At 73.0% G+C, this 48,713-nt stretch carries 38 protein-coding genes and 1 tRNA gene; 22 read left to right on the forward strand and 17 right to left on the reverse strand.

Features of this window, described 5'->3' with window-relative positions; all coding sequences use genetic code 11:
* Positions 1–70 precede the first annotated feature (70 nt).
* Both VF746_16405 and VF746_16410 read right to left on the reverse strand, forming a co-directional pair.
* Positions 71–607, reverse strand: a complete 537-nt coding sequence (locus VF746_16405; protein HEX8694006.1) for a CD225/dispanin family protein — start codon at positions 605–607, stop codon at positions 71–73.
* Positions 608–839: 232 nt separating this feature from the next.
* Positions 840–2,198, reverse strand: a complete 1,359-nt coding sequence (locus VF746_16410; GenBank protein ID HEX8694007.1) for an FAD-dependent oxidoreductase — start codon at positions 2,196–2,198, stop codon at positions 840–842.
* A 643-nt stretch (positions 2,199–2,841) separates the two neighbouring features.
* On the opposite strand from VF746_16410, the gene VF746_16415 reads away from it, so the two are divergent.
* The 5 genes from VF746_16415 (at position 2,842) to VF746_16435 (ending at position 5,553) form a co-directional block, all read left to right on the forward strand.
* Complete coding sequence (locus tag VF746_16415) at positions 2,842–3,390, forward strand: RNA polymerase sigma factor (GenBank protein HEX8694008.1); 549 nt, start codon at positions 2,842–2,844, stop codon at positions 3,388–3,390.
* Positions 3,383–3,733 (forward strand): hypothetical protein, encoded by a 351-nt coding sequence (locus tag VF746_16420; protein HEX8694009.1) that lies wholly within the window; start codon positions 3,383–3,385, stop codon positions 3,731–3,733. The genes VF746_16415 and VF746_16420 overlap by 8 nt, the downstream gene beginning before the upstream one ends.
* A gap of 110 nt (positions 3,734–3,843) precedes the next feature.
* Positions 3,844–4,296 carry a hypothetical protein gene (locus VF746_16425; protein HEX8694010.1) on the forward strand — a complete coding sequence of 151 codons (453 nt, stop codon included), beginning with the start codon at positions 3,844–3,846 and terminating at the stop codon, positions 4,294–4,296.
* 63 nt (positions 4,297–4,359) lie between these two features.
* Entirely contained in the window at positions 4,360–4,791 is a 432-nt protein-coding gene (locus VF746_16430; GenBank protein ID HEX8694011.1) for a DoxX family protein, read from the forward strand.
* 144 nt (positions 4,792–4,935) lie between these two features.
* Positions 4,936–5,553, forward strand: a complete 618-nt coding sequence (locus VF746_16435; GenBank protein HEX8694012.1) for a thioredoxin family protein — start codon at positions 4,936–4,938, stop codon at positions 5,551–5,553.
* Between the two features lie 84 nt (positions 5,554–5,637).
* Here the strand turns inward: VF746_16435 and VF746_16440 are convergent, their stop codons facing one another.
* From VF746_16440 to VF746_16465, 6 genes are all read right to left on the reverse strand, one after another.
* The gene (locus VF746_16440; GenBank protein ID HEX8694013.1) at positions 5,638–6,078 is read right to left on the reverse strand and encodes a DoxX family membrane protein; all 441 of its coding nucleotides are present in this window, start codon (positions 6,076–6,078) and stop codon (positions 5,638–5,640) included.
* A gap of 115 nt (positions 6,079–6,193) precedes the next feature.
* Positions 6,194–6,457: a UBP-type zinc finger domain-containing protein gene (locus VF746_16445; GenBank protein ID HEX8694014.1), complete on the reverse strand. Its 264-nt coding sequence runs from the start codon at positions 6,455–6,457 to the stop codon at positions 6,194–6,196.
* A 178-nt stretch (positions 6,458–6,635) separates the two neighbouring features.
* Positions 6,636–7,454: a PDDEXK nuclease domain-containing protein gene (locus VF746_16450; GenBank protein ID HEX8694015.1), complete on the reverse strand. Its 819-nt coding sequence runs from the start codon at positions 7,452–7,454 to the stop codon at positions 6,636–6,638.
* 516 nt (positions 7,455–7,970) lie between these two features.
* Entirely contained in the window at positions 7,971–10,604 is a 2,634-nt protein-coding gene (locus VF746_16455; protein ID HEX8694016.1) for a zinc-dependent metalloprotease, read from the reverse strand.
* 332 nt (positions 10,605–10,936) lie between these two features.
* Positions 10,937–13,603 (reverse strand): ABC transporter permease, encoded by a 2,667-nt coding sequence (locus VF746_16460; protein ID HEX8694017.1) that lies wholly within the window; start codon positions 13,601–13,603, stop codon positions 10,937–10,939.
* A gap of 1 nt (position 13,604) precedes the next feature.
* Complete coding sequence (locus VF746_16465; protein HEX8694018.1) at positions 13,605–13,949, reverse strand: PadR family transcriptional regulator; 345 nt, start codon at positions 13,947–13,949, stop codon at positions 13,605–13,607.
* 371 nt (positions 13,950–14,320) lie between these two features.
* On the opposite strand from VF746_16465, the gene VF746_16470 reads away from it, so the two are divergent.
* Together VF746_16470 and VF746_16475 are read left to right on the forward strand one after the other, a co-directional pair.
* Complete coding sequence (locus VF746_16470; GenBank protein ID HEX8694019.1) at positions 14,321–14,869, forward strand: DUF6036 family nucleotidyltransferase; 549 nt, start codon at positions 14,321–14,323, stop codon at positions 14,867–14,869.
* A gap of 25 nt (positions 14,870–14,894) precedes the next feature.
* Positions 14,895–15,422 carry a hypothetical protein gene (locus VF746_16475; protein ID HEX8694020.1) on the forward strand — a complete coding sequence of 176 codons (528 nt, stop codon included), beginning with the start codon at positions 14,895–14,897 and terminating at the stop codon, positions 15,420–15,422.
* Between the two features lie 148 nt (positions 15,423–15,570).
* On the opposite strand, the gene VF746_16480 is transcribed toward VF746_16475, so the two are convergent.
* Positions 15,571–15,644, reverse strand: a tRNA-Asn gene (locus VF746_16480).
* 308 nt (positions 15,645–15,952) lie between these two features.
* Between VF746_16480 and VF746_16485 the strand changes: the two genes are divergently transcribed.
* The 5 genes from VF746_16485 (at position 15,953) to VF746_16505 (ending at position 23,782) form a co-directional block, all read left to right on the forward strand.
* The gene (locus VF746_16485) at positions 15,953–18,388 is read left to right on the forward strand and encodes a lytic transglycosylase domain-containing protein (GenBank protein ID HEX8694021.1); all 2,436 of its coding nucleotides are present in this window, start codon (positions 15,953–15,955) and stop codon (positions 18,386–18,388) included.
* A gap of 300 nt (positions 18,389–18,688) precedes the next feature.
* Positions 18,689–19,468: a DUF5715 family protein gene (locus VF746_16490; protein ID HEX8694022.1), complete on the forward strand. Its 780-nt coding sequence runs from the start codon at positions 18,689–18,691 to the stop codon at positions 19,466–19,468.
* 447 nt (positions 19,469–19,915) lie between these two features.
* Positions 19,916–20,548, forward strand: coding sequence for a hypothetical protein (locus VF746_16495; GenBank protein ID HEX8694023.1), 633 nt, complete (start codon positions 19,916–19,918; stop codon positions 20,546–20,548).
* 292 nt (positions 20,549–20,840) lie between these two features.
* A complete protein-coding gene (locus tag VF746_16500; GenBank protein HEX8694024.1) occupies positions 20,841–21,767 on the forward strand; it encodes a TIGR01777 family oxidoreductase in 927 nt (308 codons plus the stop codon).
* 332 nt (positions 21,768–22,099) lie between these two features.
* Complete coding sequence (locus tag VF746_16505) at positions 22,100–23,782, forward strand: AarF/UbiB family protein (GenBank protein ID HEX8694025.1); 1,683 nt, start codon at positions 22,100–22,102, stop codon at positions 23,780–23,782.
* A 352-nt stretch (positions 23,783–24,134) separates the two neighbouring features.
* Here the strand turns inward: VF746_16505 and VF746_16510 are convergent, their stop codons facing one another.
* The gene (locus tag VF746_16510) at positions 24,135–25,733 is read right to left on the reverse strand and encodes a Ppx/GppA phosphatase family protein (GenBank protein HEX8694026.1); all 1,599 of its coding nucleotides are present in this window, start codon (positions 25,731–25,733) and stop codon (positions 24,135–24,137) included.
* Between the two features lie 166 nt (positions 25,734–25,899).
* On the opposite strand from VF746_16510, the gene VF746_16515 reads away from it, so the two are divergent.
* Complete coding sequence (locus VF746_16515; GenBank protein ID HEX8694027.1) at positions 25,900–26,760, forward strand: class I SAM-dependent methyltransferase; 861 nt, start codon at positions 25,900–25,902, stop codon at positions 26,758–26,760.
* Between the two features lie 121 nt (positions 26,761–26,881).
* On the opposite strand, the gene VF746_16520 is transcribed toward VF746_16515, so the two are convergent.
* The 3 genes from VF746_16520 to VF746_16530 form a co-directional block, all read right to left on the reverse strand.
* Positions 26,882–28,267, reverse strand: a complete 1,386-nt coding sequence (locus tag VF746_16520) for a M28 family metallopeptidase (protein ID HEX8694028.1) — start codon at positions 28,265–28,267, stop codon at positions 26,882–26,884.
* 79 nt (positions 28,268–28,346) lie between these two features.
* Entirely contained in the window at positions 28,347–28,697 is a 351-nt protein-coding gene (locus VF746_16525) for a type II toxin-antitoxin system PemK/MazF family toxin (GenBank protein ID HEX8694029.1), read from the reverse strand.
* Positions 28,690–28,893 (reverse strand): hypothetical protein, encoded by a 204-nt coding sequence (locus tag VF746_16530; GenBank protein HEX8694030.1) that lies wholly within the window; start codon positions 28,891–28,893, stop codon positions 28,690–28,692. The genes VF746_16525 and VF746_16530 overlap by 8 nt, the downstream gene beginning before the upstream one ends.
* A gap of 228 nt (positions 28,894–29,121) precedes the next feature.
* Here VF746_16530 and VF746_16535 point away from each other — a divergent pair, with 228 nt between their 5' ends.
* From VF746_16535 to VF746_16570, 8 genes are all read left to right on the forward strand, one after another.
* Positions 29,122–31,635 carry a ligase-associated DNA damage response DEXH box helicase gene (locus VF746_16535; GenBank protein HEX8694031.1) on the forward strand — a complete coding sequence of 838 codons (2,514 nt, stop codon included), beginning with the start codon at positions 29,122–29,124 and terminating at the stop codon, positions 31,633–31,635.
* 317 nt (positions 31,636–31,952) lie between these two features.
* Entirely contained in the window at positions 31,953–32,627 is a 675-nt protein-coding gene (locus tag VF746_16540; GenBank protein HEX8694032.1) for a VWA domain-containing protein, read from the forward strand.
* On the forward strand, positions 32,624–33,442 hold the full coding sequence (locus VF746_16545; protein ID HEX8694033.1) for a protein phosphatase 2C domain-containing protein: 819 nt from the start codon (positions 32,624–32,626) through the stop codon (positions 33,440–33,442). The genes VF746_16540 and VF746_16545 overlap by 4 nt, the downstream gene beginning before the upstream one ends.
* Complete coding sequence (locus VF746_16550; protein ID HEX8694034.1) at positions 33,435–35,405, forward strand: hypothetical protein; 1,971 nt, start codon at positions 33,435–33,437, stop codon at positions 35,403–35,405. Before VF746_16545 ends, VF746_16550 begins: the two co-directional genes overlap by 8 nt.
* Positions 35,402–36,070, forward strand: coding sequence for a ligase-associated DNA damage response endonuclease PdeM (gene pdeM / locus VF746_16555; protein HEX8694035.1), 669 nt, complete (start codon positions 35,402–35,404; stop codon positions 36,068–36,070). Before VF746_16550 ends, pdeM begins: the two co-directional genes overlap by 4 nt.
* Positions 36,071–36,426: 356 nt before the next feature.
* Positions 36,427–37,362, forward strand: coding sequence for an N-acetylmuramoyl-L-alanine amidase (locus VF746_16560; protein ID HEX8694036.1), 936 nt, complete (start codon positions 36,427–36,429; stop codon positions 37,360–37,362).
* 77 nt (positions 37,363–37,439) lie between these two features.
* Positions 37,440–38,096, forward strand: a complete 657-nt coding sequence (locus VF746_16565; GenBank protein HEX8694037.1) for a hypothetical protein — start codon at positions 37,440–37,442, stop codon at positions 38,094–38,096.
* 109 nt (positions 38,097–38,205) lie between these two features.
* Entirely contained in the window at positions 38,206–39,450 is a 1,245-nt protein-coding gene (locus tag VF746_16570) for an acetate kinase (protein ID HEX8694038.1), read from the forward strand.
* Positions 39,451–39,595: 145 nt separating this feature from the next.
* On the opposite strand, the gene VF746_16575 is transcribed toward VF746_16570, so the two are convergent.
* The 4 genes from VF746_16575 to VF746_16590 form a co-directional block, all read right to left on the reverse strand.
* On the reverse strand, positions 39,596–40,786 hold the full coding sequence (locus VF746_16575) for a right-handed parallel beta-helix repeat-containing protein (GenBank protein ID HEX8694039.1): 1,191 nt from the start codon (positions 40,784–40,786) through the stop codon (positions 39,596–39,598).
* A 125-nt stretch (positions 40,787–40,911) separates the two neighbouring features.
* The gene (locus VF746_16580) at positions 40,912–42,633 is read right to left on the reverse strand and encodes a vanadium-dependent haloperoxidase (GenBank protein ID HEX8694040.1); all 1,722 of its coding nucleotides are present in this window, start codon (positions 42,631–42,633) and stop codon (positions 40,912–40,914) included.
* Positions 42,634–43,137: 504 nt separating this feature from the next.
* Positions 43,138–44,583, reverse strand: coding sequence for a hypothetical protein (locus tag VF746_16585; protein ID HEX8694041.1), 1,446 nt, complete (start codon positions 44,581–44,583; stop codon positions 43,138–43,140).
* 278 nt (positions 44,584–44,861) lie between these two features.
* Positions 44,862–47,126, reverse strand: a complete 2,265-nt coding sequence (locus VF746_16590; protein ID HEX8694042.1) for a vanadium-dependent haloperoxidase — start codon at positions 47,124–47,126, stop codon at positions 44,862–44,864.
* Between the two features lie 522 nt (positions 47,127–47,648).
* On the opposite strand from VF746_16590, the gene VF746_16595 reads away from it, so the two are divergent.
* A complete protein-coding gene (locus tag VF746_16595; GenBank protein HEX8694043.1) occupies positions 47,649–48,455 on the forward strand; it encodes a hypothetical protein in 807 nt (268 codons plus the stop codon).
* Positions 48,456–48,713 lie beyond the last annotated feature (258 nt).

Consider the following 48,713-nt stretch of genomic DNA (forward strand, 5'->3'; position numbering starts at 1 on the left):
AGGCCCCAGAGCACCCGCGGCGAGACCGCGGGCGCCCGGAGCGGCCGCGGCTGGGCGGCGGCCGTCGGCATCAGTAGTTCGTGGCCCCCGACTCGGCGGCCGACATCCCGATGATCGCCAGGATCCAGGCGCCCCACAGCACCCAGAGGAGGATCTGGGCGACGATGCCCGCGCCCACCGAGATCCAGCACCACTTCTTGGCCTCGGCCGAGGCCGCCCACGCGCCGGCGATGTCGCCCTGGTCGCGCCGGGAGTTCACCTGGCTCGACTTGATGATGGCGACGATGCCGGTGGGCAGGCAGCAGCACAGCGTCACCAGGATCGCCTGCACCAGGTAGTTGGGGATGTTCGGCGCGCCGCCGTAGCCCCCCGGCCCGCCGGGCCCGCCCGGGCCGCCGGCGTACTGGCCTCCGGGGCCGCCCGCGTAGGCGCCTCCGCCGGGACCGCCCGCGTAAGGGCCGCCCGCCGCGCCGGCACCGGCCGCACCGGCGCCGCCGGCCGCGCCCCGCGGGGCCTCGCGCGCGGGGTTCGGGCGCCCGCAGTTGGGGCAGTTGGCGAGGGAGTCGTCGTACTGGTTGCCGCAATCGGGGCAGGTGATCAGGGCCATGGGCGGTGGTGCTCCGGAAGGGGAAGTGGACCCGCGCCCGGGAAGGACGCGGCGGGATCGGGCTCGGGTGTCGGTGGACCGGCGATTCGGACCGGCGGAAGTTCGGCAGGCGGTGGAAGATGCGCGCAAACGTCCGTTTGCGCAAGAACTGCGGTGCTAAAAACCCGCCTCGGCGTGTCGAACGGCGGGCGGCCGGGGCGGAGGCGCCGCGCCCGACGCTCGGCCCGGGGCGTCAGCGCGCGGCGGCGGCGAGCGGCGCCGGGCGCGGGGCCGGCGCGGCGTCGAGCCCCCTCGCCAGCTCGCGGCAGAGGCGCTTGAGTCCCTTGAGGTAGCTCCAGTGCTCCACCTCCAGGTAGTGGCGGGTGGACTCCTTGTAGCGGATCCCGTGGCCCAGGTCCTCGTCCACGCTCCTCCGCCTGGCGCGGAACGCCTCGGCGGCGGGGGTGCCCCGGCGCGCGGCGTCCAGGAAGAGCGCCACGGCCCGCGTCTGCCAGTGCACCAGCCCGAACTGGCCGCTGTCGGGCTGGATGAGCCCCGCCACGAACAGCGTGTCGAGCTCCGGGTGGAAGACGTTGCGGAAGAGGCGCGGCCGCCCGTCCCGCCAGTTGAGCCAGGCGCGGTCGATGAACGGGAAGTCGATGTGGTACCCGGTCGCGAAGACGACCAGGTCGACCTCCTCGGCCGTCCCGTCCGCGAAGCGCACCGTCTTTCCCTCGAACGCGGCGACGTCGGGCCTGGGGACGACGCCGCCGTGCTGCACGTAGTACGGCAGCAGCGAGTTGACGATCGGGTGCGTCTCGAAGAGGCGGTGGTCGGGCCTGGGCAGGCCGTTCTTCCCCGGCGGCCCGAAGAGCAGCCGCGCCGTCACCGCGCCGATCGCGCGGCGCACGGAGATGGGGACGCGCAGCTTCAGCAGCACGTCGCCCACCTGGTCGGCGGGCCTGCCCAGCACGTACTTGGGCATGTACCAGTAGCCGCGGCGGGTGCTGTGGAATGCCCGGACAGCGTGCTGCGCCGCCTCCACCGCGATGTCGCACCCGCTGTTGCCGCCGCCCACCACCAGCACGCGCTTCCCTTCGAACACGTCGGGCGTGCGGTACTCGGCCGAGTGCAGCGTCTCGCCCGCGAAGGCGCCGGGGTAGCCGGGGACCTTCGGCGACCAGTTGTGCCCGTTCGCGATCACCACCGCGCCGTAGCGCCGCGTCTCGCCGGTCCCCAGCGCCACCTCCCACGCGCGCCCGCCGTCCACCGGCTCCATGCGCTGCACCGGGGTGCGGTACTCGATGCGCTCCGCCACCCCGAAGCGCTCCGCGTAGGCGCGCAGGTACTCCAGCACCTGCGCGTGGTGCGGGTAGTCGGGGAAGTGGGCGGGCATGGGGAAGTCGGGGAACTGCGTGAACGGCTTCGACGAGATCATGTGCGTCGAGCGGTACACGCGCGCGAACGGCTTCCCGTAGTTCCAGTTGCCGCCCAGGTCGTCCTCGCGCTCCAGCACGTCGGCCGTGAAGCCGCGCTCGGCCAGGTTGCGGGCGGCCGCCAGCCCGGAGCTCCCCGCCCCCACCACGCACACCCGGTCGGTCCGGTCGGTCACGGCCATCGGAAGACAACTCGCAGGGCGGAGGAGACCGAAGAGAGGGGGACGACGGACGGAGTTTCGCGGGTGCGCCGCGGGGGGTCAAGACGGGCGCCCTCGTCCGCCGCCCTGGAGCGACGAGCTCTCTCCCAGCTTCGGGGAGAGGTGGATTTACGCCTCTGGTGCGGATGTCTGGTCTCGCGCGGAAGCGCGCGCAGGGGCGAGGCATGCCTCGACCGGCGGATGCAGGCCCGTGCGTGGCAGGCGGCCTCTTGCGCCGATGCTGTCGATGCTCGGACTCGCATGCTCGCCCCTACGGGACCCCGGGCGCTTCGCGCGACGAACCCGCGTGAGGGATGCGCGCCCGACAGGGCCGGGACCGCGGCGGCAGGGCAGTTTCGGCCGACGCGGGCCCGGCGCCGTTGGGCACGGTCGTATCGTGCCCTACGGCGCGCGCAGCCCGGCCCGGAGCGCAGCGGAGGGACACGCCCGAAACCGCTGTTTCGTAGCCCGGTGGTTCCGGGCGGCCGAAAGGAAGGGGCGTGGACCAGCCGGTTCGACGTGTGTAACTTACCCGTCGCAGGCGCGGCCGGACTCGTGCACGAGGGCGCGTCGGAAGGGCCCCAACGCTCCCGCGGGGCCCGGTGTCATTGAGCGAGCCATGGCCGACGAAGACGTCCTGCTGGTGGAGCGCGCGCTGGAGGGAGACGCCGGCGCGATCGAGAAGCTCGTCCGGCTCCACCTGGGCGCGGCCTACGCCGTGGCGCTCGGCGTCACCGGCGACCCCGACGACGCCCAGGACGTGGTGCAGGACGCCTTCGCCAACGTGCTGGGGCGCCTGCACGAGTGCCGCAACCCCGCCACCTTCTCCGGCTGGCTCATCCAGATCGTGCGCAACACCGCGCGCAATCGCGTGCGCTACCGCCGGGTGCGCGCGGCGGCGCCGCTGGACGAGGCGCGGGAGGCGCGCACTGGCGACGACCCCTCGAAGGACGCCGAGCGCGAGGAGCTGCGCCGCCGCCTGCTGGGCGCCATGCCCGAGCTGACCCCGGTGCAGCGCGAGGTGCTGCTGCTGCACGACCTGGAGGGGTGGAAGCACCGCGAGATCGCCGAGGCGCTCGAGATCCCCGACGGGACCGTGCGCTACCACCTGTTCCAGGCCCGGCGCCGCCTGAGAAAAGCCCTGGGAATGCTGGTGACCGATGATTGACGAGCTCCATCCGGACCGCATCGACCTCTCCCCCCTGGACCCGCGGCACGACCGCGAGCGCTGGGAGGCGATGGTGGCGCGCATCGTGGCGCGCGCCGCCTCGCCCCGGAGCGCCTGGGCGGTGCTGGCCGGCTGGCGGCGCCCGGCGCTGGCCGCGGCCGCGCTGGTGGCGGCGGTGTCGGCGGGGCTGATGTGGTGGGACGGGCGCGTGGCCGAGGGCACGCAGCCCGCGCAGACGGTGGCCGAGTCCCTGGACGTGCCGCGGCCGGTGTCGGACTGGATCGTGGAGGGCCGCGACCCGGCCCGCGGCGACCTGTACGTGGCGGTGGACGAGCTGCCGTAGGAAAGTGCGAAGTGCGAAGTGCTGAGTGCGAAGTGCTCTGATCCACGGAGCCCAGGATCGTCGAGTTCCACGGCGCGTAACGGACACGTACTTCAGCAAGCGAGAGATACATGGTGATCACGCCGTCTTCGTCGCGGACCCGGCTGCTGGGGCTGGCGCTCCTGGCCGCGGTGTTCGTGGCCGGCGGGCTGGCGGGCGCGGCCTTCCACAGCGTGGCCGAGGCGCGCCCGGCGGCCGGCGCCCAGGCCGCGAAGGAGTGCGACGGCCCGCGCGGCAAGCGCGACCGCATCATCGACCAGGTGAACCCCACCCCCGAGCAGCGCGCGCGGATCGACGCCATCATGGAGCGCCGCCACGCGCAGATGGACGCCTTCTGGAACGGCGAGGGACGCCGCATGAAGGCGATCGTCGACTCCACGCGCGAAGAGGTCCGCGCCGTGCTCACCCCCGAGCAGCGGGCCGAGTACGACCGCCTGCGGGCCGAGCACCGCGCCCGCCGCGAGCGGGAGCGCGAGAGCGGCGGCCCCGGTGGAGCGCCCCCGGCCGCGCCGTCGCGCCCATAGCTTGCATCGCGTCGGGCGAGGGGATCCGAGACTCGACTGGACCGGAGAGGGGAGGAGGGGACGATGAGGTTCTTCATGAGCCGCTTCGAGGAGGTGACGCTCGCCCTGCTGCGCGTGGTGGCGGGCCTCCTGTTCTGGCAGCACGGCGCGCAGAAGCTGCTGGGGATGTTCGGCGGCGTGGACGGGCAGGGCGCCACCCCGCCGCTGATGTCGCAGTTCGGGCTCGCGGGGGTGCTGGAGTTCGTGGGCGGCATCCTGATCGCGCTGGGGCTCTTCACCCGCCCCGTGGCCTTCATCCTGGCGGGGGAGATGGCGGTGGCCTACTTCCAGGTCCACGCGCCCAACGGCTTCTGGCCGATCGTGAACAAGGGCGAGCTGGCGGTGCTCTACTGCTTCCTCTTCCTCTACCTCTCCGCCCGCGGCGCCGGCCGCTACAGCCTGGACGCGGCGCTCTTCCGCCGCACCCCCGCCGACCGCCCGGTGGCGACGTCGTAACACTGAAGTGCCCGGTCCCGAGTGCCCAGTGCCCAGTATCTCTCTTCGGGCGCTGGGCACTGTCGTTGGAGCCTTGTCAGTGGACGCCGAGCGCTCGATTCTCCACATGTCCGAGATCCCGCCCTTCGACCCGCCGACTGTTTCATGGACACCACCGCCGGCGCCACCCCCGCTCCCGACACCTCCGCGCACGCCCCCGCCCCCGGCGCCGACCCCGCGCTGCTGCAGGCGAAGTGGGGCCAGGCGCTCACGTTCGAGCAGTTCCTCGGCGTGGCGAAGGAGCTGGCCGAGCTCTGGCCCAAGCTGTACGGGCGCGCCTCCGTCGCCCCCGAGTGGGCGGAGCGCGCCCGCGCCTTCCCCGCGCCGCTCAGGCTGCTCATCCTCAGCGAGGACTGGTGCGGCGACTCGGTCAACACCGTCCCCCTCCTCCAGCGCCTGGCTGAAGGATCGGGCGGGAAGCTGGAGCTGCGGCTGCTGGCGCGCGACGAGAACCTCGACCTGATGGACGCGCACCTGACCGGCGCCTCGCGCTCGATCCCGGCGGTCATCGTGCTCGACTCCGCCTTCCGCGAGCTGGGGTGGTGGGGCCCCCGCCCCGCGCCGCTGCAGCGCTGGGTGCTGGAGACGGGCCTGGCGCTGCCGAAGGAGGAGCGCTACCGCGAGGTGCGCACCTGGTACGTCCGCGACCGCGGCGCCACCACCCTGGCCGACGTCGTCCCCATGCTGGAGCGCCTGTCCGCGGAGGCGGCGTCGCACGGTTGAGCCGGTCCCAGGAACTGCGTCATCCAAAAGACGAGCGGGGCGCGCCAGGTGGAGCGCCCCGCTCGATCTTTCATCGGTCGTGAATCACCCGGCCAGGACGGCGGGACGGGTGGGCTCGGGGTGCCGGCGCCGGTCGAGCGCGTAGACGTCTTCCTCGCGGAAGGCCCACAGGAGCAGGGAGGCGGGGAAGATCACGATCGAGGAGAAGAAGACCAGGTTCGCGTCCTCGAAGACGATCGCCAGCGGATCGACCACCGACTTCCAGACGGCGAGCAGGGTGAAGGCGGTGACCGCCAGCAGGAACGGGTACGCCACCTTCCGCGCCAGACCCAGCACCACCAGCGCACCCGCGAGCACCTGGACCGCCCCGAACGCGCGCAGCAGCACGGGCGCCGAGAACATCCCCAGGTAGAAGTGCTCGGAGACGAGCAGCCCATGCTCCGTGTTCACCAGCTTGTCGAGCCCCCACACGACCAGGAAGAGCCCGAGCGAGACCCGCAGCAGCAACAAGCTCCACGTCTTCATCGCCACCCGCCTCCTGATCCGGTGAAACGCCCGCGCACCCGTTCGGAGGAGTCAATCCGGCGGCCGGTCGCCGGGTTCCCGAGTGCAGACGGGTGCGCACTCGCGCACCACGCCGTCAGACGTCCACCTCCACCTCGTCCACGTAGCACCAGCTCCAGTCCTCCCCCGGCTCGGCGGACCTGACGATCGGGTGGCGGGTGGCGTGGAAGTGCCTGGTGGCGTGCTTGTTCGGCGAGCTGTCGCAGCAGCCCACGTGGCCGCAGGTGCGGCACATCCGCAGGTGCACCCACCAGCTCCCCGTCTTCAGGCACTCCTCGCACCCTTCGCTGTCGGGGCGCACGTCCTGGATCATGTCGGTGTGGGTGCAGGCGCTCGCCATCGGGACCTCGGTGCGGGAGTACGGAAGTACGGAAGTACGGAAGTACGGAAGTACGCGGAGACATGCTCGCCAAACTATCGCCCGTACCCCCCGCGAGCCACCTCGCCGGCCTTGATCCGCCCCCGTGAAGCGATCACCCTTCGGCGTCCTGCCGGGAATCGTGCAGCAACCTGCTGCACTATTTCCCCCGGGAACGCCGCCCGCTCCCATTTGTGCAAGCGCCGCTTGCACGATTGCGCTCCCGAGACGCCGGGACCTCCGCGTGTTCCGCTCGTCCGTGGTCGGTGGCGGCCGCCTGGGCGGGGAGGCCGGGAGTGCCGGGAAGGGCGGCACCAAGTGCGTCGTGGAGCATCTGCTTCAGCTCGAAGGTGGTGACGCCGATCGGCCTGGCGGAGCCGCGCAGCGCGTACTCCACGACCACCTCGTTGCGGCCCTTGCAGAGGATGATCCCCAGGCTCGGCCCGTCGTCCGGGTGCCGGAGCAGGTCGTCCACGGCGGCGAGGTAGAAGTTCATCTTCCCCGCGAACTCCGGCTCGAAGTCGCCCACCTTCAGCTCGACCACCACGTAGCAGCGCAGCCGCAGGTGGTAGAAGAGCAGGTCCAGGAAGAACTCCCTCCCGCCCACCTCCAGCCGGTGCTGGCTCCCCACGAACGAGAACCCCACCCCCAGCTCCAGCAGGAAGTCGCGGATGTGCGTGGTGAGCGCGCGCTCCAGGTCGCGCTCGTGGCACTTCTCCGCGAGCGTCAGGAAGTCGAAGGTGTAGGGGTCCTTCAGCAGCTCGCGCGCGAGGTCCGACTGCGCCGGCGGCAGCGTGCGCTCGAAGTTGGTCGCCGCCCGCCCCTGGCGGTGGACCAGCCCGCTCGCGATCTGCGCCGCCAGCACGTTGCGCGACCACCCGTGCTCGATGGCGCGGCGGGAGTACCACTCGCGCTCCGCGGGCTCCCTCACCCGGTCGAGCAGCACGAGGTGGGTGCCCCCATGGAATTTGTGCAGCAACTTGCTGCACAAATTCAAGCTCGGGGTACGCCTCGGCCAACTTGCGCATGTACTTGAGGTTGCGCGGCGAGAACCCACGCTCGCCCGGGAAGGCGGCGCGCAGGTCGGCCGCCAGCCGGTCGATCACCCGCGCGCCCCAGCCCTGCCTCTCCTGCCGCGCCAGGATGTCGCGGCCGATCTCCCAGTAGAGCAGCACCAGCTCCCGGTTCACGGCCGCCGCCGCGCGCACGCGGGCGGCGTGGATGCGCTGCTTCAGCTCCTGCACGAACTCGGCGTAGTCGGTCGGCAGCGGGATCAGGGTGTGGGTCATTGGATTGGCGACGGGGGAGTGGGAGCGAGGCGGGAGAAATGGACGTGCCGCACAACCTAGCACCCCGTCCCGGATCTGAAAAGACCTTTCATTGCGGCATCTATTTCTCTACAGCCCAAAGAGAGCGGAATCCATACCCGAAGAACCGCGGCCCCACGGAAATCCCGTGGGGCCGCGGTTCTCGTCACCGGCCTGGGAGCGACCGCCTACTTCGCCTCCAGTCCCCGCTCGATCAGGAAGCGCAGGCTGGCGGCGTGGGCCGCGGTGGCCGCGTCGGCGCCCGCGCGGCCGGCGGCGAGCCGCTCGATCCGGCGCAGGTTGGTGAGGGCGGCCGAGCGCGAGGGGGCGTCGTAGCCCGGCGCGTCGGTGGCGATGCGCAGCAGGCGCTGCACGTAGGCCACCTGCAGGTTCTGCCGGAAGGTGTTCACGCTGCCGCGCTGGTCGTCCGCGAACACCGCGTCCGTCAGGTCGCCCACCACCTCGACCACCGGGTAGTCGTTGCCGTACAGCCGGCTGTCGCTGATCCGCTTCAGCACCACCGGGTGCAGCAGGTGCTCCAGGACCTGCTGCTGCACGTTCAGCACGCGGTCGTGCACCTTCGGGTCCTCCGTGGCCGGCAGGTGGTCGAAGCCGCGGCGCTGCATCTGGAGGTGCGCGTACAGCTCGGCGGGGGCGCTGAACGCGCCGGGGCCGAAGACGTGCTCGCGCAGCACCGCCATCGCCCGCCGCTGCTCGGCGCCCGGCACGGGGCGGAAGGGGCGCGTGGCCCCGGGCTGCCCCGCCACCGCGCGGTCCACGTACACGCCGCCCACGTGGCGCGAGACCACCGCGGCCGCGTTCGCCTGCTCGGCGGTGAGCACCAGGTACGCGTTGCGCAGCTCGTGGTACGAGGCGCCCGGCGTGGTGTAGCGGCGCAGCACGTCCTTCGTCACCCGGTCCACCAGCGCCATCCGCTCCTCGGCGTAGCCGATGGGATCGCTCGTGAGGTCGAAGAGCATCACGCGCGGGTCGATCGCCTTCCCCGGCGCCCGCATGTCGTCGGCGTCGTTGCCGAAGGCCAGCCCCGGCTCGGCGGAGCGCGCCAGGTGCGTGGAGCGGCGGCCGGCGTCGCGCATCTCGTCGGCGTAGCCGTACTGGATCGCCCACACGTCGTACGGGCCCACGCTGGTGGTGTACACCTGCGCGCGCGGCTGGCCGGGGCCGCTCACGTTCACGGCCGGGTAGTCCATCACCGACCCGTACAGCCCCGTGCGGGCGGTGAGGGCGGCGTCGCGCACCTGGTCGGGGCTCAGCATGGTGCTGGCCTTCATGTTGTGCATCAGCCCCAGCGTGTGCCCCACCTCGTGCAGCACCAGGTAGTGCAGCGCCTCGCGCAGCCGGCTGGTCACCTCCACCTCGTCGGCCCCGAAGGCCCGGAGCGCCTCGGCGGCGAAGAGCGTGGAGGCGTGGAGCTGCTCGCCCAGCATGCACGCCTGCGGGTCGATCTCGCCGTCGCCCCCGGCGAAGCTCGGGAGCGCGGCCTCGGCGAAGAGGCGGTCGTGGCGCAGGCGGTTGGAGACGAAGCCGAACTCCAGCATGATGTCGGCGCCCAGGATCTCGCCCGTGCGCGGGTTCACGAAGCTGGGCCCGTACCCCGAGAACGGCGGCGCGGGCGACGAGGTCCAGCGGATCACGTTGTAGCGGATGTCGCCGGCGTCCCAGTCGGCGTCGTCGGGCTGCACGTTCACCACCACGGCGTTGCGGAAGCCGGCGGCCTCGAACGCCCGGTTCCACACCAGCGCGGCCTGGCGCACCGTCTCGCGCAGCTCCACGGGCGTGGTGTTCTCGATCCAGAACACGATCGGCTGCACCGGCTCCGACACCGCGGCCGTGGGGTCCTTCTTCACCAGCCGCCAGCGGCTGATCGGGTCGCGGTACGGGGTGGCGCTGGTGGAGGTGAGGTCGGTCACCCGGGTGGTGAAGAAGCCCACGCGCGGGTCCTCGAAGCGCGGCTCGAAGCCGTCCTCGGGCGCCTCGATCAGCGAGTGCCGCACGCGGATGGTCACGTTGCGCGGGTCGGCCACGCCGGGGTCGCCGCCGGCCACCGGGGCCGGGTTCTCGTAGACGTAGTCGACCACCACGTCGGTGTTCTTCGGGTAGTTGTGCACCGCCGCCACGCGCGTCTTGGCCTTGCTGAGCTGGCCCAGGGCGAAGGCGGGCTGGGGCGGCGGCGGGCCCGGGACGGGCGAGGGCTTCACCTGGGTGAGCGCCTCGGTGAGGAAGAGGTCGTCCGCCTTGATCAGGTACTCGCCCTTCGCGGGGTCGCGCGCCACGATCTCCTGCACGGCCAGCACGGCGGGGGAGATGTTGGCCTCGGCCGCGCGGGCCAGCGCGTGCTCGGGGGCGAAGTGGAAGGCGGTGTTCTCGCGCACGAACTCGATGCGGTTGTGCGCGCGGCGGACGCGGAAGATCTGGTTGCCGCGGTACTGCCCGCGGAAGTGCCCGCCCGAGACCACCCCGTCGGCGGTGTGGTTGAAGTAGATGAACTCGCGGCCGAGCTGGGGCTCGCGCACCACCAGGTGCAGGGCGCCCGTGGTGGTGTCCTGATAGAGCGGGAAGAGCCCGTCGATGCGGCGGCTCCCCGCCGTCACCTCGGCGATCGTCTTCTGCCGGGCGGCGGCGCCGCCGCCCGGCGCGGGGGCGGACGCCTGCGCGGCGCCGGGTGCTCCGGCGGGGGCGGCCGCCGCCGGGGGGCCGCCGCGGGTCGCGGGAGCGGGGGAGGCCGGCGGCGTGCGGGTGCACGCGGACGCGAGCAGGGCCGGCGCGGCGACGGCCGCGAGCCAGCGGTGTAGCCTGGACATGATTTCCTCCGGAAACGCGGGAGATGGGTGGGCGGGGCGGAGAAACGGACGGTGCGAAAGATGGGAGCGCTCCGGACAGCCTGGAAGCGAAGTGGGACGAAGCGCGTGACCGGTCCGCGGATGGAGCCTTTTTCGGGACGGGCGCACCGCCGGGCGTGACGAACTCGAGCGAGATCGGGTAATCCGTCCGGGAGATTTTGATCAGAGGACAACCAACAGCCTGGCCTCACGCAGAGAAAGCAGAGGTAGCAGAGGAAACCCGAGCAAGTGATGAGTTCTCTGATACCTGTGCAGACTCTGCGTGAGGCCCGCCATTTTCCGGAATCACCGGGCTACTCGCCCCGGAGCGCCGCCGCCGGGTCCACCTCCGCCGCGCGGCGGGCCGGGAGGTACGCGCCCAGCGCGGCCACGCCGAGGAGGAGCAGGGCGATCTGCCCGAGCACGGCGGGGTCGGTGGGGGAGACGTGGTAGAGGAGCCCCGCCAGGAAGCGGGTGAGCAGGAGCGAGCCGACCAGTCCCAGCGCCACGCCCGAGACGCCGAGGAAGAGCCCCTGCCGCACCACGCCCAGCACGATGTCGCGCGAGCGCGCTCCCAGCGCCATGCGGATGCCGAACTCGCGGGTGCGCTGGCTGGTGGCGAAGGCGACCAGCCCGTAGATCCCCACCGCCGAGAGCACCAGCGCCGCCGCCGAGAACGCGCCCAGCAGCAGCAGCTGGAAGCGCCGCTCGGCCAGCGTTTCGGCCACCATCGCGCGCACGGTGCCGGCGTGGTAGATCGGCTGCAGGGGGTCCACCTCCCAGATGCGCCCGCGCAGCGCGGGGAGGAGCGAGGCCGCGTCGCCCCTCGTGCGCACCACGAAGGTCAGGCTCCCCAGCCCCGACTGGGCGAAGGGGACGAACAGCTCCGGCCGGGGGTCGCTGTCCAGCGCCGTGGGCCGCACGTCGGCCACCACGCCCACGACCAGGCGCTCCAGGGGCGGGCCCATCACCCCCACCGTCACCCGCTGCCCCACGGGATCCTCGCCGGGAAAGAAGCGCCGCGCCAGCGTCTCGTTCACCAGCGCCACCGGCGCGCTCCCCTCGCGGTCCGCGGCGGCGAAGGGGCGCCCCCGCACCAGCGGGATCCCCATCACCCCGAAGTACTCCGGCGAGGCGACCGTGGTGAAGACCCGCGCCTCCCCGTCCGGCGAGGCGGGGCGGCCGCGCACCCGCAGGTCGCCCTCGGCGGCGATCTGGTGCGGGTGGAAGGGGAGCGCCGAGACGATGCCGACGCCGTCTACGCCGGGAGCCGCCTCCAGCCGCGCCGCCATCTCCAGCGCGCGGCGGACGCGCTGCTCGGGGGTGGGGTTGCGGTCCCAGAGGAAGACCTGCACCGCCGCGCGGCGCTCCACCGCGAAGCCGGGGCGGTTCTCCAGCAGCCGCGCGAAGCTCCGCGCCAGGAGCCCCGCGCCCACCAGCAGCACCATCGCCAGCGCCACCTCGGCCACCACCAGCGCGTCGCGCGCCCGGCCCTGCCCGCGCCCGGGCGTCGTCGTGCGCCCGGAGGCGCCCAGGAGCGGCCGGGGGGCGGCGCGGGAGAGGCGCAGCGCCGGCCCTACGCCGAACAGGAGCGCCGTGGCCAGGGTGATCCCGAGCGAGAGCGCCGCCACCCGCGCGTCCAGCGCCACCGCGTCCAGCCGCGGCAGCTCCGCCGGGCCCAGCGCCGCCAGCAGCCGCAGGGCAAAGTGGGCCACCGCCAGCCCCGCCGCCCCGCCCAGCACCGCCAGCAGGAGCGCCTCGGCCAGGAGCTGCCGCAGGAGGCGGGAGCGCCCCGCCCCCAGCGCCGCCCGCACCCCCAGCTCGTGCCGCCGCTCGGCGCCGCGGGCCAGGAGCAGCCCGGCCACGTTGGCGCAGGCGATCAGCAGCAGGCACCCCACCGCGCCCAAGAGCAGCAGCAGCGCCGGCCGGGCCGCGCCGAAGATCGCCTCCTCGAGCGGGACCACCGCCGCGCCGGTCTTCGCGTTGGTGCGCGGGTAGTCGCGCGCCAGTGCGGCCGCCACCCGGGCCAGGTCCGCCCGCGCCTCCTCCACGCTCACCCCCGGCCGCAGGCGCGCCACCGCCGTCATGTAGCTGGAGCGCCGGTCCTCGGGCTCGTCGTCGCGGAACACCTTGGGCGCCCACAGGTCGCGCCGCTCCGGGTACTCCAGCGACGGGGGGAGCACCCCCAGCACGGTCGCGGGCCTGCCGTCCAGCTCGATCCGGCCGCCCACCAGCGCGGGGTCGGACCCGTAGCGCCGGCTCCAGAGCGCGTGCGAGAGGAGCACCACCGGCTCGGCGCCGGGATGGAAGTCGCGCGGCCGGAAGCCGCTCCCCAGCAGCGGGCGCACGCCCAGCGCGGGGAGGAAGCCTTCCGTCACCCGCCACGCGGGCAGCGTCTCCGGCGGCCCGCCGCCGCCCGTGAGGTCGAACCCCGACGGCTCCGCCAGCCCCAGCGCCGCGAAGCTGCGGCTGCGCCCGGCCCACTCCACGAAGTTCCCCGGCGACACCTCCTGCCGCTGGTCGCCGCGCTCCCGATCCGTCTCCCACAGGGTGACCACGCGCTCCGGGTCGCGGTAGGGGAGCGGCCGCAGCAGCACGTGGTCGGCCACCCCCACGATCGCCGTGGCCGCGCCGATCCCCAGCGCCAGCGTGAGCACGGCCCCCGCGGCGAAGACCGGGCGGCGCCGGAGCAGCCGCGTCCCGTGCGCCGCGTCCTGCCAGGCCTCGCGCAGCCACTCGCGCCGGCCCCGCGTGCGCTCCGCCCGCAGGTCCGTGGCAGCCAGGGCGCGCCGCGCCGCCGCCACGTCGCCGAACTCGGCGCGGGCCCGGGCGCGCGCCGCCGCGGGGTCCACCCCCCGGCGCGCCAGCTCCTCGGCGCGCATCTGCAGGTGGAAGGCGATCTCCTCGTCCACCTCGCGCTCGATCTCGCCGCGGTCGCGCCAGGGGAGGCGGAAGCCGCGGCCGCGCTTCGGGGCAGTCATCTCAGGCCTCCCCCGGCATGGGCTCCAGCACCTGGAAGACGGCCTGCGCGTAGCGCCGCCAGGTGGCCGCCTCGCGCCCGAGCTGCTGGCGGCCCGCCTGCGTGAGCGCGTAGTAGCGGGCCCGGCGGTTGTTCTCCGACGTTCGCCACTCCGCCTCGACCCACCCCTTCCCCTCCATCCGGCGCAGCGCCTGGTAGAGCGCCGCGTCCTGCACCGTGAGCGCCTCGTCGGTGCGCTCGCGCAGCCACTGCGTGACCCCGTAGCCGTGCATCGGCGTCCAGGCCAGCGCGCGCAGGATCAGCAGGTCCAGCGTGCCCTGCAGCAGGTTGAGCGGTTCCGTCGCCATGCGTCTCCCCCTATTCTCTTCACCTTAGCAAGTGTGGGTAAGGTGCGCGGGTGGAGGCCGGGAAGTCAAGAGAGTTCGTATGCGCTCCGGAACGCGGAGCCACGAACCGCAACTGCGACAACGGGTTTGGGCGTGTCCCTCCGCTGCGCTCCGGGCCGGGCTGCGCGCGCGGTAGGGCACGGTACAACTGTGCCCAACCGCGCCGGGCCACCGCCGCCACGATACCCCTGTGGCGGCGGCGTCCCGGCCCTCCGGGCGCGCATCCCTCACGCGGGTCGTGGCGCGGCTGACATCCCGTGCGGCTTTCCGTGGCTTCGGTGCCCATCCATTATCAATGGCAGCACCTCTGTCTCAGATGCGGGAGCCGCACCATGCCAGATGCGTTCGGGAAGGAGGAGATCCTTGGGTTGCTGGAAGAACTGGGGCACTTCGTCCGCGGACCGGCGACTCTCGTCCTCGCCGGCAGCGCTGCCCTGATCCTCCGGGACCAGCTGAACCGCGCGACCGTGGACATTGACGTGATCGAGTCCCGCCCAGACCTCGGGCAGCTTCAGGAGGCGATCCGGGGAGTGGAGCGTAGCGCCGGAGCACCTGCGGGATGGGTGAGCTCCAGCATACAGTCGTACATCGACGTCCTGCCTCCGGACTACCGACGCCGGGTGGAGGCGTTGGGCACCTTCGGAGCCGTCCGCGTGGAGTTGGTCGGGCGGCTCGACCTCATCGTGATGAAGCTGTGGGGCGGCACCAGACGGGCGCGTGACCTGCAGGATCTGCACATCCTTGCTCCGTCCTTTCAGGAACTGGATTTTGCGTCGGGGCAGGTCGAACGCCTGAGATCGATCGACGCAGCACGGGCGGAACGGATGGAAAAGCTGATTCAGCACTTCCGGGGTGATGCCCCGCCGCCCGGGGACCGGTGAAGCGAGAGCGATGAATCGAGGCGCAGTGGAAGCGAAGCTGGACGAACTGTCCCGCAAATGGGCACGTGTCGGCGCGTGGCTCACGGTTTCACCACACCCCTCGCCGATCGACCTCGAGTCCCTGATCGCGGAGACCGCCCGGTGGAGCCGCGAGGATCCGCGCCTGTTCCAGGTTGCGGCAACCTGGCTCGCGGCGAACCACGACCTCGTAGATCCGATTCGCCTGGAGAGCGCTCTGTCCAAGCTGGACGACCTGGGGTCGGCCACGGCGGGCGCCCTCCTCAGCCTGGCGCTTTCCGCGGCCGGCAAGGCTCCGGAGCTGGAGGCACCGCTGCGCGTCTGCCGGGCAATCTCTCCCGCGCGTCCCCTGTTCACCGTGGCGGAGCTAAGCCCTCTCTTCACGGATTTCGCGCGGGAGGATGCCGATCCCCTGTTCCTGCGCTGGGGATTCTGGAGTGGCGATACCGCACTGAAGCCTGGCGCGCTGCGTGGGCGTGGATGGATTCTGCGCCATGCTCCAGAACTCCGCTCCCGGGCGGAGCAAGCGGCATGAGCAGGATCTGCTGACCGCTCTGACCGGTCTCTCTCGAGGCCGAGGTGAGGCCGCCGCCAATCGTGCAACGGGCTGTTGCACGATTGCCATGAAACGACGAGAGCCCCGCCTGCGATCGGCAGGCGGGGCTCTCGTCCAGTTTTAGAAGCTCCGGCGGCAGGACTCGAACCTGCGACCCTCTGATTAACAGTCAGATGCTCTAACCAACTGAGCTACGCCGGATCGGTCGCTCCCGGGCGGAAGCGAGCGGATAACTTATCGGCGCGCCCCCGGTCTGTCAACCGCGTTCCGCCCGTCATCTCCCGCCCCGCCAGCACGTTAGCGGAGCGAGCGATCCGGGCCGGCGGAACCCTGCGCGGCCGGCGGGGTTCATCCTCTACCCCAGCCACACGACGGTGCCCGCTCCGTAACCTTTTGCCATGGAACGGGATCGGCCCGTTTCGTGCTCTGTCCCGCGTGGAGCCGCGCCGCACCGCGCGCTCCACCCGCCGCCAAACGCCCAGCAGCTCCGCCGAACCCGCAGCACACGCATGAAGTTCTCCTCCGAGCTCGTCCGCTACGCCGGCTTCGCCGGGATCGCGACCGGTCTTGCAATCGGCACGGCCTGGGGCCGGGGCGACGTGCGCGAGAGTCTCTCCCGCATCACCACGCTGGAGGCGCCCGCCGTCACCGACCCCTTCGCCGGGCTCTCGCACGCGGGGATGACGGCCGCCGCGCGCGAGGCCAGCGCCGAGCTGGAGTCGGGGCGCCCCTGGGCGGCGTGGAACGAGCTGCGGTGCTACGTGGAGGACGAAGACGACGCGCCCCCCGCCGTGGCGCTGCTCGCCGCGCGCGCGGCCGCCGGGTGGGACGCCTGGAGCCACGTGCGCCGCCTCCTGGCCGGCCGCGAGTGGCTGGACGAGGAGGGCGGCGGCGCCGGGCTCCTCCTGCTGGCGCGCGCCGAGGAGGCGCGGGAGGAGTGGGAGGCCGCGGCCGCCGCCTACCGCCGCTACACGGCCGTCGCCGAGGGGGAGGCCCGGGGCGTCGCCTCCGCCCGGCTCGGGCGGGTGCTGCGCCGGGCGGAGCGCCCCCGCGAGGCCGCCGGGGCCTTCGCCGACGCCGCGCGCGACCTGCCGCAGGCGGCGGACTGGCTGCTGGCGCTCCGGGCCGAGGCGCTCGCCGCGGCGGGCGACCCCGCCGCGGTCTCCGCGCCGCTCCCGGCCGAGGCCTCGGCCCCGGCGCGCGCCCACCGCGCCCGCGCCGAAGCGCGCTACTGGCTCGGCGCGGGCGACACGGTGCGCGCCGCCGCCGGGCTGGAGGCCGAGGCGGGCGCGGTGGCGGCGCTCGACGCGCGCACCGCGGCCGAGCTGGCGCTGAAGCAGGCGCGGCTCCTGGCGGCCGCCGGGCACGGCCCCGAGGCGCGCGCCGTCCTGGCCCGCGTCGCCGCGGACGGCGGCGCGGCGCCCACGGTCCGCTCCGCGGCGGCCGCGCTCCTGGGCGACCTCCCCGGCGAGCGCACGGCCGCCGAGCAGCTGGCCCGCGCCGCCGCGTACGAGGCGGCGGGGAAGCCCGGGCTGGCTGCGAAGGCGCTGCGGGTGGCGCTGGCCCGCGGCGCGCCCGACGACGCGGCCACGCGGCTGCGCGTCGGCCGGCTCCTCTTCGACGAGGCCGACTACGAGCCGGCGCGCGCCTGGCTGCTGGAGGCGGCCGAAAAGCTGGACGCCGAGCGCGCCGCCGAGGCCGAGCTGTACGCCGCCCGCGCCCTGGTGCGGCTGGGGCGGGCGGACGACGGGAGGGCGGCGCTGCGCCGCCTGGCCGAGCGCCGCGCGGGCACCGCCGCCGCCGGGACCGCCTGGTTCCTGCTGGGCGACGAGGCGGCGGACCGGGCCACGGGGATCGTCTACTACCGCCGCGCGGCCGAGGTGGCGCACTCGCCGCACGCGCGCGAGGCGCTCTTCCGCGTGGGCGACCGCAGCCGCAAGGAGGGCGAGACGGCGGCGGCGATCCGCGCCTGGGAGGAGTACGCCGGGCGCTGGCCGCAGGGCGAGCAGACCGCCGAGGCCGCGTACCAGGCGGGGCTGCTGCACGAGCGCGCCGGGCGCGAGGAGCGGGCGCGCGCCATGTACGCGGCGGCGATCGCGGCGGACCCCGTCTCCTACCCGGCGGTCCGCGCGGCCGACCGCATGGGCGCCGACCCGCTGGCGGGCGCCGACCGCGCGCTCCCCTGGCCCGCCGCCCCCGCCGACGAGGCCGACGCCGCCGCCGCGCTCCGCCGCCTGCGGGCGCTGGAGGAGGCGGGGCTGGAGGATGCGTGGAAGGCGGAGCTGGACGCGCAGGTCCGCCGGCTCGGGGAGCGTCCGCTCGCGCGGCTCGTCCTGGCGGAGGGGCTGCGCGACGCGGGGCACCCGGTCGACGGCATCCGCCTGGGCCGCGCGCTGCTGGAGGAGCGCGGCGGCGCCTGGGACGCCCGGCTGCTGCGCGTGGTGTTCCCCTTCCCCTACCGCGAGCTGCTGCTGGACGAGGCGGAGCGGGTGGACGTGGACCCCTGGCTGCTGGCCGGGCTGGTGCGGCAGGAGTCGTCGTTCGACCGGCGGGCGCGCTCGTGGGTGGGGGCCACGGGGCTGTCGCAGATCATGCCGGGGACGGGGGCGTGGCTGGCCGGCGGGGTGGGGATCCGCAACTTCGAGCCGGAGCTGCTGGCGGTGCCGGAGATCAACCTGCGCATGGGCGCCCGCTACCTGCGCGACCAGATGCGGCGCTACCGCGGCGCGCGCGACCTGGCGCTGGCCGCCTACAACGCGGGCCCGGGGCGCGCGGACCGCTGGAAGCGCGAGCTGGGCTACGGCCGCGACGTGGACGCCTTCCGCGAGCAGATCCCCTTCGCCGAGACGCGGCACTACGTGAAGGTGGTGATCCGCAACGCCGAGGTGTACCGCCGCCTCTACGGCCCCCGGCGCGCGCCGGGGCTGGCGTCGCCCGAGATGTGAGCGCGTGAGTGCGGAAGTGCGCGAATGCGTGAGTAACCCCTTGCGGGATAGCCACTTACAGGCGATATTCATCACGCTTCCGCACATCCGTCACAACCCGTCCGCGGCTCGCGTTCTCCTGGCGAGCTCGCTGCCGGCGCGTGTAAACGGTTGACCGCCCGCGGAATCGCGGGTACGATATGTCGAGGGGACGGCCTGGTTGTGCCGTCTTTTCGGCGTTGGGGGCTCTTCTGAAGGGCGTCCGGACGTCTTCCCTGTCCGGACGAGATGCTCTCTCGCACGTCAGACCCACTGCAACCGATGCGCATCCACCGAATCGTCGGTCCCATCGCCTTCGTGCTGGCGCTCGGCCTTACGGCCGGGGGCGCCCGCGCGCAGTCGCTGAGCGGCTCGCGGGCGAGCGTGGACCGCATGTACGAGCAGGCGCACGACCACCACCTGACCTTCTTCCGGACGGGGACGGGGGTGCGCTCCGCCGCGCGCGAGGGCGACCTGGTGCGCATGAGCGGCAACGAGAACTACCGGCTGCACGCGGTGACCTACCCGTACGCGCTGGAGACCACGCGCACCTTCGTGCAGCGCCTGTCCAGCCAGTACCGCGACGCCTGCGGCGAGCGGCTGGTGGTCACCAGCGGGGTGCGCCCCACCTCGTTCCGGCTGTTCAACTCGGCCGACAAGTCGGTGCACCCCACGGGGATGGCGGTGGACATCCGCAAGCCGACGCGCCGCGGCTGCCTGAGCTGGCTGCGCGAGACGCTCCTGTACCTGGAGCGCCAGGGCGCCATCGAGGCCACCGAGGAGCACCGCCCGCCGCACTTCCACGTGGCGGTCTACCCGCGGCAGTACCTGGCCTACATCGGCCGGGCGCCGGACGCGCGCCCGCAGCAGACGGCGCGGCGCTCCACCGGCCGCTCCGCCAACGCGCGGCTCATCACCTACCGCGTGCGCCAGGGCGACTCGCTGTGGACCATCGCCCGGCGCCACGGCACCAGCGTGGAGCGCCTCAAGAACGCCAACGACATGAGCTCGTCGCGCCTGCGCGCCGGGCAGGTGATCCGGGTCCCCAGCCGGGGCCGCTGACGCGCCGCTCTCTCCCGAAGACGACCACCGCCGCCCGGCCTCGAGCCCGGCGGCGGTCCTGTTTTCGGGCGGTTTCGCCGTTCGCGGTTGCATGAGGGATGCGCGCCCGACAGGGCCGGGACGCCGCCGCCACAGGGAGTATCGTGGCGGCGGTGGCCCGGCGCGGTTGGGCAGCGTTGTTTGCTGCCTTACCGCGCGCGCAGCCCGGCCCGGAGCGCAGCGGAGGGACATGCCCGAACAGCAAGTGCTGAGTGCGAAGTGCGAAGTGCGAAGTGCTGGGACATCGTGGGGACGGACGCTGTCTCCGGGCAGGGACGGGCAAGATCGTCTAAGCCATTGTAATTCAATCAGATGCATCTCTCGCGGTGGCACCGTGTTTGCTCCAGCACTCGGGCTCTCCGCCGGAGTAAGCGGAGCCGCAGGGGGCAACCGAAGGAGCGATGAGCCATGACGAAGCTGATGCGGGGAGCGCGGGGCGCGGTGCTGGCGGCGGCGACGCTGGCCGCGGCCGGGTGCTCGCAGCTCGGGACGCTGGGGAACGTCCTCGGCGGGGTGATGGGGCAGCAGGGCGGCGGCAACGGCGAGGTGTACGGCGAGGTGCGCGCCCTGGATACGCAACGCCAGATCATCCAGATCGAGACCAGCAACGGCCAGGTCGGCAACGTGTACTTCGACAACCGCACGCGCGTGGTCTACCAGCAGCAGGAGTACCCGGTGACGGCGCTGGAGCGCGGCGATCAGGTGGCCATGCGCATCCGGCAGGACCAGCAGGGCACGGCGTACACCGACTACATCAGCGTGACGCAGAGCGTGCAGGAGCGCGGCGGCTACGGCGGCAGCACCAGCGGCAGCGGGTCCACCTACGGGATGCAGAGCCTGGAGGGGCGCGTCAACTGGGTGGACTACAACCGCGGCGAGTTCTCGGTGAACACCTCGCGCGGCCAGGCGATCGTGTTCCTGCGCTACAACGCCAGCAGCTACGAGGCCAACCGCTTCCGGCAGCTGCGCCAGGGGAGCTACGTGCGCCTCCAGGGCCGCTACGTGAGCCAGGACCGCTTCGAGCTGGACCGCTTCTATTGATCCGGCCCGCCGGTCGGCTGATCGAGGCGACGAGGGGCGGCCCCGCGGGGCCGCCCTTCCGCATCATAAGTAAGTGCTCAGAAGTTCTGTCGACTTTCAAGTCCTGAGTGCTGAGTGCTAAGTGCTAAGTGCTGAACTGCACAGACGATGTCCGATCCGGCAACTTAGGACTCAGCACTCAGCACTTAGGACTACCTACTTATGAATTGAGGTTGCCGGGCGCGCGGCGGCCGGTATCATTTCCATGATCGTTTCGAGCACCCGACCGTCGCCGTCCGCCCGGAGCCGCTCAATGGACCAGACCCCGCCCTCCGCACCTCCCCTGCGCGTGGCCGTCGCCGGCTCGTCGGGGCTGCTCGGCACGGAGCTGTCGCGGCGGCTGGAGGCGGAGGGGCACGCGGTGCTGCGCCTGGTGCGCCGCCCCCCGCAGGGCGAGGGCGAGGCGCGGTGGGACCCCGCGGCCGGACGGATCGACGCGACGGCGCTGGAGGGCCTCGACGCGGTGGTGAACCTGGCGGGTGAGAACGTGGGGGAGCGCTGGACGGAGGAGCGGAAGCGGCGCATCCGCGCGAGCCGCGTGGACGCCACGCGGCTGCTGGCGGAGGCGCTGGCCGGCCTGGCGCACAAACCCCGGGTGCTGGTGAACGCGTCGGCGGTGGGCTTCTACGGCAGCCGGGGCGACGAGCGGCTGGACGAGATGAGCGCCCCGGGCGACGACTTCCTGGCCGGCGTGGTGCGCGACTGGGAGGCCGCCACCGCCCCGGCCGCCGAAGCGGGGGTCCGCGTGGTGCTGCCGCGCTTCGGGGTGGTGCTCACCGCGCGCGGCGGGGCGCTGGCCAGGATGCTGACGCCCTTCCGCCTGGGCGCGGGGGGAAGGCTGGGCAGCGGCCGCCAGTGGATGAGCTGGATCTCGCTGGACGACGCGGTCGACGTGATCCTGCGCGCGCTGCGCGACGAGCGGATGGCGGGCCCGGTGAACGTGGTGGCCGGCGCGGTGACGAACGAGGAGCTCGCCCGCACGTTGGGGCGGGTGCTGCGGCGCCCGGCGCTGGTGCCGGTGCCCGCCTTCGCGCTCCGGCTGATGTTCGGGGAGATGGCGGACGGCACCGTGCTGGTGAGCCAGCGCGTGGAGCACCGCCGCCTCACCCAGCTCGGCCACAGCTTCCGCTACCCCGAGCTGGAGGCGGCCCTCCGAGCGGCGCTCGACGAGAAGGATTGATCGTCCCCCGCTGCGGGGAGGCCCCCTCCCCCGCGCGGCCCTCGGCTGCTCGTTCCTCGCAGCCAGAGGGCGCGCTCCCCTCCCCCGCTGCGCGGTAGAGGGGAAACACCTCGGCGCCCCGCGCGACGAACTCGAAGTGCCGTTTGCGGTTGAAGCCTCGCGCGGTTTGCGAGGCTTTCTGCTGTTGTTGCTGCGACTTCAGTCGCCCCAACACCCCCCCAACGCCCCCCCGACACCCCCCGCGCACCCCCCAAGCACGCTTTCTGCGTTTTCCCGCGCCGTTCCGCGCAGTTCACAAGATTTCCCCCGCGCAGCACGATTCGAGAAGACGAATGGGCATCTCGCTGAAGGGCGAGCACCTGAAGCGCTACCGCGACCTCGCGAAGCTGCTCTTCAAGTACGGCCGCACCGACCTGGTGAAGACCGCCGGGCTGGAGGAGGCGCTGCTGGAGGAGGACCAGGCCGCCACCGACCCGGCCGCGGAGGCCACCGCCGCCGAGCTGGCCGACGACCTGGAGAAGATGGGGCCCACCTTCATCAAGCTGGGCCAGCTCCTCTCCACCCGCCCCGACCTGCTGCCGCAGCCGTACATCGACGCGCTCGCCCGGCTGCAGGACGACGTGGAGCCGTTCCCGGCCGAGGAGGCCGCGAAGATCGTGCAGCAGGAGCTGGGGGTGCGCGTCTCCAAGGCGTTCCTGGACTTCGGGCACGAGCCGATGGCGGCGGCCTCGCTGGCCCAGGTGCACCGGGCGCGGCTGCGCGACGGGCGCGAGGTGGCGGTGAAGGTGCAGCGCCCCGGCATCCGCGAGCAGATCGTGGACGACCTGGACGCCCTGGCCGAGGTGGCCGACTGGATGGACCGCCACACCAAGGCCGGGAAGCAGTACGAGTTCGGCCGCACCCTGCAGGAGCTGCGCAAGAGCCTGATCAACGAGCTGGACTACCGGCGCGAGGCCGCCAACCTGGCCACCCTGGCCGAGAACCTCTCCGAGTTCCCGCGCCTGTACGTCCCTACCGCGGTGGACGACTACAGCACCTCGCGCATGCTGACCATGGAGTTCGTGCGGGGGCGCAAGATCACCAAGCTCTCGCCGCTGGCGCACCTGGAGATCGACGGCGTGGCGCTGGCCGAGGAGCTCTTCCGCGCCTACCTCAAGCAGATCCTGGTCGACGGCTTCTTCCACGCCGACCCGCACCCGGGCAACGTCTTCCTCACCGAGGACGGCTGCGTGGCCCTGCTGGACCTGGGGATGGTGGGGCGCATCGGCCCCGGGCTGCAGGACCACCTGATCCGGCTGGTGGTGGCCATCAGCGAGGGCAACGGCCCCGAGGCCGCCCAGCGCACCATCGAGATGGGCGAGGTGAAGGAGGAATTCGACCGCGCCACCTTCGTGCAGACCACGTCGGACCTGGTGGGGCAGTTCCAGACCGACTCGAGGCACGTGGAGGTCGGCCGCATCATGCTGGAGGTGTTCCGCGCCGCCGCGCAGACGGGGGTGCGCCTCCCGGTGGAGATGGCGATGCTGGGGCGGGCGCTCCTGGCGCTCGACCAGGTGGGGCGGACCCTCGACCCCGAGTTCGACCCCAACGCCTCGATCCGCCGCAACGTGGCCGAGCTGATGCAGCGGCGGATGCTCAAGTCGCTCTCTCCGGGGCGGATGGTGGCCAACGTCCTGGAGATGAACGAGTTCGTCCAGAAGCTCCCCGCGCGGCTCAACCAGGTGCTCGACGGCGTCGCACAAGGCCGCGTGACGATGAAGGTGGACCTGAACGAGGAGCTCTGGCTTACGGAGGGGATCCAGAAGGTGGCGAACCGGCTCACCACCGGCATCATCTCGGCCGCGCTGATCGTGGGCGCCGCCATGATGATGCGGGTGCAGACGCGGTACACCATCTTCGGCTACCCCGCCCTGGCGATGATCTTCTTCCTGCTGGCGGCGGTGCTCGGCTTCTGGATCGTCTTCGACATCGTGCGCCAGGACCGCCGCCGCAGCAAGCCGCCGACGCCGTCCTGAACGTCAGGGGAACAGGGGACAGGGGACAGCCAGCGGGGAAGAGGATGCGACGAGCCGGTCCGATGCTTCGTCGGCCGGCAGGTAGATCAAATCCGGGAACAGCAGGCCTCACGCAGAGTCAGCAGAGTTTGCAGAGGGGTTCTCTGCTTACTCTGCTGACTCTGCGTGAGAAAAGTCTTTGCCGGATTCGGGATACTTGTGGAGTCGCCCCGGCGCAGGAAGCGCCTCTCCCCCGCAGGCTTGGCTATGCAAGCGCGAGTCGCGGGATCATGGCGACACTCGCTATTAAAGTTTCGGGCCTCAAACTTTAATAGCGCCGCCCGCTATTCAAGTTTGCTTTAACAGCGGAGGCTCACCCCGGCACGGGCTCGCCGTTGGCGACCTCGATCTCCAGGCCGAAGGTGCCGGTGAAGAGGCCGCCCTTGCTGCGCAGCGCCCAGCGCTCCAGGAGCAGGTCGCCCCTGGCCTCCAGCCTCAGCTTGAGCTTGCCGGACCGGGTGACGCGCGCCCTGACCGAGCGCACCACCTGCAGGTGCTCGCGGTCCAGCGCGTCAGCGATGCGCAGCAGCGAGGCGAGCTTCACCACGCGCTCGCGGTCGGCCGGGGGGAGCGCGGTGAACGCCTCGTGGTGCTCGGCGGGGACGCCCTTGCGGTGGTAGCGCGCCAGGTTGGCGACGATGTCGATCTCGCGCTGGGTGAAGCCGGGGACCTCGGAGTTGGCGATCAGGTAGAGCGAGTGCTTGTGGTGCTTCTTGTAGCCCACGAAGGTGCCGATGTCGTGCAGCACGGCGCCCGCCAGCAGCATCCGCCGGTCGGAGGGCTCCATGCCGTGCACCTCCTGGAGCTGGTCGAAGAGCGAGCCGGCCAGCTCGGCCACGTGCAGGGCGTGCTCCTCGTCGAACCCGTAGCGCCGCCCGAGCGCCACCGCCCCGGCCAGCGCCTGCCGCTCCTTGCGGTCTTCGTGCGCCTCGTGGGTGGTCAGGTCCTCCACCAGGTCGATCAGCACGCCGTCCTTGAGCCCCACGGCGGGCACCAGGATCTCCTCCACCCCGGCCAGCGCGGCCACCCGCTCGTAGATCATGGCCGCGGGGAGGATCACGTCGGCGCGGTCTTCGCGCAGGCCCAACTGCTCCACGCGCTGGTGGTAGGAGAGGCGCGAGAGCAGCTCGATGGTCCCGCGCAGCGCGGAGAGGGGAACGGACGCCACCCGCCCCCGCGCGGCGTCGGTGCCCGCGAGCCGGGCCAGCGCCTCGGCGTTGCCGCCGGTGGCGATCACCCCTTTCGGGCTCCACTGCTGGGCGATGGTCGGGATCTGCAGCGTGGCGGCGTACTCCTGCAGGAGCCGCCGGAAGCGCCCCGGCTCCTCGCCGGCCACGGAGAGCTCCTCGAGGAGGCGCACCGAGCCCATCACGTGCGACTCGCTCCCCAGGATGCCGCTGGAGTCCACCAGCGACACCTCCACGCTGCCGCCGCCCACGTCCACCGAGATCCACTTGTGCTCGCCGAAGTCGACGTGGTGGCGCACGGCCAGGTAGACGAGCCGCGCCTCCTCCTGCCCGGTGATGGCCTCCAGGTCGATCCCCGTCTCGTCGTGGACGCGCTCGACGAAGTCGGCGCCGTTGCGGCTCTCGCGGGTGGCGCTGGTGGCGACGGCGCGGTAGTGCCCGATCCCCAGCGCCTCGATCTGCGTCCGGAAGCCGGCGATTGCCGCCACGGCGGCGTCGATGGCCTCGGGGGTCAGCCGGCCGGTGAGGAACACGTCGTGCCCCAGCCGCACGGGGACGCGCTCCTCGGCCAGCACCGCGTACTCGGCGAGCGAGGCGAACTCGGCCGCCAGGAAGCGGATGGCGTTGGAGCCCACGTCCACCGCGGCCACGCGCAGCGGGAAGGCGGGCGCGGCCTCGGCGGCGGACGTCTTCGCGGGCTTCGGGCGGGCGTCGACTGGCGGCATGTCCTCACGGGGTGCGGTGCCAGGACGCCGACGCAAGCTCGGGGCCCCTCCGGCGCCAGCATCTTCGCGAGGGCGGAGCGGCGCGGCAAGGCGGGGAGGTCTTGCCTCGCCCCGCTCGACTCCGTCGTTTTCTCACATCGAACCGGCGACCCGGATCTACCGAACCATGAAGCGCGAGCTGCACGAGCAGAACCGGCGGTCGTGGAACGCGGCCACGGCGGCGCACAACAGCCACAAGGGCGACCAGGCGGCGTTCTTCCGCGCGGGCGGGAGCACGCTGCGCGAGGAGGAGCGCGAGCTGCTCGGCGACGTGGCGGGCCTGCGCGTGGTCCACCTCCAGTGCAACGCCGGGCAGGACACGCTGAGCCTGGCGCGGCTGGGCGCCGACGTGCTCGGGGTCGACATCAGCGACGAGGCGGTCGAGTTCGCGCGGAGGCTGGCGGAGGAGTCGGGAGTCGCGGCGCGCTTCGAGCGCGCGGACGTGTACGACTGGCTGGAGCGGGCCGCGCGCGAGGGGGAGCGCTTCGACCTGGCGTTCTCGTCGTACGGGGCGGTTCCCTGGCTCTCCGACCTCCGCGCGTGGGGCGCGGGGATCGCGCGCGTCCTGCGGCCGGGCGGGCGCTTCGTGCTAGCGGAGTTCCACCCGGTGCTGGGGATGTTCGACGAGCGGTTGACGCTGCACTGGCCGTACTCCACCGGCGGCGAGCCGCTGGAGCTGGAGGGGATCGGCGACTACGTGGCCATGTCGCGGGAGGGGCTGGCGCTCGGGGAGTATCACGAGGGGGTGCGGGACTTCCGCAACCCGCATCCGTCCATCGAGTTCCCCTGGGGCGTCGGCGAGGTGGTGCAGGCGCTGATCGACGGCGGGCTCGTGATCGAGGTGCTGCGCGAGTACCTCTATTCCCGCGGCTGGAAGCCGTTCGAGAACATGCGCTACGATCCGGAGCACCGGCGCTGGTACATGCCCGACGGGATGCCGGACATCCCGATGATGTACGCCGTCGTCGCCCGCAAGCCGGTTGATTGACGCTCGGCGGAAGCTGAGAAAACCCCTGATCTCACAGAGGACACGGAGGGCACAGAGAGGACTTCGCCTGCAACAGGCCGTTCCTCTGTGTCCTCTGTGCCCTCTGTGAGAGCCAGGCAGTTCAGCGCTGGGGCGCGGGGCCGCGCGGGAGGGGCTCGGGGAGCTCGGCGGCCACCCAGGCCAGCACCGCCATGGCGGCCACGCAGCGGGCCACCTCGGCGGGGTCGAGCTTGTCGGGGGTGTCGGCGTCGGTGTGGTGGTACCAGAAGTAGCGCGAGCCGTCCACCTCCAGCCCCGCCCCCGGCACGCCCAGCTGCATCAGCGGCCCGATGTCGGCGCCCCCGCCGCCGCGGTTGATCGTCCCCGCCCCGATCCCCTCCAGCAGCCGCCCGATCTCGCGCACCACCGCGTACGCCGCGTCGGACCCCGTGAAGCCGAAGCCGCGCGGGGCGAAGACGCCGGCGTCGGACTCGATGGCCAGGACGTGCCGGTCGACCTCGGCGCGGTGCGCGTCGCGGTAGGCGTTGGCGCCGCGCAGGCCGTTCTCCTCGTTGGTCCAGAGCACCACGCGCACGGTGCGCCGCGGGCGCAGGCCGAGGCGCTTCATCAGCCGCACCGCCTCCCACGCCGCCACGCTCCCGCCGGCGTCGTCCATCGCCCCCGTGCCCACGTCCCACGAGTCGATGTGGCCGCCCATCACCACCACCTCGTCGGGGCGCTCGCGGCCGCGGATCTCGGCCACCACGTTGCGCGAGGGCGCGTCGGGGAGCATGCGCGCGCCCATCGACAGCCGCACGCGCACCCGCTCGCCGCGCGACGTCATCCGGCGGATCATCATCGCGTCTTCCATCGAGAGCGCGGCCGCGGGGATGCGGGCGGCGGTGGTGTCGTAGCGCAGGCTCCCGGTGTGCGGCGTCTGCATCCCGAACGGGCCGACGGAGCGGATCAGGCTCGCCACCGCGCCGGCCTTCGCGGCCGCCGACGCGCCGCCCGAGCGGTAGCGCACCGTCTCGCCGTAGGTGGTGAAGGGGACGTCGAAGAGGACGATCTTCCCCCGCGCTTCCGCCGCGCGCCGCTCCAGCTCCTCGAACGAGCCCACCACCAGCACCTCGGCCTCGACGCCCTCCACCGGCGTGCCGACGCTGCCGCCGAGGCCCAGCAGGTGCAGCCGGACGCGGCGCGGCGTGACCAGCTCGGCGGACTCGGCGCCGCGCACCCAGCGCGGCACCATCACCGGCTCGGTATGCACGTTCTCCAGCCCGTCGCGGCGCATCTGCTCCACCACCCAGTCGATCGCCTGCTCCAGGTTGTCGGTGCCGCTGAAGCGCGGCCCGAAGCGGTCCGCCAGCTCGGCGACGCGGTTCCACGCCGCGCTGTCCGCGGTGGCGCCCCGGATCAGCGAGTCGGCGGCCGCGCGGTAGGCGGACGGGCCCTGGGCGCGCGCCGGGACAGTGAGGAGCGCGATGGCGCAGAGGACGAGGTGCGAGAGCGGGAGAAGCCGGCGCATTGGTCCAGAGCGTGGTTCAGGAGATGCTTGTCGGGAGCGGGACACGCTATCGACACGCCGCTGGTTCGCGCAACGACCGTCAAGCAGAACCCGTCCGCTCGTCCTGGAATGCGAGTGCGCGGGCGAGGCATCCTTGCACCTCGTGCCAGTCGCGTTCGGAGAGGCGTCCGACGGGTTTGACTGTGGAGCGTCCAGCCATTGCGAAGTACGCGCGGAATGCGGTCGGCTGGTGCAACCCCGCGGCCTGCCAGTCCTGAAGCAGGTAATCGGTGGGCGAGCGCGCTGCGGATATCTGCGAGGTCAGCGCCGCGAGGACGAGATCCGGCCGGTGCGCGTGGTAAAGCCGGCTGGAGACGACAACAGCGGGTCGCCGCTTGACTCCGGTGGCACCTGGAAAGTCCACCGTGACTACGTCGCCGGGCTCAGCCATTGCCGGCACTCTCCTCCGCTTCCAGCCGTGCCCACGCGGAGAGGCTGAAGTCCCGCAGATCCTCTTCGCTCCATTCAGTCTGGAAGTCCACCACCGACTCCGGCGCAATCCCATCCAGGATGAGTCGGGCCAGCCGCAGCCGGTCTGAAGCCGGGAGCGGCTTGATGCGCTGGTCGTAAAGCTGTTCGACGGTCATGGATCAGCCTCCTTTCCTCGGCATGCGACGGGAGTGTCTCACGCGCCCCGATCCTCTCATGATGATGTTAACGTGATCACAAAGCGAGGTCAGATCAAGTTTCGATCCGATTCCGCCAGCGCAGACACGATGCAGGGTTGATCTCGACTTATCGTTTTAGCGCACGGCGCGATCGTTGCCGTGGAAAGCGGACGGAAGAAACACCTTCGCACCCGCGCCGATCCGCCCGTGGCCCGATCCGCCGCCGCCCGAAAGCTCGCCGCCGCCGACGATCCGCTCGACCGCATGGAGGCGTGGTTCGCCGCGCGCGGGTGGGAGGCGTTCGACTTCCAGCGCGAGGTGTGGGACGCCTACCTCGCGGGCGAGAGCGGGCTGATCCACGCGGCCACGGGGACGGGGAAGACGTACGCGGCGTGGCTGGGGCCGCTGCTGGAGTGGATGCAGGGGCACCCGGACGCGCCCGCGCGGGTCCGGCGCGCCGACTCCCCACCGCTGCGCATCCTGTGGATCACGCCGCTGCGCGCGCTGGCGGGCGACACCGAGGAGGCCCTGCGCGCGCCGCTGGAAGACCTCGCCGTCCCCTGGACGCTGGAGTCGCGCACGGGCGACACCCCCGCGGCGGTGCGCTCCCGCCAGCGCGCGCGGCTCCCCACCGCGCTCGTCACCACCCCCGAGAGCCTGTCGCTCTTCCTCTCGCGCCCGGACGCGCGCGAGCTGTTCGCGGACCTGCGCGCCGTGGTCGTCGACGAGTGGCACGAGCTGATGGGCACCAAGCGCGGCGTGCAGACGGAGCTGGCGCTCGCCCGCCTGCGCGCCTGGCGTCCGGAGCTGCGCACCTGGGGGCTCTCGGCCACCATCGGCAACCTGGACGAGGCGCGGGCCACGCTGCTGGGCGTCGCGAGCCGGGACCGCCCGGGGCGCATCGTGCGCGGGCTGGTGCCGAAGACGGTGGTCGTCGACGCGCTGATCCCGCCCACCATCGAGCGCTTCCCCTGGGCCGGGCACCTGGGGACGCAGATGCTCCCGCAGCTGCTGGACGTCCTCGACCAGGCGGAGAGCGCCATCGTCTTCACCAACACGCGCTCGCAGACGGAGATCTGGTTCCAGGCGATCCTGGCCGCGCGCCCGGAGTGGGCGGGGGAGATCGCGCTGCACCACGGCTCGCTCGACCGCCGGACGCGCGAGTTCGTGGAGGAGGGCTTGAGGACGGGCCGCCTGCGCGTGGTCGTCGCCACGTCGAGCCTGGACCTCGGGGTGGACTTCTCGCCGGTGGACCGCGTGCTCCAGGTGGGCAGCCCCAAGGGCGTCGCCCGGCTGCTGCAGCGCGCGGGGCGCAGCGGCCATCGGCCGGGGGTGGAGAGCCGCGTCACCTGCGTCCCCACGCACGTGCTGGAGCTGATCGAGGTGGCCGCCGCTCGCGACGGGGTGGAGGCGGCCGCCATCGAGAGCCGCCTTCCCGTGGAGCGCCCGCTGGACCTGCTGGCGCAGCACGTGGTCACGGTCGCCCTCGGCGGCGGCTTCCGGCCGGGCGAGCTGCTGGCGGAGGTGCGCACCACCCACGCCTACGCGGAGCTGCGGTACGACGAGTGGGACTGGGTGATCGACTTCGTCACCCGCGGCGGCGAGGCGCTCCGGGCGTACCCCGAGTTCCAGCGCGTGGTGCAGAACGACGACGGGCTGTACGTCGTCGAAGACCGGCAGGTGGCGCGCCGGCACCGCATGGCGATCGGCACCATCGTGAGCGACGCGGCGATGGCCGTGCAGTACCTGCGGGGGCCGAGGCTGGGGACGGTGGAGGAGAGCTTCATCGCGCGCCTCCGGCCCGGGGACCGCTTCTTCTTCGCCGGGAAGCCGCTGGAGTTCGTGCGGGTGCGCGACATGAAGGCGTGGGTGCGCCGCGCCAGCACCTCGCGCGGGGCGATCCCGCGCTGGATGGGGAGCCGCATGCCGCTCTCGACGGAGCTCGCGGCGGCGCTGCGGGCGCGGCTGGAGGAGGCGAGCCGGGGGGAGTTCCGCGGCCCCGAGATGGAGGCGGTGCGCCCGATCCTGGAGATCCAGGCGCGCTGGTCGAAGATCCCCGCGGCCGACGAGCTCCTGATCGAGCGGGTGAAGACGCGCGAGGGGCACCACCTGTACTTCTTCCCCTTCGAGGGGCGGCTGGTGCACGAGGGGCTGGCGGCGCTGCTGGCGTACCGCATCTCCCGCCTGAAGGCGATCTCGTTCACCTTCTCGATGAACGACTACGGGATCGAGCTCCTCTCGCCGGAGGAGGCGCCGCTGGAGGAGGCGCTGGCGGCCGGGCTGCTGCGCCCGGAGAATCTGCTGGACGACGTGCCGGCGTCGCTGAACGCCACGGAGATGGCGCGGCGGCAGTTCCGCGAGATCGCGCGGGTGGCGGGACTGGTGTTCACCGGCTTCCCCGGCCAGTCGAAGAGCGCGCGGCAGCTGCAGGCGTCCAGCGGTCTCTTCTTCGACGTGTTCACCCGCTACGACCCCGGCAACCTGCTGGTGAGCCAGGCGCACCGCGAGGTGCTGGAGCGGCAGCTGGAGAGCAGCCGGCTGGGGCGCACGCTGGAGCGCCTCTCCGCCGGCCGAGTGGTGATCAGCGAGCCGAAGCGCACGCCGCCGCTGGCCTTCCCGCTGCTGGTGGACCGCACCCGCGAGCAGGTGTCGAGCGAAACGCTGGCCGAGCGCGTGAGGAAGATGCAGGTGCGGCTGGAGCGGGAGGCGGAGCGGGGGTGAAGCCCCCTCCCTGGCGCCTGGCGCGCCGGTCCCTCCCCCGCTGCGCGGTGGAGGGTGGCCCCGCACCGGCACTCGGCGGGGCGGAACGAGCGTGAGGGATGCGCGCGCAGCCCGGCCCGGAGCGCAGCGGAGGGACACGCCCAAAACCCGCGGCCCGCTCTTCCGTAGTTCATCGCCGTCCGAGAGACTGAGCGGCAGGGAGTGGCGCGGATCGTCCCCAAACCCTTGTCGCCGCACGGGGATCGTGGCGATATTCGAGATCCCGCTGGACCCGCAGCCACCCCACTCGTCCACCGCAGTCCGAAGGAACCGACCCCATGTCGCAGCTCTCCAGGCTCGAGGACGCCGTGGAGTTCGCGGAGAACCCCGAGCCGCGCTGCCCCTGCGTGCTCCTGCTCGACACCTCCGGCTCCATGCGCGGCGAGCCGCTCGACGCGCTCCAGGCGGGGCTCGACGCCTTCCGCTTCGACCTGGCGCTGGACCCGCTGGCCTCGCGCCGCGTGGAGGTGGCCGTGGTGGCGTTCGACGACGCCGCGCGGCTGGTGCAGGACTGGACGAGCCCCGACCTCTTCGACGTGCCGCTCCTGGACGCCGACGGGATGACGCACATGGGCGAGGCCATCAACCTGGCCCTCGACCTGGTGGAGGAGCGCAAGGCCCGCTACCGCGCCTACGACGTGGCCTACTACCGCCCCTGGATCTTCCTGGTGACCGACGGCGAGCCGCAGGGCGAGCCCGACGAGGCGATCCGTGAGGCCGCGCGCCGCATCCGCGAGGCCGAGGAGAAGAAGCAGGTGGCGTTCTTCGCCGTGGGCGTGGAGCGGGCGAACCTCTCCAAGCTCAAGCAGCTCACCGTGCGCGACCCGCTGCGGCTGCGGGGGCTCGACTTCCGCGAGATGTTCGTCTGGCTCTCGCGCAGCATGCAGTCGGTGGCCCACTCGCGCCCCGACGAGTCGGTGCGCCTGCAGCCGACCGGGTGGGCGGAGCTGTGACGGACGCCACGCTCGTCCCCACCGCGGCCCCGGCCGCACCCTCCGCCGGCCGGACCGCCGGAGACTGGCGGGTGCTGGGTGTCTCGGTGCGCGGCACCGGCCACGCGCGCGGCGGGCTCCCCTGCCAGGACGCGCACGACTGGCGCCGGCTCCCCCGCGGCGCCGTGGCGCTGGCGGCGGCCGACGGCGCCGGCAGCGCCCCCCTGGCCGAGGCCGGGGCGCGCGCCGCCGCCCACGCCGCCGTGGACGCCCTCGCCCGCGCGGCGGCCGCCGTCGACGCCTCGGGAGACGGGTGGACGGCCGCGCTCGACGCCGCCTTGGCCGCCGCGCTCGAGGCCGTGCACGCCGAGGCCGCCCGCCGCGGCGCCGACATCCGCGACCTGGCCACCACGCTCATCGCCTGCGTGGCGTGGGACGGCGGGGTGGCGGCGGCGCAGGTGGGCGACGGCGCCGTGATCGTGGCCACGGAGGACGGGGGGATGCGCAGCGTCACCGTGCCCACCTCGGGCGAGTTCGCCAACGAGACGGTCTTCCTCACCTCGCCCGGCGCGGTCGCGGCGGCGCAGCGGGCGGCGTGGCGGGGCGAGGCGCGGCACGTGGGCGTCTTCACCGACGGGCTGCAGGGGCTGGCGCTCAAGTTCCCGGAGAAGGTGCCGCACGCGCCGTTCTTCGCCCCGCTCTTCGCCTTCGCGGCGGAGGGCGGCGACCCGCGCGAGGCGGAGCGGCAGCTGGGGGCCTTCCTCTCCGGCCCGCGGGTGACGGCGCGCTCCGACGACGACCTCACCCTGCTGCTGGCGGCGCGCGGCCATGGCTGACGTGCTCGCCCTCCCCGCGCCCCTGATCTTCCGCCGCCGCCGGACGCTGGAGCTGCTGGCGCTGGACGACGCGCTGGAGCTGGGCGCGGGCGGCGAGGCGCGCGTGCTGGGGCTGCCGCGCGACCCGACGCTCGTCGCCAAGCTCTACCACGCCCCCACCATCCAGCGCGCCCGCAAGCTGGCGCTGATGATGGAAGACCCGCCGGAGCTGGACCCCGCCGTGGCCGCGCTGGCATGGCCGTGCGACCTGCTGCTGGACGGGCGCGGGCGCTTCGCCGGGTTCCTGATGCCGCGCGCCGAGGGGCCGCGCGTCTTCGAGTTCTACAACCCCAGCACCCGCCGCCGGACGGCCCCGCTCTGCCACTACGGCGTGCTGCACCGCGCGGGGGCCAACCTGGCCGCGGCGTTCGAGGCGCTGCACGCGCGCGGCTACGTGGTGGGCGACGTCAACGAGTCGAACGTGCTGCTGGGCGAGGGCGGCGCGGTGACGCTGGTGGACACCGACTCGTTCCAGGTGCGCGACCCCGACGACGGCACCGTGCACCGCTCGCACGTGGGCAAGCCCGAGTTCACCCCGCCCGAGCTGCAGGGTCTCTCCTTCGCCGAGCTGGACCGCCTCCCCGAGCACGACCTCTTCGGCCTGGCGGCGCTCCTCTTCCTCCTGCTGATGGAGGGGACGCACCCCTTCGCCTCGCGCCTGGCCGACGGCGGCGAGGTGCCCCCGGTGGAGGAGCGCATCCGCCGCGGGCTCTTCCCCCACGGCGCCGAGCACCCGGTCTGCCGCCCGCCGCGCCTGGCTCCCCGCTTCGAGCTGCTCGACCCGGCGCTCCAGGCGCTCTTCCTGCGCGCCTTCCTGGGCGGCCACCAGGACCCCGCCGCGCGCCCCACCGCCGCCGAGTGGCGCGGCGCGCTCGCCGGGGCCGAGGCGGCGCTCGTGACGTGCGCGACGAACCCCCGCCACCGCCACGGGCCCCACCTGGACGCCTGCCCCTGGTGCGAGCGCGCCGGGCTGCTCCAGGGGCGCGACCCCTTCCCCGAGCAGGCGGCCCCGGCCCCGCCCCGCCCCGCGCGCGCGCCGCGGCGGCGGGTGCAGGCCGCGGCGCCGGCGCCCGCCCCCGTCGTTGCCGCCGCGCCCACCCCGCCCGTCCGGCTCGCGCAGACGGCGCCGGGGCCGCTGGCGGCGCCGCCGGGCAGCGTGTTCGCCGACGCCCCCTGGCAGCGGCCGGCGCTGGCGAAGCTGGACCCGGAGCTGCGGGCGGCGCTCGCGCCCGGGGCGCTGCGCAGCCCGGTGGCGTGGCTGGCGCCGGGCGTGTGGATGCTGCTGGCGAGCCACCTCCCCGCCCTCCAGGTGCTGGGCCTGTTCGGGCTGATGATGATCTTCATCTGCATGGTGGCGTGGGGCGCCGGGCCCGTCGACCGGCGCACGCTGGCCGCGGCCATCCTGCTGCTCCTGGCGGCCGCCGTGCTCACCGGCCCGCCCCCCTGGATGTCGGCGCAGGCGGCTCCGTACGACGACTACCCGCGCTACGACGCCGAGGCCGCGGCCGCGGCCCCGCTCGCGCCCGCGCCCGGGCCGGAGCCCGCGCCGGCGCCGGAGCCGCAGCCGAAGGTGATGCTCGGCGAGACGTACACGGGGGCGGACCTGGACGGGGCCCCCGTGCTGGAGAACCGGGCCGACGTCGAGCGGCGGCTGCTGGAGCTGTACCAGACCACGCTGTGGTACCGGGAGACGCAGGGCCTGCTGCAGGTCCGGGTCTTCGTGCGGCCCGACGGCACGGTGGACCCCCGCTCGGTCGACGTCTCGCAGGGCCTCTCGCGCCCGGAGTACGCCGACCAGGTGGAGGAGGTCCTGGCCGGGATGCGCTTCTCCCCGCTCACCGCGTCGGGGGGCCGGCCGGCGTCGGCGTGGATCTCGGGCGACGTCTGGCTCTGGCGGGAGGGAGGCGGCGAGCCGGACCGGTGACGGGATTCACGTTCGAGCTCGCCGGCGAGGGGCTGGTGCTCCTCCCCGAGCGCGCGGTGTTCTGGAAAAGCGCGCGGACGCTGCTGGTGGCCGACCCGCACTGGGGGAAGGCGGCGGCGTTCCGCGCGGCGGGCGTGGCCGTCCCCGGCGGCACCACCAGCGCGGGGCTCGCGCGGCTCTCGCGCGCCCTGGAGCGCACCGGCGCGGCGCGGCTGGTGATCCTGGGCGACCTCTTCCACGCCCGCGAGGGCCGCGCCCCGCGCACCCTGGCCGCCGCGCGCGCCTGGCGGGAGCGGCACCCGGGGCTCGAGGTGGTGCTGGTGCGCGGCAACCACGACCGCCGCGCCGGAGATCCGCCCCCCGAGCTGGAGATCGCCTGCGTGGACCCGCCCCGGGCCCACGGCCCCTTCGTCTTCTCCCACCACCCCTTCGAGTCGGCCGCCGGCTACGTGCTGGCGGGCCACGTGCACCCCTCGGTCACCCTGCGCGGCCCCGGGCGCCAGCGCCAGCGGCTGCCGTGCTTCCACTTCGGCCCGCGCGTGGGGATCCTTCCCGCCTTCGGCGACTTCACCGGCACGGCCGACGTGGCGGTCTGCCCCGGCGACCGCGTCTTCGTGGTCGCCGGCGACGACGTGGTCGAGGTCGGCGGGGCCAAAGGCGGCTGATGCCGATCGGGAATCCGATCCGGTGATCGGGCTCGTAGGGAACTTCGATCGCGAATACCGAAGCAGATCGTCGATCAGCATAAGCCGCGGCAACCACGGCAGAAAGCCTCGCGGACCCCGCGAGGCTTCGACTGCGGAACGCCGCGCGGGCGAGGGCCCTCCGGCCGCCCGCCGGCGCGCCCGCGTCGGCGGGCTTCCTTGTCCGCCGGCCGCTTCTCCAGTAGCTTCCATCAGCGCGCGCGCTTCCCCCTCATCATCCCGACGAGTCCACCGCCCGCCCGGGCCTTCGGGCGCCGCCGCCCTTTTCCCGATCCCGTCACCCGACCCCGGCCGTCTTCCACCGTCACGCGACCACGATGTGTCCCGCTGAGACCACCGTCCCCAACGGGATCGGCTCCGTTCCCGTCGCCGGCCTGCCGTTCGAGCTCAACGACGGCGCCATGATCCCCCTCGGCGAGGGGCAGGCCGTCACCCGCGGGTGGCCCGAGGCCATCGGGGGGAGGCCTCTGGGCGTCACCTGGCACTGGACCGTCACCTGGGACCTCAGGGTGTGCCGCCAGGTGCTGGGCGGCGCCAATCCCGAGCGCAAGGGGCAGGCGTCGGCCCACTACGCCGTGGGACGCAGCTTCGCCGAGGGGGTGGACCGCTACGTGTCGCTGGAGAACCGCTCCTGGCACGCCGGCGTCCACCAGACGCTGCGCTGGGACGGCCGGGCGCTCACCGACCCGGACCACAAGGGCTCGCGCTCCACGGTGGGCGTCGAGACGGTGAACATCGGCTACGCCACCAGCGCCGGGATGGCCGGGCCCGACTGGATCCACACCGCCGGCCCCGACGGCAGGCCGCTCGTCGTGCAGCCGTGGACCGAGGAGCAGGTGCGGATGATGATCGAGGTGGGGCGCGAGATCCAGCGCCGCTGGCCGCACCTCGGCCCCGAAGACCACCACGGCCACCACGACGTCTGCCCCGGACACAAGGTGGACGTCTCCGGCTTCCCCTTCGCGCGGGTGCTGCGGGGAATTTACCCCGAGGCGTCCATCTACGACGTGTGGACCCCCACGGCCACGGTAGTCCAGCGCCAGCGCGCCCTGGCCGCCGCCGGCTGCGACCCCGGCCCCGTCGACGGCGTCTGGGGGAAGGACGGCACGGTCGCGCTCAAGCGCTTCCAGGCGGAGCGCGGCCTGGTGGCCAACGGCTACTGGAGCACCTTCGTCTCCCGCGCCCTGCACGCGGCGCTGGCGGAGCGGGGGATGGACCTGGCCGCCGCCGGCGGCGAGCCGGGCACCCGGTAAAGCGTCCGCCGGCGCCGGGACCCTTCCCCCGTCGCGGCCCGGCACCCCTTCCGAGACCTTCTTCCCGAGAGCGATTCATGAGCAATCCCCAGCCTTCCGCCCCCGTCGTCGTCCCCGCCGAGCAGCAGGCCGTCGTCTCGCCCGCGCGGCTCCCCATCGGCCCCGTCGCGCTGCTGGCGGCCGGGATGGGCATCGTGCTGTTCCTGGTCGGCCGCGACATCGGCTTCGCGCAGTCGCTCGCCTTCTCCGGCGACGGGCTCCTGAACGTGGGCCAGGTGCTGGCGCCGCTGATCGCCGTGGCGCTCTTCATCGAGCGCGCGGTCGAGGTGGTGATCACCGCCTGGCGCGCCCAGGGCTCGCGCGAGCGCCAGTGGAGCGTCGACCATCCCCGGGACGAGCAGAGCGCGCGCTTCGCACGGATGGCGCTGGACCGCTACCGCATGTCCACGCAGCGCTACTCCTTCATCGTCTCGCTCTCGCTCTCCGTGTTCGCCGCGCTGGTGGGCGTGCGCGCCGTGGGCCCGCTGCTGGCCGCCGGGGCGCTGGACGCGCTGCAGGGAGGGCAGCAGCTCTGGTTCGCCGCCTTCGACGTGGGGATCACCGGCCTGCTGCTGGCCGGCGGCGCCGACGGCATCCACCAGGTGGTGACCACCCTCACCAAGTTCCTGGACACCACCAAGGCGAAGATGGACGCGCCGGCGCAGCCCGGCGGCGCCGCGAACGGCAACGGCTGACGCGAAAGCGCCTCCCGGCGGGTGCCGCTGGCCCCGCCGCCGCCGGGCCGCTAACCTCAGGGACCTCCCGGTCTCCCGGGGGGAGCGGCCCGGCGCGCTTCGCGAGAGCATGAACATCCTGGTCCTGAACGTCGGCTCGGCGTCGCTCAAGTTCCAGCTGATCGACACCGACGAGGAGAAGATCGCGGCGGGCGCCGACCGGCGCCTGGCGCGCGGGCAGGTGGAGCGCATCGGCGGCGAGGCGGTGTGGGGCTACCGCGCGGGCGGCGGCGTGGCGGAGCGGGGGACGGCCGCGCTGCGCGACCACCGCGCCGCCGTCGACCACCTGCTGGGGTGGATGACCTCGGAGGGCTCGGGGGTGCCGCTCGGCGGCGTGGGCGAGATCGGCGCGGCGGGGCACCGGGTGGCGCACGGCGGCGAGCGCTTCGTCCGCTCGGTGCTGATCGACGACGCGGTGCTGCGCGGGATCGAGGAGTACGTGGACCTGGCGCCGCTGCACAACCCCGCCAACCTGCGCGGGATCCAGGCGGTGCGCGCGGTGCTGGGCCCCGGCGTCCCCCAGGCCGCCGTCTTCGACACCTCGTTCCACCACACGCTACCCGAGCGCGCCTTCCTCTACGCCATCCCCTACTCGCTCTACCGCCGGCACCGGGTGCGGCGCTACGGCTTCCACGGCACCTCGCACCGCTACGTGAGCTACCGCTACCGGCAGCTGACGGGGAAGACGCGCGAGCAGACGAAGATCGTCACCCTGCACCTGGGCAACGGCTGCTCCGCGTGCGCCGTCTCGGGCGGCGACTCGGTCGACACCTCCATGGGCTTCACCCCGCTGGAGGGGCTGGTGATGGGCACCCGCTCGGGCGACCTGGACCCGGCGGTGCTCGACTACATCGCCGGCAAGGAGGGCCTCTCGCTGCACGAGGTGGAGAGCCTGCTCAACAAGCAGTCGGGGCTGCTGGGGATTAGCGGGCTCACCAACGACATGCGCGAGCTGTTGGCCGAGGCCGACGAGCACGACGACCGGCGGGCACGCCTCGCCATCGAGATCTTCTGCTACCGGGTGCGCAAGTACGTGGGCGCCTACCTGGCCGCGCTGGGCGGCGCCGACGCCGTCTGCTTCGCCGGCGGCATCGGCGAGGGCGCCGCCCCGGTGCGCGCCCGGGTCTGCCAGGGGCTGCAGTGGGCCGGCATCCGCCTGGACGACGCCCTCAACCAGGCCACCGTGGGCGGCCGCGAGGGGCGCATCTCCCCGGAGGGCGCCCACCCCGAGGTGTGGGTGATCCCCACCGACGAGGAGCTGCTGATCGCCCGCGACACCTACCGCTTGGTGCACGGGATCGAGACGCGGTACTGAATCCCGTTCCCCGAAAAGCTTCGCGCGGGAGCAGGCACCGTCACGAATGTCTCGCACGGAGTCAACGGAGGGAACGGAGGACCCACGGTGTTCTCCGTCGACTCCGTTGACTCTGTGTGAGGCTTTTCAGGACCCGTCCCCGTGCTCAGAGCTGCACGAACCTGCCGCCGGAGTTGATGCGGGCGGGGTCCAGGTTGTTCTGGATGAACACCACCCGCCCCCCCGCGCCGGCCACGTCGGCCTCGAAGGTGGGCGGCCCGCCGGCGGAGTTGGTCTTGCGCAGCGAGGTGACCAGCACCTCCGTGGCGCCGCCGTCCACCAGCAGGTGTGGCGCCGGCACCGGGCCCGTGAGCCCGCTCTGGTCGGTCACCAGGCCGTGCATCGCGACGCTGGCGCCTCCGCTGATCCGCACCCCGTGACCGCTGGAGTTGCTGGAGCGGAGGCCGCCCACGCTCACGCCGGTGCACGCTTCCACCCACAGCGAGCCGACGCAGCCGAGCACGCTGGCGCCGTCGATGGCCACCCCGGAGCACTGCTGCACGTGCAGCCCCCTCCCGCCCGTGTAGATGCACTGGAGCCCCGAGAGCTGCAGCCCCGCGCAGCCGGTCACCAGAATTCCTGTGCCCCCAAGACCGATCGCCTGCGCGTTGGCCACCTGCACCGAGAGGAAGTTGCTGATGGCGATGCCGCTGCCGCTCTGGGCGCTCACCAGGCCGGCGCAGAGCAGGCGGTTGGTGGAATGGCCCGAGCCGTCCAGCGAGATGCCGGTCCCGCCGATGTGCCTCGCCGCCACGTCGTAGAGCTCCACCTTGTTCGCCTCCTGCACCAGCACGCCCCCTCCGCCGAACCCGCTGATGAAGAGGCTGCGGAGGCGGATCCGCGTGTCGATGGACCCGCCGGCGCCGGGCTGGGTGGCGCTGATCCCCACCCCCGTGCCCACCGAGTAGCCGGGGCCGGTGATCACCAGGTCTTCGATGGCGGTGATCTGCGTGCCGAGGAGGATCTCCGGCCCTACGGCGAGGGCGAACGCGTCGCCGGAGTGGGAGGCCACCACCTCCGTCGCCTGCCCCCCCGTGCCGACCAGCGCCCGGCCGGGAGGGACGGTGACGGTGGCGCCGATGCGGAACGTGCCGGGCGCCAGCCGCACGCGCGTGCTGGCGTTCAGCGCCGCCTGGAGCGCCGCCGTGTCGTCGCCGCCCGACGGCACGAGCACGGCCTCTCCCCCGCCCAGCAGCTCGGGAACACCGAGGGCGCTCGTGCCGAGCGCCAGCCCGCTCCCCAGCACCAGGTCCTCGGAGAAGCGGACGCCGCCCGCTTCGCGAATCACGAACGTCATACTTTCCTGCCTTCCGCTTGAGCGCGGGTCCACGGCGTCCCGGCCGGGGGCACCGCGTGGGTTGTGGGTGTGCGGCCGGGCCGGCGCCCTGAAGGGCCGGGCCTGGGTCCGCAGAGAGGGTCGGCTCACGAGCCCGCCTGCTGGGGCACCACGTCCACCCACCCGTCGCGGATGCGGACGGTGGTGCCGTCGAACCGGGTGAGCTGGAAGTACGCGTCGTCCTCGTTGAAGGTGATCGACAGCTCCTGCAGGAGGCGAATGGCGATCGCCTCGCCCAGCAGGAGCGACTGCTGGTGGTCGGAGCGCCAGTGCACGCCGGCGGCGTTGCGGAAGAGCGAGACGTTGTCGGCCAGCTTGTTCAGCTCGCCCCCCACGGTGAGCGTGGGGCCGGTGTACGGGAGCAGGGCGGTGCCGTCGGCGCTGGCCTGCACGGGGCTCTCGATGGTCTTGCTCTCGTCGAAGAACGCCTTGAGGATGGTCACGCACGCCCCGCTGATGGTGGCGTGCCCCGCGCCGTACGCCGGGTGCGTGGGAGCCCCCTCGGGGTAGGCCTGTGGGAGCAGGTACGTCGTCGACGGCGCCCAGCGCTCCGGGTAGTACGGCGCCAGCCCGCCCGCGGTGAGCGAGTTGACGATGCTGCCGTCGATCGGGTAGGTGCGGGCGCCGGTGATGTGGTTGTGCACCCGCCCGCCGTACTCCTCGGGGCGCAGCCGCCGGTGCACCCCCCACTTCTGCCACCACACCGCGCGCCCGGCGCGGCCGATCACCTCGGTGAGCACCTCGATCACGTGCACGTCGCCGAAGGTCACGAACCCCGCCTCGGTGGGCGAGTCGGGGGCCGGCGGAGCGTACGGGTTCCCCGCGTCGAAGGGGAACTCGCGGTCGCGCATCGGCACCGCGCCGGCATTGGGAGTCTGCTGGTTGCCCAGGGGCTCCGACAGGAGGTACCACGCCGCGTTGTAGTAGGAGTCGATCACCAGGTCGAAGTGCACGTAGTTGGTCCCGTCGCGCAGGTTGCGGATGAAGCGGCGCTGCGTGAAGTCGAACTGGTCCTGGCCGCGGAAGTCCGCGCCGTTCTGCGCCTGCAGCCAGGTGTCGAAGACGGTCAGGTAGTCGGCCGCGGCGCCGATCTCCGGGTACCCCTTCACCGTCTGCTGGCGCTGGTCGATCACCCGCGCCCCGTACGCGATGAAGCCGTCGGTGGCGTTGCGGCCGCCGCCCGGCATCTTGCGCGGGTCGCTGTTGCCCTTCCACAGGAACTGCGACACGTACGGGCCCGCCTGCGCCCCGGGCTCGAGCCCGCGGAAGACGGTCTGCGCCGTGACGCCCCGGGGCCCGCCGTACTCCCAGAACTCGCCGTTGATCGACGCGACGGCGGCCGCGATCAGCGGGTCGGTGCCGTAGTTGATGAACGGCACGTCGCGGGCGACCGCCATCCAGTACAGCTCGCCCGCCTCGTGCGCGGTCACCGCGCCGTCGAAGCGCGGCGCGGGGGGCTGGGTGAGCTCCTGGCTGTCGGGGCCCTCCAGGTGGAAGGCCAGCCCGGACTGCGGGTTGGTGAGCTTGATCCCGCCGGGGCCCAGGCGGATCTGCTCGAAGTCGGCGGGGTCGCGGCTCTGCACCGCCCGCAGCAGGGTGGCGTACGACTCGGGGTCGGGGTCGCCCAGGGCGTCGTGCTCCAGCCCCTTCGAGTAGTTGCCCGCGAAGGGCCGGGTGGGGTAGTTGACCTCGTCCGAGTTGTTGTCGTCGACCGGATGCGGCCGCTCGGCCGCGAGCTCGGCCGCCTGCTGCCGGATGCCGAGGGCGGCCAGGCGCCGCTCTTCCTCGCGCCGGGGAAGCTGAGGCATCGTTCCTCCCGTGGGTGAGAAGGTTCCCGCCAGGCGCGAAGCCCGCGCCCCCGCTGCCCGTCATGGCGGACGCGCCCGCGGCCGAGCGCGGCCGCAGCGCGCGAAGAGGCCCCTGCACGGACCCGTTAGTCCGGCGGGGGCCTCTCCTCGGCCCATCTCCAGTGCGTCTCGTCCGCCCTCCCTCCCGCCAACGCAGACGCCCCCGCCCGGCACTCTGCCGGGCGGGGGCGTCGCGACCCCGCATCTCTGTCTTTTAATTCACTCCGACGCTTTTAAAGCGTATCTAAGATGACAATTTGATCGTCCTTTGTAAGCTATCTCTCTCCGCGTCCGTTGTCAATGCATGCCCCCCGCACCCACGAGGGGCGCATTTCCCCCGGAAGGCGTCCACCCCGATGCCTGGGTGACCCACCGACGAAGAGCTGCCGATCGCCCGCGACGCCTCCGCCTGGTGCACGCTCGAGGCGCGGCACCGAGGACGGCGCGCCGGTCCCGCGCCCTGGGTCAGGCGGCGGGGAAGCGCTGCGTGTACCCCGACCAGTAGTCGAACGAGTCGATCTTCCCCGGGTGCGGCGGGTCGCCCCGGTCCTCGCCGGTGGACCACAGGATCACGTAGGTGAGCGCCTTCACCCGGCCGAACCCGGTGCGTCCCGGGGCGGTGGGGATGCGGTTGCGCCAGGTCCCGGTGTCGATGTAGTAGCGGCCGCCGTCCCGGTCGGCCGCGGCCAGCTCCACGGCGGGGCGGTGCGTGTGGCCGGCCACCAGGTAGCGCGCGCGGCCGCCCTGGATCGCCTCCTCGCGCGCGGCGAACGCCACGGGCGGCGCGCCCTCGCCGCCGCCGGTGCCGGCCAGCCGCCGCACCAGCGACAGGGGGAGCCGCCGGGTCAGCTTCCAGGCGCTGGTGTCCAGGACCACCTGCACGGCGTCGAAGACGTCCGGCTCCCACTGCTTCTCCAGCCGCTTGAGCCATCCGCGCAGGAACGGATCCCTGCGGACGTCGGCCAGGATGCGGCGGACCACCGGCTCCACCACCGCCCAGATCTCCCGGTCCGGCACGTCCGCCAGGTCGGGGTCGCGCAGCAGGAACTCCACCACCGCCGACTGCGGGCGCACGTCGTCGAACTCCAGCAGCCGCTCGTAGACGTGCTCCAGGAGCGGCGTGGCGAGGATCCGCTCCTCGCCGTGGACGCGCCGGAACTCCAGCGGCAGGCGCGAGCCCACCTGCACGGTGGTGAAGTCGCCGAAGGGCGGAGCGTCGTACTGCTCCGGCGGGAGCCGCGCCGGGATCGTCTTCGCCTTCGAAAGGTCCGCGGAGAAGTTGAAGCGGTCGTACTCGTGCCCGTGCCGGACCAGAACCCGCGGGTCGGCGAACTCGAGCTGGTTGGCGAAGCGGTCCCCGCTCACGGGGGCGATCCCCAGCGTCTCGCGCACCCAGCGGCGGATCTCGGGCGTGGCGTTGCAGAGCCGGTCGTGGTTGCCGGGGAGGTAGTGCACCTGGATCCGGTCCGCGGGGAAGTCGGCCTCCTCCCCGGCGTCGTCCACGTACCTCCCTTGCGTGGCCAGGAGGCGGAACGCCCGCAGCACCGGCTCCACGCGCTCGTCGCCGGCGATGGCACGCAGGACCTGGAGCACCTTCGCCTCCAGAGGCGATCCGGCGGCGGGCGGGTCGTCGTACGGCATCGGCCCCCCGGGGGGCGTGAACCACAGCGTGGTGCGGTTGACGTCGAAGATGTCTCCGGCCAGCACCAGGTGGAGCTCGCGCACGCCGCGCCCGCCCCCTTCCCGCCCGCCGCCGTTGCGGGCCGCCTCCAGGGCGAGCCCGCGGATCCAGCGCAGGAAGGCGGTCACGGGGAAGTTGCGCCGGCGGCCGATCCTGCGCCCCGTGGCCGGGTCGGTGATGACGTCGTGGTCTTCTTCTTCGAAGTGCAGGTCGGAGATGACGACGAGCATGGAAGCCTCCGGGGTTGCCGGGAAGTCCGGCCGCATGAAAGGGGATGAGCGCCGGCCGCGTACGTAGAGACGGGCCGGCGGGGGCGGTTTCGCCGCGGCGCGCCCGCAATCTTGGGCGTCCGCGGGCGGGTCCGCCACCCCGCCGGAATGCCGCCTCGCGCCGCCGCGTGCGGGCTCCGAGTGGGAAGTGCCGAAGTCGGGGGCCGGCCGGGAAAGAAGTGCGATAGAAGGAAGCGCCGGCGCGGAGCGTGGCTCCGCGCCGGCGCCCGCGTTCACGGCTACACCACCGGCACCACCTTGCCGTCGAAGATGCGGATGCGGACGCCGTCGAACCGGGTCAGCTCGAAGAAGGCGTCGTCCTCGTTGAAGCCCAGGGTCATCTCCTGGAGCAGGCCGATGGCCACCGCCTCGCCCAGGGGGAGCGACGCGGTGTAGTCGCTGCGCCAGTGCACGCCTGCCGCGTCGCGGAAGAGGGCGATGTTGCCGGCCAGCTTGTTCAGCTCGCCGCCCACGGTCATCTGCCCCGCGTCGGCGCCGGTGTAGGGCACCAGCGAGAGGCCATCGGCGGTGGCCTGCAGGGGGTTCTCGATCTGCGCGGTGTCGTCGAAGAACGCCTTGAGGATGGTGGCGCACGCCCCCGAGCCGGTGGCGTGCCCCGCCCCGTACGCCGGGTGCGTGGGGGCGCCCTCGGGGTACGCCTGCGGGAGCAGGTACGAGCTGGGGAAGCGCTCGCCCGCCTGCCCCACGTACGGCGCCAGCCAGCCGGACTGCAGCGAGGTGAGGATGCTCGGATGCAGGGGGTACGTGCGCGCGCCGGTGAGGTGGTTGTGCACGCGCCCGCCGTACTCCTCGGGGCGCAGCCGCCGGTGCACCCCCCACTTCTGCCACCACACCGCCCGCAGCGCCCGCCCCAGCACCTCGGCCAGCACCTGGAGGAGGTGGATCGGGCCGAAGGTGGCGAAGCCGGTCTGCGTCCTCGAGTCGCCCGCGGCTCCCGGCGGGTCGTACGGGTTCCCCTGGTCCGGCGAGAACTCCAGGTCGATCTGCGGGCGCCCGGTGGTCCCCCCGCTCACGAAGGTGAGCTGGTTCCCGCGCGGCTCCGACATCAGGTACCAGGCGGCGTTGTAGTAGGCGTCCAGCACCTGGTCGAAGTGCACGAAGGTGGCCCCGTCGCGCAGCGAGCGGATGAAGCGCTTGACGGTGTCGAGGACGTCCATGCCGCGCCTGTCCATTCCGTTCTGCACGTTCAGCCAGGTCTGGAACACCGCGATCGAGTTCGTTCCCGCCTGGGCCGGGACGATGCGCTGGTCGATCCCCCGCGCGCCGTAGGAGATGATCCCGTCGGCGGCGTCGCGGCCCTGCCCGGCCGGCTTGCGCGGGTCGACGTTCCCCTTCCACAGGAACTGCGAGACGTAGGGGCCCGCCTGCTCGCCCGGATAGATGCCCCGGAAGACGTTCTGCGCCGTCACCGGCACCGTCCCGCCGAACCGCGGGAACTCGCCATTGAGCGAGGAGACCGCCGCCGCGATCGTGCCGTCGGTCCCGTAGTCGATGAAGGCGACGTCGCGGGCCAGCGCCATCCAGTACAGCTCGCCCATCTCGTGCGCCGCCACCTCGCTGTCGAAGCGGGGGGCGGGCTGCAGGGTGAGCGCCTGCGCGTCGGGGCCCTCGAGGTCGAAGGCGAGTCCGGACTGCGGGTTGGTTAGCTTCAGCGCCGTGGACGAGGCGAGCTGGATCTCCTCGAAGTCGGCCGGGTCCTCGCTCTGCAGCGCGCGCAGCAGGGTGCCGTACGAGATCGGCTCCGGGTCTCCCAGCGAGTCGTGCTTCAGGCTCTTGGAGTAGCTGCCGATGAAGGGGCGGTCGGGGTAGTTCACCTCGTCGTTGTTGTTGGCGTGCTCGTCGTGGCGCCGCCCCGCCGCCAGCTCGGCCGCGTCGGCGCGGACGGCGCGCGCCGACCGGCGCCGCTCCTCCACGCGCCGCGCGAGCGAGGTGGCGGCCACGTTCAGGTTGTCGAAGACCGCCACGCCGGGCGACGGGGCCGGCTGCCAGGTCCCGGTGAAGATCCCGGGGCTCACCGCGGTCACGGCGAAGGGGGCCGGGTTGCTGTACAGCGTGGTCCACGCGGACCCGTCGGGCGAGACCTCCCAGAAGACGGTGCCGTTCAGCTCGCGCAGCCGCAGCCAGCGGTGCGCCTCCGGGTCGTAGGGCACCGTGAGGAACACCAGGTACGCGCCCCCGACCTGCTGCTCGCAGCGCAGCAGGCCGTCCACCAGCCCGATGCTGAGCTCGTTCCCCTCGCTCAGGTACGCCCGCAGGCGCGCCTGCCCCGTGCGCGGGGCCTGGACGAGCTCCACCCAGATGCGCGAGCCGGTGAGGTCGTACGTGCCCTTGGCGGTGTAGCCGGCGTAGCTGTCGGCCGCGCTGCTGGCCAGCCACAGCTCCAGGCGCCGGTTCACCTCGCGGGCGTCGCCGAACACCCACCATTTCGTGGTGTCGGAAGCGTTGTCGTTGAAGTCCTCGGTGAAGGTGTGTGCCTTGGCCATGATCGGTCCTTCCGGTGTGGGTGCCCGTCGCCGCGGCCGGGCTCGCTCCTCCGCGGCTGCCGCCAGTTCCATCGTTCCGCCCCGGCCCCTGGGGATGCTGGCGCGCGTGAGTGTCCCCGGGCCGCTCCCGGCCCCGGTTCGCCGGCGCCGTTGTTTCCCGGGCGCTCTGCCGGGGCGTGGACCTGGTCGGGCCCCGTTTCCGTCCTCCCCTCCCCCGAACGCGGACGCCCCCGCCCGGCACTCTGCCGGGCGGGGGCGTCGCGACCCCGTATCTCCGTCCTGTGATCCGCCTTGGATTTTCGAAAGCGAATCCAAGTGGACAATCTATGTCTCAGTTGCAAGCTACGCCTGTTTGCGCCCCCTGTCAATGCATGCGCCCGCGGCGGACCGCCACCCGCCGAAACGCCGCCTCCCGCGCCCACGTAAGACGTCGGCGCCGGGGATCGGCCGCGACCCGTTGCACTCCGGCGGGGCTCGCCGTTACCATCGAAGGGTTCCCTCCCCCCGTACCAGGAGACTCAGGTGGGACTGTTCGACGACTTCAAGGCGGCCGTGAGCGAGATGGTGGAGCTGGTGGTGGACGGCGTGCGCGACGCCGCGCAGGCCGCTCCCGACCAGACGCGCCAGGTGGCCGAAGACTTCAAGGACGAGGTGCGCTACGGTCTCGAGGCCGCGGCGCCGCACGTCCGCCGCGGGATCGGCGTGGCCGCCTTCGCCGCCGGGTGGGTGGCGCGCGAGACGGCGGCGATGTTCGCCGAGATGAAGCCCGCCCCGGAAGAGGAGGAGGCCGGCGAGGAGTGGAAGGCCGAGGCCCCCGGGGCCAACGAGGTGGAGCTCCCGCCGTACGAGGAGCGCCCGCTCACCGAGGCCGAAGAGGTGTGGGCGCGGCAGGTCTTCCGCGAGAGCCTGCCGTATGACCTGGTCCACCTCTCCAACCAGCTGGGCCTGCACGGGCGCCCGTACGCCGTGCCGCACCCCACCACGCTCGGCGCCTTCGTGGTGCACGCGGGCCCCGACGTCTACGCCGACCCCACCGGCGCCGCCGGGCGCGTGGGCGGCCAGCGGGGCGACGCCGTCTTCATCCAGCAGCTCGTGCACGTGTGGCAGGGCGTGCACCCCTCGCGCACGCTCGACTACGCCGTCCGCGCCCTCGTCAGCGCCTTTTTGAGCGGCGACGACGCGTACCGGTACGAGCCGGGCAAGGCGTGGGCGGAGTACGACGCCGAGCAGCAGTCGGCGATCGTGCGCGATTGGTACCTGAGCGGCATGCCTCCCGGCGGCGCGCTCTTCCCCTACGTCCGCGACCACATCTGGACCGGCACGCCCTGAGACGCGTCCGGTCCGGGTCGGATGAAGGCCGGGAGCCGCCGAGCTCCCGGCCTTTTCTCGTCGATCCGGCGGATCGACACCAGGCTCATACCAGATTCTACAATCGATTATGCAAACGAGATGTCATCCTGAGTCTACCACCGCGCTGCGCGCGACCACGGAGGATGAAACGGGTGTGGGAGCATAAATTGGGCGGGTGGCGTCGGCAAAGAGGTCGGTAAGCTCATTGGTGCGAGAGAGCCCGTTCCTGAGTCAGAC

Source organism: Longimicrobium sp. (genome assembly GCA_036389795.1).
GTDB lineage: Bacteria > Gemmatimonadota > Gemmatimonadetes > Longimicrobiales > Longimicrobiaceae > Longimicrobium.

Bases quoted from the DNA above. Each gene is read 5' to 3' on its own strand.
- VF746_16405 (HEX8694006.1), bottom strand. From the start codon at position 607: ATGGCCCTGATCACCTGCCCCGATTGCGGCAACCAGTACGACGACTCC.
- VF746_16415 (HEX8694008.1), top strand. From the start codon at position 2,842: ATGGCCGACGAAGACGTCCTGCTGGTGGAGCGCGCGCTGGAGGGAGAC.
- VF746_16420 (HEX8694009.1), top strand. From the start codon at position 3,383: ATGATTGACGAGCTCCATCCGGACCGCATCGACCTCTCCCCCCTGGAC.
- VF746_16425 (HEX8694010.1), top strand. From the start codon at position 3,844: ATGGTGATCACGCCGTCTTCGTCGCGGACCCGGCTGCTGGGGCTGGCG.
- VF746_16430 (HEX8694011.1), top strand. From the start codon at position 4,360: ATGAGGTTCTTCATGAGCCGCTTCGAGGAGGTGACGCTCGCCCTGCTG.
- VF746_16435 (HEX8694012.1), top strand. From the start codon at position 4,936: ATGGACACCACCGCCGGCGCCACCCCCGCTCCCGACACCTCCGCGCAC.
- VF746_16440 (HEX8694013.1), bottom strand. From the start codon at position 6,078: ATGAAGACGTGGAGCTTGTTGCTGCTGCGGGTCTCGCTCGGGCTCTTC.
- VF746_16445 (HEX8694014.1), bottom strand. From the start codon at position 6,457: ATGGCGAGCGCCTGCACCCACACCGACATGATCCAGGACGTGCGCCCC.
- VF746_16455 (HEX8694016.1), bottom strand. From the start codon at position 10,604: ATGTCCAGGCTACACCGCTGGCTCGCGGCCGTCGCCGCGCCGGCCCTG.
- VF746_16460 (HEX8694017.1), bottom strand. From the start codon at position 13,603: ATGACTGCCCCGAAGCGCGGCCGCGGCTTCCGCCTCCCCTGGCGCGAC.
- VF746_16465 (HEX8694018.1), bottom strand. From the start codon at position 13,949: ATGGCGACGGAACCGCTCAACCTGCTGCAGGGCACGCTGGACCTGCTG.
- VF746_16470 (HEX8694019.1), top strand. From the start codon at position 14,321: ATGCCAGATGCGTTCGGGAAGGAGGAGATCCTTGGGTTGCTGGAAGAA.
- VF746_16485 (HEX8694021.1), top strand. From the start codon at position 15,953: ATGAAGTTCTCCTCCGAGCTCGTCCGCTACGCCGGCTTCGCCGGGATC.
- VF746_16490 (HEX8694022.1), top strand. From the start codon at position 18,689: ATGCGCATCCACCGAATCGTCGGTCCCATCGCCTTCGTGCTGGCGCTC.
- VF746_16495 (HEX8694023.1), top strand. From the start codon at position 19,916: ATGACGAAGCTGATGCGGGGAGCGCGGGGCGCGGTGCTGGCGGCGGCG.
- VF746_16500 (HEX8694024.1), top strand. From the start codon at position 20,841: ATGGACCAGACCCCGCCCTCCGCACCTCCCCTGCGCGTGGCCGTCGCC.
- VF746_16505 (HEX8694025.1), top strand. From the start codon at position 22,100: ATGGGCATCTCGCTGAAGGGCGAGCACCTGAAGCGCTACCGCGACCTC.
- VF746_16510 (HEX8694026.1), bottom strand. From the start codon at position 25,733: ATGCCGCCAGTCGACGCCCGCCCGAAGCCCGCGAAGACGTCCGCCGCC.
- VF746_16515 (HEX8694027.1), top strand. From the start codon at position 25,900: ATGAAGCGCGAGCTGCACGAGCAGAACCGGCGGTCGTGGAACGCGGCC.
- VF746_16520 (HEX8694028.1), bottom strand. From the start codon at position 28,267: ATGCGCCGGCTTCTCCCGCTCTCGCACCTCGTCCTCTGCGCCATCGCG.
- VF746_16525 (HEX8694029.1), bottom strand. From the start codon at position 28,697: ATGGCTGAGCCCGGCGACGTAGTCACGGTGGACTTTCCAGGTGCCACC.
- VF746_16530 (HEX8694030.1), bottom strand. From the start codon at position 28,893: ATGACCGTCGAACAGCTTTACGACCAGCGCATCAAGCCGCTCCCGGCT.
- VF746_16540 (HEX8694032.1), top strand. From the start codon at position 31,953: ATGTCGCAGCTCTCCAGGCTCGAGGACGCCGTGGAGTTCGCGGAGAAC.
- VF746_16550 (HEX8694034.1), top strand. From the start codon at position 33,435: ATGGCTGACGTGCTCGCCCTCCCCGCGCCCCTGATCTTCCGCCGCCGC.
- VF746_16560 (HEX8694036.1), top strand. From the start codon at position 36,427: ATGTGTCCCGCTGAGACCACCGTCCCCAACGGGATCGGCTCCGTTCCC.
- VF746_16565 (HEX8694037.1), top strand. From the start codon at position 37,440: ATGAGCAATCCCCAGCCTTCCGCCCCCGTCGTCGTCCCCGCCGAGCAG.
- VF746_16570 (HEX8694038.1), top strand. From the start codon at position 38,206: ATGAACATCCTGGTCCTGAACGTCGGCTCGGCGTCGCTCAAGTTCCAG.
- VF746_16575 (HEX8694039.1), bottom strand. From the start codon at position 40,786: ATGACGTTCGTGATTCGCGAAGCGGGCGGCGTCCGCTTCTCCGAGGAC.
- VF746_16580 (HEX8694040.1), bottom strand. From the start codon at position 42,633: ATGCCTCAGCTTCCCCGGCGCGAGGAAGAGCGGCGCCTGGCCGCCCTC.
- VF746_16585 (HEX8694041.1), bottom strand. From the start codon at position 44,583: ATGCTCGTCGTCATCTCCGACCTGCACTTCGAAGAAGAAGACCACGAC.
- VF746_16590 (HEX8694042.1), bottom strand. From the start codon at position 47,126: ATGGCCAAGGCACACACCTTCACCGAGGACTTCAACGACAACGCTTCC.